At 53.3% G+C, this 57,671-nt stretch carries 48 protein-coding genes (2 of these 48 running past the window's edge); 21 read left to right on the forward strand and 27 right to left on the reverse strand.

Annotation, left to right across the window (positions count from 1 at the left end; genetic code table 11):
- Positions 1-1,104 carry the 3' portion of an NADH-quinone oxidoreductase subunit NuoN gene (gene nuoN, locus HV311_RS07655; protein WP_016153830.1) on the forward strand. It extends 354 nt beyond the left edge of the window, so only the last 1,104 of its 1,458 coding nucleotides appear in the window; the start codon falls outside the window, past its left edge; the stop codon is at positions 1,102-1,104.
- Between the two features lie 92 nt (positions 1,105-1,196).
- Here nuoN and HV311_RS07660 read toward each other — a convergent pair whose 3' ends face one another.
- Entirely contained in the window at positions 1,197-2,201 is a 1,005-nt protein-coding gene (locus HV311_RS07660; protein ID WP_191220924.1) for a chemotaxis protein, read from the reverse strand.
- Between the two features lie 64 nt (positions 2,202-2,265).
- Positions 2,266-3,183 carry a ribonuclease BN gene (gene rbn, locus HV311_RS07665; RefSeq protein ID WP_191220925.1) on the reverse strand — a complete coding sequence of 306 codons (918 nt, stop codon included), beginning with the start codon at positions 3,181-3,183 and terminating at the stop codon, positions 2,266-2,268.
- A gap of 67 nt (positions 3,184-3,250) precedes the next feature.
- On the opposite strand from rbn, the gene HV311_RS07670 reads away from it, so the two are divergent.
- The 9 genes from HV311_RS07670 (at position 3,251) to pmrD (ending at position 11,608) form a co-directional block, all read left to right on the forward strand.
- Positions 3,251-3,712 (forward strand): GNAT family N-acetyltransferase, encoded by a 462-nt coding sequence (locus tag HV311_RS07670; protein WP_181633449.1) that lies wholly within the window; start codon positions 3,251-3,253, stop codon positions 3,710-3,712.
- A gap of 63 nt (positions 3,713-3,775) precedes the next feature.
- Complete coding sequence (gene elaB / locus HV311_RS07675) at positions 3,776-4,081, forward strand: stress response protein ElaB (protein WP_003027683.1); 306 nt, start codon at positions 3,776-3,778, stop codon at positions 4,079-4,081.
- Between the two features lie 104 nt (positions 4,082-4,185).
- A complete protein-coding gene (gene menF, locus HV311_RS07680; RefSeq protein WP_103928409.1) occupies positions 4,186-5,484 on the forward strand; it encodes an isochorismate synthase MenF in 1,299 nt (432 codons plus the stop codon).
- Positions 5,485-5,568: 84 nt separating this feature from the next.
- On the forward strand, positions 5,569-7,239 hold the full coding sequence (menD, locus tag HV311_RS07685) for a 2-succinyl-5-enolpyruvyl-6-hydroxy-3-cyclohexene-1-carboxylic-acid synthase (protein WP_049042370.1): 1,671 nt from the start codon (positions 5,569-5,571) through the stop codon (positions 7,237-7,239).
- On the forward strand, positions 7,236-7,994 hold the full coding sequence (menH, locus tag HV311_RS07690) for a 2-succinyl-6-hydroxy-2,4-cyclohexadiene-1-carboxylate synthase (protein WP_191220926.1): 759 nt from the start codon (positions 7,236-7,238) through the stop codon (positions 7,992-7,994). Before menD ends, menH begins: the two co-directional genes overlap by 4 nt.
- Positions 7,995-8,008: 14 nt before the next feature.
- Positions 8,009-8,866: a 1,4-dihydroxy-2-naphthoyl-CoA synthase gene (gene menB / locus HV311_RS07695; protein ID WP_003027671.1), complete on the forward strand. Its 858-nt coding sequence runs from the start codon at positions 8,009-8,011 to the stop codon at positions 8,864-8,866.
- On the forward strand, positions 8,866-9,828 hold the full coding sequence (gene menC, locus HV311_RS07700; protein WP_191220927.1) for an o-succinylbenzoate synthase: 963 nt from the start codon (positions 8,866-8,868) through the stop codon (positions 9,826-9,828). Before menB ends, menC begins: the two co-directional genes overlap by 1 nt.
- Positions 9,825-11,249 carry an o-succinylbenzoate--CoA ligase gene (menE, locus tag HV311_RS07705; RefSeq protein ID WP_191220928.1) on the forward strand — a complete coding sequence of 475 codons (1,425 nt, stop codon included), beginning with the start codon at positions 9,825-9,827 and terminating at the stop codon, positions 11,247-11,249. The genes menC and menE overlap by 4 nt, the downstream gene beginning before the upstream one ends.
- A gap of 95 nt (positions 11,250-11,344) precedes the next feature.
- Positions 11,345-11,608, forward strand: coding sequence for a signal transduction protein PmrD (gene pmrD, locus HV311_RS07710; RefSeq protein ID WP_191220929.1), 264 nt, complete (start codon positions 11,345-11,347; stop codon positions 11,606-11,608).
- 2 nt (positions 11,609-11,610) lie between these two features.
- Here pmrD and arnF read toward each other — a convergent pair whose 3' ends face one another.
- From arnF to nudI, 8 genes are all read right to left on the reverse strand, one after another.
- On the reverse strand, positions 11,611-11,997 hold the full coding sequence (arnF, locus tag HV311_RS07715; protein WP_016153820.1) for a 4-amino-4-deoxy-L-arabinose-phosphoundecaprenol flippase subunit ArnF: 387 nt from the start codon (positions 11,995-11,997) through the stop codon (positions 11,611-11,613).
- Positions 11,997-12,332 carry a 4-amino-4-deoxy-L-arabinose-phosphoundecaprenol flippase subunit ArnE gene (gene arnE / locus HV311_RS07720; protein WP_016153819.1) on the reverse strand — a complete coding sequence of 112 codons (336 nt, stop codon included), beginning with the start codon at positions 12,330-12,332 and terminating at the stop codon, positions 11,997-11,999. The genes arnF and arnE overlap by 1 nt, the downstream gene beginning before the upstream one ends.
- Positions 12,329-13,987, reverse strand: a complete 1,659-nt coding sequence (gene arnT, locus HV311_RS07725; RefSeq protein WP_131405181.1) for a lipid IV(A) 4-amino-4-deoxy-L-arabinosyltransferase — start codon at positions 13,985-13,987, stop codon at positions 12,329-12,331. Before arnT ends, arnE begins: the two co-directional genes overlap by 4 nt.
- Positions 13,984-14,886, reverse strand: coding sequence for a 4-deoxy-4-formamido-L-arabinose-phosphoundecaprenol deformylase (gene arnD / locus HV311_RS07730; RefSeq protein WP_191220930.1), 903 nt, complete (start codon positions 14,884-14,886; stop codon positions 13,984-13,986). Before arnD ends, arnT begins: the two co-directional genes overlap by 4 nt.
- Entirely contained in the window at positions 14,883-16,865 is a 1,983-nt protein-coding gene (arnA, locus tag HV311_RS07735) for a bifunctional UDP-4-amino-4-deoxy-L-arabinose formyltransferase/UDP-glucuronic acid oxidase ArnA (RefSeq protein WP_191220931.1), read from the reverse strand. Before arnA ends, arnD begins: the two co-directional genes overlap by 4 nt.
- Complete coding sequence (gene arnC, locus HV311_RS07740; RefSeq protein ID WP_191220932.1) at positions 16,862-17,845, reverse strand: undecaprenyl-phosphate 4-deoxy-4-formamido-L-arabinose transferase; 984 nt, start codon at positions 17,843-17,845, stop codon at positions 16,862-16,864. The genes arnA and arnC overlap by 4 nt, the downstream gene beginning before the upstream one ends.
- Positions 17,846-17,847: 2 nt before the next feature.
- Positions 17,848-18,987: a UDP-4-amino-4-deoxy-L-arabinose aminotransferase gene (gene arnB / locus HV311_RS07745; RefSeq protein WP_109017491.1), complete on the reverse strand. Its 1,140-nt coding sequence runs from the start codon at positions 18,985-18,987 to the stop codon at positions 17,848-17,850.
- A 290-nt stretch (positions 18,988-19,277) separates the two neighbouring features.
- On the reverse strand, positions 19,278-19,703 hold the full coding sequence (gene nudI, locus HV311_RS07750) for a nucleoside triphosphatase NudI (RefSeq protein WP_016153813.1): 426 nt from the start codon (positions 19,701-19,703) through the stop codon (positions 19,278-19,280).
- A 318-nt stretch (positions 19,704-20,021) separates the two neighbouring features.
- On the opposite strand from nudI, the gene HV311_RS07755 reads away from it, so the two are divergent.
- The 6 genes from HV311_RS07755 to yfaU all read left to right on the forward strand — a co-directional run bounded on the left by HV311_RS07755 (position 20,022) and on the right by yfaU (position 26,241).
- The gene (locus tag HV311_RS07755; RefSeq protein ID WP_016157029.1) at positions 20,022-20,564 is read left to right on the forward strand and encodes a YfaZ family outer membrane protein; all 543 of its coding nucleotides are present in this window, start codon (positions 20,022-20,024) and stop codon (positions 20,562-20,564) included.
- A 79-nt stretch (positions 20,565-20,643) separates the two neighbouring features.
- Positions 20,644-21,846 (forward strand): nicotinamide mononucleotide deamidase-related protein YfaY, encoded by a 1,203-nt coding sequence (locus HV311_RS07760; protein WP_131405180.1) that lies wholly within the window; start codon positions 20,644-20,646, stop codon positions 21,844-21,846.
- 218 nt (positions 21,847-22,064) lie between these two features.
- Complete coding sequence (locus HV311_RS07765) at positions 22,065-22,847, forward strand: IclR family transcriptional regulator (RefSeq protein ID WP_016153810.1); 783 nt, start codon at positions 22,065-22,067, stop codon at positions 22,845-22,847.
- A gap of 13 nt (positions 22,848-22,860) precedes the next feature.
- On the forward strand, positions 22,861-24,066 hold the full coding sequence (gene rhmD, locus HV311_RS07770; protein ID WP_191220933.1) for an L-rhamnonate dehydratase: 1,206 nt from the start codon (positions 22,861-22,863) through the stop codon (positions 24,064-24,066).
- 56 nt (positions 24,067-24,122) lie between these two features.
- Positions 24,123-25,412 carry an MFS transporter gene (locus tag HV311_RS07775; protein ID WP_016153808.1) on the forward strand — a complete coding sequence of 430 codons (1,290 nt, stop codon included), beginning with the start codon at positions 24,123-24,125 and terminating at the stop codon, positions 25,410-25,412.
- Between the two features lie 25 nt (positions 25,413-25,437).
- Entirely contained in the window at positions 25,438-26,241 is an 804-nt protein-coding gene (gene yfaU, locus HV311_RS07780) for a 2-keto-3-deoxy-L-rhamnonate aldolase (RefSeq protein WP_191220934.1), read from the forward strand.
- Between the two features lie 235 nt (positions 26,242-26,476).
- Here yfaU and HV311_RS07785 read toward each other — a convergent pair whose 3' ends face one another.
- The 5 genes from HV311_RS07785 to glpA form a co-directional block, all read right to left on the reverse strand.
- Positions 26,477-26,758: a helix-turn-helix domain-containing protein gene (locus HV311_RS07785; protein WP_191220935.1), complete on the reverse strand. Its 282-nt coding sequence runs from the start codon at positions 26,756-26,758 to the stop codon at positions 26,477-26,479.
- Positions 26,739-27,068 (reverse strand): type II toxin-antitoxin system RelE/ParE family toxin, encoded by a 330-nt coding sequence (locus tag HV311_RS07790; RefSeq protein WP_191220936.1) that lies wholly within the window; start codon positions 27,066-27,068, stop codon positions 26,739-26,741. The genes HV311_RS07785 and HV311_RS07790 overlap by 20 nt, the downstream gene beginning before the upstream one ends.
- A 394-nt stretch (positions 27,069-27,462) precedes the next feature.
- A complete protein-coding gene (gene glpC, locus HV311_RS07795; protein ID WP_137380911.1) occupies positions 27,463-28,653 on the reverse strand; it encodes an anaerobic glycerol-3-phosphate dehydrogenase subunit GlpC in 1,191 nt (396 codons plus the stop codon).
- The gene (glpB, locus tag HV311_RS07800) at positions 28,650-29,909 is read right to left on the reverse strand and encodes a glycerol-3-phosphate dehydrogenase subunit GlpB (RefSeq protein WP_046275944.1); all 1,260 of its coding nucleotides are present in this window, start codon (positions 29,907-29,909) and stop codon (positions 28,650-28,652) included. The genes glpC and glpB overlap by 4 nt, the downstream gene beginning before the upstream one ends.
- On the reverse strand, positions 29,899-31,527 hold the full coding sequence (glpA, locus tag HV311_RS07805) for an anaerobic glycerol-3-phosphate dehydrogenase subunit A (protein WP_191220937.1): 1,629 nt from the start codon (positions 31,525-31,527) through the stop codon (positions 29,899-29,901). The genes glpB and glpA overlap by 11 nt, the downstream gene beginning before the upstream one ends.
- Before the next feature lie 270 nt (positions 31,528-31,797).
- Here glpA and glpT point away from each other — a divergent pair, with 270 nt between their 5' ends.
- Positions 31,798-33,156 carry a glycerol-3-phosphate transporter gene (gene glpT, locus HV311_RS07810; protein ID WP_016153802.1) on the forward strand — a complete coding sequence of 453 codons (1,359 nt, stop codon included), beginning with the start codon at positions 31,798-31,800 and terminating at the stop codon, positions 33,154-33,156.
- Positions 33,157-33,159: 3 nt separating this feature from the next.
- The gene (glpQ, locus tag HV311_RS07815; protein ID WP_047500916.1) at positions 33,160-34,227 is read left to right on the forward strand and encodes a glycerophosphodiester phosphodiesterase; all 1,068 of its coding nucleotides are present in this window, start codon (positions 33,160-33,162) and stop codon (positions 34,225-34,227) included.
- A 172-nt stretch (positions 34,228-34,399) separates the two neighbouring features.
- Here the strand turns inward: glpQ and yfaE are convergent, their stop codons facing one another.
- The 4 genes from yfaE to ubiG form a co-directional block, all read right to left on the reverse strand.
- On the reverse strand, positions 34,400-34,654 hold the full coding sequence (gene yfaE, locus HV311_RS07820; RefSeq protein ID WP_016153800.1) for a ferredoxin-like diferric-tyrosyl radical cofactor maintenance protein YfaE: 255 nt from the start codon (positions 34,652-34,654) through the stop codon (positions 34,400-34,402).
- Positions 34,654-35,784, reverse strand: coding sequence for a class Ia ribonucleoside-diphosphate reductase subunit beta (gene nrdB / locus HV311_RS07825; protein WP_016153799.1), 1,131 nt, complete (start codon positions 35,782-35,784; stop codon positions 34,654-34,656). The genes yfaE and nrdB overlap by 1 nt, the downstream gene beginning before the upstream one ends.
- A 112-nt stretch (positions 35,785-35,896) precedes the next feature.
- The gene (gene nrdA / locus HV311_RS07830) at positions 35,897-38,182 is read right to left on the reverse strand and encodes a class 1a ribonucleoside-diphosphate reductase subunit alpha (protein ID WP_016153798.1); all 2,286 of its coding nucleotides are present in this window, start codon (positions 38,180-38,182) and stop codon (positions 35,897-35,899) included.
- A 443-nt stretch (positions 38,183-38,625) separates the two neighbouring features.
- Positions 38,626-39,354, reverse strand: coding sequence for a bifunctional 2-polyprenyl-6-hydroxyphenol methylase/3-demethylubiquinol 3-O-methyltransferase UbiG (gene ubiG / locus HV311_RS07835; protein ID WP_075847744.1), 729 nt, complete (start codon positions 39,352-39,354; stop codon positions 38,626-38,628).
- Between the two features lie 158 nt (positions 39,355-39,512).
- On the opposite strand from ubiG, the gene gyrA reads away from it, so the two are divergent.
- On the forward strand, positions 39,513-42,149 hold the full coding sequence (gene gyrA / locus HV311_RS07840) for a DNA topoisomerase (ATP-hydrolyzing) subunit A (RefSeq protein ID WP_016153796.1): 2,637 nt from the start codon (positions 39,513-39,515) through the stop codon (positions 42,147-42,149).
- 43 nt (positions 42,150-42,192) lie between these two features.
- On the opposite strand, the gene HV311_RS07845 is transcribed toward gyrA, so the two are convergent.
- The 6 genes from HV311_RS07845 to atoS all read right to left on the reverse strand — a co-directional run bounded on the left by HV311_RS07845 (position 42,193) and on the right by atoS (position 49,459).
- Positions 42,193-43,377, reverse strand: coding sequence for an acetyl-CoA C-acetyltransferase (locus tag HV311_RS07845; protein WP_047359204.1), 1,185 nt, complete (start codon positions 43,375-43,377; stop codon positions 42,193-42,195).
- A 30-nt stretch (positions 43,378-43,407) separates the two neighbouring features.
- Complete coding sequence (locus HV311_RS07850) at positions 43,408-44,730, reverse strand: TIGR00366 family protein (RefSeq protein WP_016153794.1); 1,323 nt, start codon at positions 44,728-44,730, stop codon at positions 43,408-43,410.
- Entirely contained in the window at positions 44,727-45,377 is a 651-nt protein-coding gene (locus tag HV311_RS07855; protein WP_016157021.1) for a 3-oxoacid CoA-transferase subunit B, read from the reverse strand. Before HV311_RS07855 ends, HV311_RS07850 begins: the two co-directional genes overlap by 4 nt.
- Positions 45,378-45,379: 2 nt before the next feature.
- A complete protein-coding gene (gene atoD / locus HV311_RS07860; RefSeq protein ID WP_016153792.1) occupies positions 45,380-46,039 on the reverse strand; it encodes an acetate CoA-transferase subunit alpha in 660 nt (219 codons plus the stop codon).
- Positions 46,040-46,238: 199 nt separating this feature from the next.
- On the reverse strand, positions 46,239-47,624 hold the full coding sequence (gene atoC, locus HV311_RS07865) for an acetoacetate metabolism transcriptional regulator AtoC (protein ID WP_019077262.1): 1,386 nt from the start codon (positions 47,622-47,624) through the stop codon (positions 46,239-46,241).
- Positions 47,621-49,459 carry a two-component system sensor histidine kinase AtoS gene (atoS, locus tag HV311_RS07870; RefSeq protein ID WP_032947136.1) on the reverse strand — a complete coding sequence of 613 codons (1,839 nt, stop codon included), beginning with the start codon at positions 49,457-49,459 and terminating at the stop codon, positions 47,621-47,623. The genes atoC and atoS overlap by 4 nt, the downstream gene beginning before the upstream one ends.
- 168 nt (positions 49,460-49,627) lie before the next feature.
- Between atoS and rcsC the strand changes: the two genes are divergently transcribed.
- On the forward strand, positions 49,628-52,474 hold the full coding sequence (gene rcsC, locus HV311_RS07875) for a two-component system sensor histidine kinase RcsC (RefSeq protein ID WP_191220938.1): 2,847 nt from the start codon (positions 49,628-49,630) through the stop codon (positions 52,472-52,474).
- A gap of 111 nt (positions 52,475-52,585) precedes the next feature.
- Here the strand turns inward: rcsC and rcsB are convergent, their stop codons facing one another.
- Together rcsB and rcsD are read right to left on the reverse strand one after the other, a co-directional pair.
- Complete coding sequence (gene rcsB, locus HV311_RS07880) at positions 52,586-53,236, reverse strand: response regulator transcription factor RcsB (protein ID WP_003027592.1); 651 nt, start codon at positions 53,234-53,236, stop codon at positions 52,586-52,588.
- Positions 53,237-53,252: 16 nt separating this feature from the next.
- Positions 53,253-55,922, reverse strand: coding sequence for a phosphotransferase RcsD (rcsD, locus tag HV311_RS07885; RefSeq protein WP_191220939.1), 2,670 nt, complete (start codon positions 55,920-55,922; stop codon positions 53,253-53,255).
- A gap of 738 nt (positions 55,923-56,660) precedes the next feature.
- On the opposite strand from rcsD, the gene HV311_RS07890 reads away from it, so the two are divergent.
- Positions 56,661-57,671, forward strand: partial view of a porin OmpC gene (locus HV311_RS07890; RefSeq protein ID WP_016157015.1) — the 5' portion only. Its footprint extends 114 nt past the window's final position; 1,011 of the gene's 1,125 nt are visible here — the first part of the coding sequence; the start codon lies at positions 56,661-56,663; its stop codon lies off the right edge, out of view.

The raw sequence follows: 57,671 nt of genomic DNA on the forward strand, positions 1-57,671 counted from the left end.
CTGGCTAACGCTAACCATCTGGCGGCGCTGTTCCTTGGTATTGAGCTTATCTCTCTGCCGCTGTTTGGTCTGGTTGGCTATGCGTTCCGTCAGAAACGTTCGCTGGAAGCCAGTATCAAATACACCATTCTGTCTGCCGCAGCGTCTTCCTTCCTGCTGTTTGGTATGGCGCTGGTATACGCGCAGTCTGGCAACCTGTCGTTTGTCGCGCTCGGTAAGAGCCTCGGCGACGGTATGCTGCAAGAACCGCTGCTGCTGGCGGGCTTCGGTCTGATGATTGTTGGCCTCGGCTTTAAACTCTCGCTGGTTCCATTCCACCTGTGGACGCCAGACGTATACCAGGGCGCTCCGGCTCCGGTTTCCACCTTCCTGGCGACGGCGAGCAAAATCGCTATCTTCGGCGTGGTGATGCGTCTGTTCCTGTACGCACCGGTAGGTGATAGCGAAGCAGTACGGATCGTGCTGGGTGTGATTGCCTTTGCTTCCATTATCTTCGGTAACCTGATGGCGCTGAGCCAGACCAACATCAAACGTCTGCTTGGTTACTCTTCTATCTCTCACCTCGGTTACCTGCTGGTGGCGCTGATTGCCCTGCAGAGCGGCGAGATGTCGATGGAAGCGGTTGGCGTTTACCTGGCCGGTTATCTGTTCAGCAGCCTCGGCGCATTCGGTGTGGTCAGCCTGATGTCCAGCCCGTACCGCGGTCCGGATGCAGACTCTCTGTTCTCCTACCGTGGTCTGTTCTGGCATCGTCCAATCCTCGCGGCGGTGATGACGGTGATGATGCTGTCTCTGGCGGGTATTCCGATGACGCTGGGCTTTATCGGTAAGTTCTACGTACTGGCGGTGGGTGTGCAGGCTAATCTGTGGTGGCTGGTTGCCGCCGTGGTGGTGGGTTCCGCGATTGGTTTGTACTACTACCTGCGCGTTGCCGTGAGCCTGTACCTGAGCGCACCGCAGCAGCTGAATCGCGATGCGCCGTCCAACTGGCAGTACAGCGCGGGCGGTATCGTGGTGTTGATTTCTGCCCTGCTGGTACTGGTGCTGGGTATCTACCCGCAACCGTTGATCAGCATCGTGCAGTTAGCGGCTCCGCTGATGTAATTCATCATGCTGTGATCGAAAAAGAGTCTGGACAATGTCCAGACTCTTTTTTTACCTGTCTTATACTCGTCATACTTCAAGTTGCTGGAGCGTCAGGCCGAAAGTTGACGGCTCACCAGCGGGCCGCTGATGCCTTTCGCTGTGCGATCCATCACTTCCTGAATTACTGAAGACAGCTCATTGACTTCGAATTTGGCCACGTAACCATCTGCTTTCACTCGGCGTACGTGATCTTCATTGGCGCTACCGGAAAGTGAGGAGTGGATAACGACCGGGATCTTCTTCAGGCGTTCGTCGGTTTTTATCTTACGGGTAAGCGTAAAACCGTCCATCTCCGGCATTTCCAGATCGGTGAGCACCAGCGCAATCTTCTCGCTGATTGGTTTACCTTCCGCTTCTGCTTCTTCAGATAGCTGTTGTATCTTTTCCCACGCATCCTGGCCCGTCACATGCATTAAGTGTGGGATCTCCATGGCGTTAAGCCCTTTTTCCAGCATCGCGCGAGCCACTTTGGAATCATCAGCCACAATCGCCACCGCACCCGGCGTAATGTTGAACTTATTGGTTTTCAGCTCTGTTGCGCGCAGGTCGTGGTTCGACGGTACAATATCGTACAGGATCTGTTCGACATCGAGCACCAGCGCCAGATTGTTAGTCTCTTTGTTCTCGTCCAGACAGGCGATACTGGTAATGTAGTGACCATTGACGGCTTTCTCGGCGGTATGCACCTGTTGCCAGTCCAGACGCATAATGTTTTCTACCGACTCCACCGCAAACGCCTGAACGCTGCGGGCATATTCCGTGATCAACAGGATGTTGAGTCCGGTCTCTGGCTTACAGCCCGCGACGGCAGGCAGATCAATCACCGGGATCACCTGATCGCGAATGTTAACCATACCCAGCAACGGGGCTTTCATACCTGCGGGACGCGTAAAGGTCGGCATCGGTACGATTTCACGCAGTTTGAATACGTTGATGCCAAACAGTTCTGATTTCTGCTCCTCGACGGATTTGCCAAGGCGAAACAGCAGCAGTTCAAAACGGTTAGACAGGGTTAGGTTTGTCCTGTCATCAATATCTTTCTGGAAATTGTTCATCCTGTCCTCAGTGTGAAAGCCAGCCTTTCCACTGTTATCGGCACTGAGGCGGAAAAATGGAGCATTAAACGGTGAAAATGGCGAAATCGTGAGCCAGTTCAGTGTCTGGAAATATCGCTTTGCACTCTTCGAGTAACCGCTGACAACCTCTTTCATCGTAGCGTGAGCTAACGTGGGTCATGATCAGGCGTCCCACTCCGGCCTCAAGCGCCAACTGGGCGGCTTGTCGGGTCGAGCTGTGACCGCGGCTGTTGGCTTTTTCCTCCATTGAGGAGTCCAGTGTGGTTTCATGTACCATCACATCCACACCGCGTGCCAGTTCAATGGCGGACGCGCAAGGTCCTGTGTCGCCGAAAATAGCCACAGATTTTCCTCTGGTGGCAGGGCCGAGAAAATCGGCACCGTTAATCGCTCGACCATCCTCCAGCACGATGGTTTTCCCGGCTTTCAAATCCTGGAACCACGGGCCCGCTTTAACACCAGCCGTCTTCAAGGCGCTGGCGTCAAGTGCCCCCGGTTTGTCGTGCTCTTCAACACGAAAACCGTAGCACTCCAGCGGATGCTCCAGCGGGTATGCCGTTACTTTACGCAGGCCGTCATCAACAATTTCACCCGCGGTGATTTCGACAATATCCAGCGGATAATCGGTCCAGGAGCCGCTCAAACGCAAAGCCGTTTCGGTAAACTCTCGCAATCCCTTTGGTCCGTAAAGCGTCAGTGGCTGGACGTTCCCCGCCATTGAGCGACTGCACAGCAGCCCCGGTAAACCAAACAGGTGATCGCCGTGTAGATGGCTGATAAAAATACGCTCGAGTTTTCCAGGGTTAAATGGCGTGGTCAGCATCTGATGCTGCGTTCCTTCACCACAATCGAAAAGCCACAGCCCCGCCTGAGTCGGGTGTTGCAGATTCAGTAAAATTGCCGTTACATTGCGTGAGCGCGTGGGGACTCCCGCAGACGTGCCTAAAAATAGTAATTCCATCTTCGCGTTACACTTTTCGCCATCAATAAGGCAGGGTGTTCAGGTTATCACAACAAAGGGGCAGACTATGATTCACTGGCAAGATCTCCACCATGCAAAGCTCAATACACAGCAGCTGTACGCTATTCTTGAGCTTCGCTGTGCGGTATTTGTTGTTGAGCAACGGTGTCCGTATCAGGATGTGGATGGTGATGACCTGAGTGGTGAAAACCGGCACATTCTGGGTTGGCATAACGATGAACTGGTGGCGTATGCGAGGATTCTGAAAAGCGATGATGAGCTTGAGCCGGTCGTCATTGGTCGGGTGATTGTAAGCGAAGCGCTGCGGGGTGAAAAATTGGGGCAACAGCTAATGACTCAGACGTTGGCCTCCTGTACGCAGCATTGGCCGCACAAGGCGCTGTATCTGGGGGCGCAGGCACATTTGCAATCATTCTATGCGCGCTTTGGCTTTGTGCCGGTCACGGATATTTATGACGAAGACGGTATTCCACACGTCGGAATGGCGCGGGAAACACATCAGGCGTAAACAGGCGCAAACACGCCTGATTGTCTATAGTTAGCGGGTACGTCAATAGAAAGGGAGAATAAAATGTCTTTTCATTCTTATGAATCACGTATCGATGACGATCTGGAATTATTGAGTGAAACGCTGGAGGAGGTGCTGCGTTCTTCCGGCGATCCAGCCGATCAAAAATACCTTGAGTTAAAAGCGCGGGCAGAGCGGGCGTTAGAAGAGGTGAGAAATCGCGTCAGCCACGCCTCTGACAGCTACTATTACCGCGCGAAGAAAGCCGTTTGCCGGGCGGATGATTATGTGCATGAAAAACCCTGGCGCGGAATCGGCGTTGGCGCCACGGTCGGTTTAGTGATGGGATTATTGTTAGCACGGCGATAAATTCCATTCCGTCAGCGCATTTGTACGTACTCCCTAACTGGGGGTACTGCTTTTTCTGCTCAGTACCCCGTATAATGTGAGGTTTTTAACAGGGAGAGGTCCGCGTGCATTCAATCACTACTGCGCTGGAAAGTCTGATGCGTCATTTGTCGCAAGAGATACCAGCAGCACCTGGAATTCGTATTTACGATATCCCTTTCCCACTGAATGATGCGTTTGACGCTTTAGGATGGCTGGCCAGTCAACCCGTCTGGCCCCAGTTTTACTGGCAACAGCGTAATGGCGATGAAGAAGCCGCCGTACTGGGCGCTGTTGCTACATTTTCCTCTCTCGAATTAGCCCAGCATTTTTTACATCAGCATAATGATAATCCTGACCTGCGTATCTGGGGCCTGAATGCCTTTGAGCCTCAGCGCGGCCATTTGTTATTGCCACGGTTGGAGTGGCGACGTTGCGCCGGAGTGGCAAGCTTACGCTTACATCTCTTTAGCGACGTGTCGCTGCGTGAAGACGCCGCGCAGGCGGTGGCGTTTATCTCATCGCTCGCCAACGTAAAGCCGCTGCCCGCATTGCGTCTGCGTTTGACGGGAGAACAGAACTGGCCGGATAAAACTGGCTGGACAGACCTGATAAAACTCGCCACGCAAACGATCAATGGGGAACAACTCGATAAGGTCGTGCTGGCGCGGGCGACCGATTTACAGTTTTCCCAGTCGGTTAACGCCGCGGCCGTGATGGCTTCCAGTCGTCGTCTAAACCTGAACTGCTACCATTTCTTTATGGCGTTCTCCGCAAAGTGTGCGTTTCTTGGTTCTTCCCCTGAACGGCTGTATCGGCGGCGTGACACGGCGCTGCGCACCGAGGCGCTGGCGGGAACCGTTGCCAACCACCCTGAGGATCATCGGGCCTGGCAGTTGGGGGAATGGCTAATGAAAGATGATAAAAACCAGCGCGAGAATATGCTGGTGGTCGAAGATATTTGCCAGCGTCTGCAAGGCTGTACGCAAACTCTTGATGTGCTGCCGCCACAGGTGCTTAGACTGCGCAAAGTGCAGCACCTGCGCCGCTGTATCTGGACGGAACTGAATCAGGCTGATGATACGCTTTGTCTGATGCAGCTCCAGCCCACGGCGGCAGTCGCAGGTATTCCGCGTGAGCTGGCGCGTGAATTTATCCAACATAATGAACCGTTTGAACGCGAGTGGTATGCCGGTTCTGCGGGTTACCTTTCTCTGCGCCAAAGCGAGTTTTGCGTGTCATTACGGTCGGCGAAAATTAGTGAAAATGTGGTACGCCTGTATGCCGGGGCAGGGATCGTGCGTGGTTCAGATCCTGAACAGGAATGGCAAGAAATAGACAATAAAGCGGCAGGACTGCGCACTTTATTACAGATGGAAGGGTAATGAGTTGTATATTACCGACTCATATCAAAAATCCATTTATTCGATTCTTTATACTGTGTCGCAATATTGATACCGGACAATCTCATGTCAGTAAGCGCATTTAACCGACGCTGGGCGGCGGTCATTCTGGAAGCACTCACTCGCCACGGCGTCAGGCATGTCTGCATTGCCCCTGGCTCTCGTTCTACACCGTTGACTCTGGCGGCTGCGGAAAACCCCGCTTTTATTCACCATACTCATTTTGATGAGCGTGGCCTTGGGCATCTGGCCTTAGGTCTGGCAAAAGTCAGCCGGCAGCCTGTCGCTGTGATTGTGACGTCCGGTACGGCGGTTGCAAATTTGTATCCCGCGTTGATTGAAGCGGGCCTGACCGGTGAAAAGCTGATTCTACTCACGGCTGACAGACCTCCTGAGCTTATCGACTGCGGCGCTAACCAGGCGATTCGTCAGGCCGGAATGTTTGCCTCGCATCCATCGCAAACGCTCTCTTTACCGCGCCCGACCCAGAACATTCCGGCTAGTTGGCTGGTATCCACCATTGATAACGCCTTAGCTGCGCTGCATAGCGGGGCGGTTCATATCAATTGCCCATTTGCAGAACCGCTGTATGGCGACATGGACGAAACGGGGATTGACTGGCAGCAGCGCCTTGGCGACTGGTGGCAGGATGATAAACCCTGGCTGCGTGAAGCGCGTCGACTGGAAAGCGACAAACAGCGTGACTGGTTTTTCTGGCGACAAAAACGCGGCGTTGTTGTTGCAGGCCGCATGAGCGCGGAAGAGGGCAAAAAGGTTGCGCAGTGGGCGCAGATGCTAGGCTGGCCGCTGATTGGCGATGTTCTGTCGCAAACCGGACAACCTTTGCCGTGCGCCGACCTGTGGCTGGGAAATGCGAAAGCGGTCACTGAATTACAGCAGGCGCAGATTGTGGTGCAGCTTGGCAGTAGCCTGACCGGAAAACGGCTCCTGCAGTGGCAGGCCAGCTGTGATCCGCAGGAATACTGGATTGTCGATAATATCGAAGGCCGCCTTGATCCGGCTCACCATCGTGGGCGCAGGCTGGTAGCGACGGTTGGCGACTGGCTGGAGCTGCATCCGGCGGAGAAACGTCAGCCCTGGTGCGTGGAGATCCCACGCCTGGCGCAACTGGCCTGGCAGGCGGTAGAAGCCCGTCGCGACGCGTTTGGTGAAGCGCAATTAGCCCACCGTATCCGCGAATACTTACCGGAGCAGGGGCAACTGTTCGTGGGCAACAGTCTGGTGGTGCGCCTGATCGATGCGCTGTCGCAGCTTCCGGCGGGTTACCCGGTCTATAGCAACCGTGGCGCGAGCGGCATTGACGGCCTGCTGTCAACGGCAGCAGGCGTACAGCGCGCCAGCGCGAAATCGACGCTGGCTATCGTCGGCGATTTATCTGCGCTGTATGACCTCAATGCGCTGGCGTTATTGCGCCAGGTTTCCGCGCCGTTTGTCCTGATAGTGGTCAATAATAACGGCGGGCAAATTTTTTCCCTGTTGCCGACGCCAGCAAGCGAACGCGAACGGTTCTACCTGATGCCGCAGAACGTGCATTTTGAGCATGCTGCCGCCATGTTTAACCTTAAATACCAGCGCCCGGAAAACTGGGAGCAACTGGAGAGCGCGTTGACTAACGCCTGGCGTACTCCGGCGGCAACGGTGATTGAGCTGGTGGTAAACGAAACTGATGGGGCGCAAACCCTGCAGCAACTGCTGGCGCAGGTAAGCCATCTATGATCCTGCACGCGCAGGCGAAAGTGGGCCAGACGGGATTTCCCTGGCTGGTTTTCCTGCACGGTTTTTCCGGTGATTGTCGGGAATGGCAGACGGTTGGCGAAGCGTTTAAGAATTATTCGCGGCTGTATATCGACCTGCCGGGACACGGTGGCTCCGCTGACATCAGCGTGAGCGGATTCGACGACGTAAGCGCTTTGCTGCGTAACACGTTGCTTAGTTACAACATACTTAAATACTGGTTGGTAGGTTACTCTCTTGGCGGCAGAGTCGCGATGATGGCGGCTTGTCAGGAGATGCCAGGACTGTGCGGTCTGGTGGTTGAAGGTGGACATCCAGGCTTGCAAAGTGAGGAGGCGCGCGTTCAGCGTCGCCTCTCTGATGGTCGCTGGGCTGCGCGTTTTCGCGCTGAGCCGTTGTGCGAGGTGTTTATTGACTGGTATCAACAGCCGGTTTTTTCCTCGCTGAATGCGGCGCAAAGAGAAGCGCTGGTCGTACTGCGTAGCCAGAATAACGGGCATACGCTGGCAGCGATGCTGGAGGCCACCTCGCTAGCCGTACAACCTGATTTACGTGCGCAACTCACTACGCGCACATTTCCGTTTTATTATTTATGTGGTGAACGTGACGATAAATTCCGTGCTCTGGCGGCGGAAATATCCGTACCAAGCCATGTGATTCGTAATGCCGGACACAACGCGCATCGGGCCAATCCCGCTGGCGTGGTGGACTGTCTGGCTCAGATTCTGCATCGCTGACTATAGGACATTTTATGATCTATCCTGATGAAACAATGCTTTACGCACCGGTAGAATGGCACGATTGCTCTGAAGGCTACACCGACATTCTCTACGAGAAATCCACCGACGGTATCGCAAAAATCACCATTAATCGTCCGCAGGTACGCAATGCCTTCCGTCCGGTCACCGTGAAAGAGATGATCCAGGCGCTGGCGGATGCTCGCTACGATGACAACATTGGCGTGATTATTTTGACCGGTGCTGGCGACAAAGCGTTCTGCGCTGGTGGCGATCAGAAAGTGCGCGGTGACTACGGCGGATACCAGGATGATTCCGGTGTGCATCACCTGAACGTACTGGACTTCCAGCGCCAGATTCGTACCTGTCCGAAGCCGGTAGTGGCGATGGTTGCAGGCTTTTCCATCGGCGGCGGCCATGTGCTGCACATGATGTGTGACCTGACCATTGCGGCTGAAAACGCCATCTTCGGCCAGACCGGTCCGAAAGTCGGTTCCTTCGATGGCGGCTGGGGTGCCTCTTACATGGCGCGTATTGTCGGTCAGAAAAAAGCGCGTGAAATCTGGTTCCTGTGCCGTCAGTACGATGCGAAGCAAGCGCTGGATATGGGCCTGGTAAACACCGTGGTTCCGCTGGCCGATCTGGAAAAAGAGACCGTACGCTGGTGTCGTGAAATGCTGCAAAACAGCCCGATGGCGTTGCGCTGCCTGAAAGCTGCACTGAACGCCGACTGCGATGGTCAGGCTGGTCTGCAAGAGCTGGCGGGTAACGCCACCATGCTGTTCTACATGACGGAAGAAGGTCAGGAAGGCCGTAACGCCTTTAACCAGAAACGTCAGCCGGATTTCAGCAAATTTAAACGGAATCCGTAATGCGTAGCGCGCAGGTATACCGCTGGCAGATCCCCATGGACGCGGGGGTGATTCTGCGCGACAGGCGGTTAAAAACGCGTGACGGGCTGTACGTTCGCCTTTGTGACGGCGAGCGCGAAGGGTGGGGAGAGATCTCCCCGCTGCCGGGCTTCAGTCAGGAGAGTTGGGAAGAGGCGCAAACCGAGCTGCTGTCCTGGGTCAACGGCTGGCTACAGGGGGATTCTTCCTTACCGCAGCTGCCTTCGGTCGCCTTTGGCGCAAGCTGTGCGCTGGCCGAACTGGCTGGCGTATTGCCAGAAGACGCAGACTACCGTGCAGCGCCGCTGTGTACGGGCGATCCTGATGATCTGGTACTGCAACTGGCGGACATGCCGGGTGAAAAAGTAGCGAAGATCAAGGTCGGACTGTATGAAGCGGTTCGCGACGGTATGGTTGCCAACCTGCTGCTTGAGGCTATTCCGGAGCTGCATTTACGTCTTGACGCCAACCGAGCCTGGACGCCGTTGAAAGCCCAGCAGTTCGCGAAGTACGTTAATCCAGAGTACCGCGGGCGCATCGCTTTTCTCGAAGAGCCATGCAAAACCCGCGATGACTCTCGTGCTTTTGCGCGTGAAACCGGCATTGCCATTGCCTGGGATGAAAGCCTGCGTGAAGCGGATTTCATCTTCGAAGCCGAAGAGGGCGTCAAGGCAGTGGTTATCAAACCTACGCTGACGGGCAGTCTCGAAAAAGTGCGCGAACAGGTGGAAGCGGCGCATGCACTTGGTCTCACCGCTGTTATTAGTTCGTCGATCGAGTCGAGCCTGGGCTTAACCCAACTGGCGCGAATTGCCGCCTGGCTGACGCCGCAGACCATTCCGGGGCTGGATACCCTGAGCCTGATGCAGTGCCAGCAGGTACGCACCTGGCCGGGTAGCGCATTGCCGTGTATCGATGTTGATGCGCTGGAACGCCTGCTATGACCCTGCGGGAAACGCCCGATAGCGTAAGCATATCGGGCCTGGTACAACCCGATGACTGGCCGTGGCGTCACTGGCGACAGGTTCGTGCAGAGGTGCCTGCTCTACGCCTCAACGATGAAGTATTAAGTTGGAGCGAGCTCTGCATGCGCGTTGACCATCTGGCCAGCGGTTTTGCCGCTCAGGGCGTGGAAGAGGGCGATGGCGTCCTGCTTCGCGCCTGGAATCATCCACGTGCTTTGCTGGCCTGGCTGGCATTGCTGCAATGTGGGGCGCGGGTTTTACCTGTGAACCCACAGCTGCCTCAATCGCTGCTTGACGCGCTGGTCCCGGACTTAACGCTGCGTTTTGCGCTGGATCTTGAGACCGCTAATGTTCTCGCGGGACTCCATCCGTTGCAGATGCAGGCAGTGCCAGGCAAGCATGCCGCCGCGTGGTTACCCCAGCGTTTGAGTACGATGACGTTAACCTCAGGTTCTACCGGATTGCCAAAGGCAGCGGTGCATACCTGTCAGGCTCATCTGGCAAGCGCGCAGGGGGTGCTGTCATTAATGCCGTTTGACGCTGAAGATGACTGGCTGCTCTCGCTGCCGCTGTTTCATGTTTCCGGCCAGGGTATTTTGTGGCGTTGGTTGTTTGCCGGGGCACGAATGACCGTGCGCGACAAGCAGCCGTTGGAGCAAATGCTGGCTGGATGCACTCATGCTTCGCTGGTGCCCACGCAGCTGTGGCGCCTGCTGGTCAACAAAACGGCGGTAACGCTCAAAGCCGTGCTCCTGGGTGGCGCGGCAATTCCTGTTGAATTGACGGAACAGGCGCGCGAGCAAAGGATTCGCTGCTGGTGCGGTTACGGTTTAACGGAGTTTGCTTCTACAGTCTGTGCGAAAGAGGCGGATGGCCTGGCGGATGTAGGGTCACCCCTGGCAGGCAGAGAAGTCAGAATCGTTGATGGTGAAGTCTGGCTGCGTGCCGCCAGCATGGCGCAAGGTTACTGGCGTAACGGGCAACTGATTCCTTTAGTAAACGCGGAAGGCTGGTTTGCCACCCGCGATCGCGGGCTGTTGAAGGACGGCAAGTTAACCCTTGTCGGTCGGATGGACAATCTGTTCTTTAGCGGCGGGGAAGGCATACAGCCGGAAGAGGTGGAACGCGTGATTGCTGCGCATCCGCATGTTCTGCAAGCCTTCATTGTGCCGATAGAAGACAAAGAGTTTGGTCATCGCCCGGTGGCGGTCGTTGAGTATGACACCAATGCCGGTGACACAAATCTGGCAGAGTGGGTGAAAGATAAGCTGGCCCGCTTTCAGCAACCAGTATGCTGGCTGACATTGCCACCCGAACTAAAATCCGGAGGGATTAAAATCTCTCGTCGTGCGCTGTCAGATTGGGTAAGTGCTTCATTCTTAAAATTAAGCAAACAGTAATTACATTTCTCACTTTCGCTATTGAGTCGCTATTGTCATTTTGTTTATCTGCTAATGTGTAACCTGTTGTGAAATTTTTTAACAAAAGGTGCGCTATGGAATGGCATGTGAAGAAGTCTTGCTGTCACAAAAAAGCAGGCAGGCTCTATATCGTACTTTGTGATAGCGGCGGTTCGCTAAAGATGCTGGCTGAGGCGCAATCTTCCGAGTGGGTTAAGCCCGGAGACCTCCTTTCACCGCTGAAAGATGCACTGTATTGCATTAATCGCGATACCTCACGGTTAATCAAAATAATTGATGCCAGACAGTACACGTGCGACGAATGGGAACGCCTGTTACGACTGTCTGAAGATAAATAATCTCAGGGTTGGCGCTGGTGTGAAGGTAAAAAAATCGTCAGTAGCCCTGCCATGATGCACAGCACTCCGGCGAGCGCTTTCGCTGAAAATATTCCCTGCCAGCCGGGCAGGATCATTGATGCAACCCACACCAGTACATAGCTCAGGCTGAGCAGGGCATACGCTTTGCTCAGTGCGAGCTGGTGCAGCGCTTTATGCCAGCAAATCACTGACAGTAAATACCCTGCCAGTCCGGCATACAGAGCAAATGCGCCGACGCTAAGAGAGAATACGGCGGAAATGAATTGCTGCGGCTGCAGCATTGGCGGCAGATTATCCATCGCAAAGCCGAGACTCAACTGGGCGGCTGAAGTGATAATAACGCTGCATAATCCCCAAAAGATGCCCATTACACCGCGCTCCCAAGAATAAAGATGCCGGTGATGATTAACCCCACACCCAGCCAGTGGCGCGGGGTGACGGGTTCGCGCCAGATTTTCCAGGCAGCCAGAGTCACCCATACAAAATTAAGACTCAGCATGGGGTAGGCGATGCCGACCGGAATGTTCTGCAGCACCGCCAGCCATAGCAGCATGGCCAGACCGAGACTTGCCAGAGCAAGCCCAATCCATAGCGTAATGTGGCGTTTTCGCGCTCGAACGGGAACGGGTCGCGACGCCTGCTTCTGACATAACTGACCGCAGACGCTGAGCAGGCTGGCGAGAACTAAGGCTATCCAGATCATTTCGGCCGATACTGAATCAGGACCAGACGCCCCTGATTATCGATATAGTCAGCGGGAGGGATAGCAAGTCGATTAATATCTTCATCCTTATCGACTGAAAGCACGAGCGTAATGTTTCCTTGCTGACGATGTTGCGCTAACCACTCGGCAAAGTTCCCCCGACCGACAAAACGCCCCTGGGCATCCGGGTAGTTAAGGCCATATTTTAACTCGCCCGTTTGTCCGTACATTATGATGTCGTCACGCTTCAGGCTCCAGGCCAGCCCCGCGGCGACGCCAACGCTGTCGGTGAGAATATAACGGCTCGACTCCAGCGACTCTTTGGTCATCTCGACAAAAAATTGTGGCTGTTTAGATTCCATCACCCGGTCAGGAATGGAGAAGCCAAACAACAGTGCCAGGCCTAATGGACACAGCGCTGCGAACGTCCAGTTCTTCTCGCGGTTATTTAGCGTATACCAGCCAAAGAGCGTCCAGATGATAAAAATGCCCCACGCACAAAACACTTTATACGTTTCGATATGCGACCAGACCGGCGTCTTTAATGGACCCAGTGTAGAAACAATAAACGTGGCGACAATGCCGGTTACACCGAACAGAACGTTGATCCAGCCATTCACGCGCAGCGCGGTTGCACCTTTTTGCGCGGCCTGCAGACCGAAACGCGCCGTCAATATTGCCAGCGGCGCGAAGCAGGAAAGAATATAGGTCGGCAGTTTTCCTTTCGCGATGCTGAAAAACAGAATTGGCATGATAATCCAGCTTAGCAGGTACAGTGCGCTGCGCGGAACATCCCGTTCACGCCAGCCCGTACGCAGCGCACCGGGGAGCAGCCCGAGCCACGGTAATGCGCCAGCCACCAATACCGGAATGTAGTACCAGACGGGGGCCTTATGTTGGGCATCCTCCTGCGCGAAGCGTTGAATATGTTCAACCCAGAAGAAGTAATGCCAGAAATCCGGCTCACGCCGGGCAATCGCTATTCCCCAAGGCAGCACAGTCACGATGCAACCGACTACTGCCAGCAGACCGTAGATAATGAGATCTTTCCAGCGCTTTTGTACGAAAACCCACGGCAGTACGCTGAGTACAGGAATGGCGAGTGCCAGGAAACCCTTGGTCATCACGCCCATGCCGCAGGTTAACCCTAACAGCAGAAAGGCGGTAATTTTGCGCATTCTGCTGGTGGCTTGCATCCCCTCCCAAAAGCAGCACATGCCCGCCATTAGCCAGAGCGCAATGATGGGATCAAGTACCGCGTAGGTGCCGATGCTGTAAACCGAAAAAAACGTTAAGAAGATAACCGAAGAGAGTACGGCGGTGCGCTTATCCCGCCACAACCGCATGGCAAGCCAGGCTACCATAAGCGCCGTCAGCAAAGTGGCAAAAATGGCTCCTGCTCTGACGCCAAAATTATTGGCGCCAAACAGCCATTGCCCGATGCTGTTTAACCAGTATCCGGCAATCGGTTTTTCAAAATACCGCAGCCCTAAAAAGTGCGGAACGATCCCGTCGCCAGAGGTCAGCATTTCCCGACTGATTTCGGCATAGCGCGTTTCATCAGGCTGCCACAGCAGGCGACTGTTGATGGGGAGAATAAAATACAGCGCAATAAAAGCGATAAATGCCAGGGTGTAGCGGACAGTATGTTTCATCTTGTCACACTCACTGGTTGTTGGCGGCCGACCCATCCCTCTCTGCCGGATATTTTGCCACGCACGATCTGCCCTGTTGGCAGCGAACTAACATCGTCCGGTAACAGGTCGCCGAGCGGGCAAAATGTTATCCCCATGTCTGCGGCGCGAGTAAGCAGCTCGTCAAAATTCTGCTGAAAGGCGATGCCTTCAACTTCCGCATGAATGGTATACACCGGTGTTCCTCTGCTCATCTGGATGTGGGAGAGAATGTAAGCGTTGAAGTCCACCGCCTGGACTTCCTGACCAACCACTTCATCCCAGGTGGGTAGCGTGACGGGAATTTGCGGCGTACCTGTTTTTCCGGACGTCAGCACCGGACGGAATAACGACGTTCCCCGACAGTCGCTGTTATAACGCAGATGGAACGTTTCTTTGGCGTGGACGACGCGATCGTCGGCACGCCATCCGGCAACGGCAGAGCAGGTGACGGGTTGTCCGATAAGAGTTTCAAGGGCCGTGATGCCTCGTGAAATATCATCAATCAGCTGTTTATCATTCCAGTTTCCGCTTCGCGCCTGCCAGGCATGGTGATCCCAGGCATGCAGACCGGTTTCATGAATCAGGGCGGTTTGCGCAATGATCGCCGCGTTGGCCTGGCCGATCTCTTTTCCCGGCCAGGCGGTTCCCGCCAGCAATATATCCCATCCGTAAAGTGATGCGGCGTTTGAGCGCAGCATCTTCCACAGAAATTGTGGTTTCACAAGACGCCAGAGGTGGCGTCCCATGTTGTCCGGTCCAACGCTAAAGAAAAAACTTGCCCGCACGTTATGTCGGTTCAATGTCTCCAGCAGGCGGGGCACGCCTTCGCGCGTCCCCCTGAAAGTATCGACATCTATGCGCAAGCCGACTTGGGTCATGATGTGTGTTCCGTGATATTCACACTGCGTAAGAAGAAGTCCAGCGTCTCTTCTACCGTTTCCTGCATCTCAATGGTGGGCTCCCAGTTCAGGCAGCGTTTCGCATTGCGGATGTTGGGCTTACGATGTTCAACGTCTTGATAACCTTTACCATAGTAGCTGCTGCTTTCGACGTCACGGAAACCGGCAAACGGCGGGAAGTGGCTACGCAATGGATGTTTTTCAAAGCAGGTAAGCAGCATTTCTGCCAGTTCCTGAATACTCGCTTCGTTCTGCGGATTACCGATGTTGATAATCTCACCGTCGCAGCGTCCGCCTTCGTTTTCAATGATGCGGTACAGGGCTTCGATACCATCCCGAATGTCGGTAAAGCAGCGTTTTTGCTTGCCGCCTTCAATCAGCTTAATCGGTGAACCTTCCACCAGATTGAGGATCAGTTGGGTAATGGCGCGTGAGCTGCCGATACGCGCGGCGTTAAGGCTGTCCAGACGCGGTCCCATCCAGTTAAACGGCCGGAACAGGGTGAAGCGCAATCCCTCTTTTTCGCCGTACGCCCAGATTACGCGGTCCAACAACTGCTTGGAAACGGAGTAGATCCAGCGTGGTTTATTCACCGGACCGACGATCAGATTCGAGCTGTCCTCATCGAAGACTTTGTCGGTACACATGCCGTAGACTTCGGACGTTGACGGGAAAATGATGCGCTTACGGTATTTCACGCAGTAGCGAATGATTTTCAGGTTCTCTTCAAAATCGAGCTCAAATACGCGCAGCGGGTTGCGGGTATATTCGATTGGCGTTGCGATCGCCACCAGCGGCAGCACGACGTCGCATTTTTTAACATGGTATTCAATCCATTCGGAGTGAATACTGATGTCGCCTTCGACGAAGTGGAATCGCGGATGCTGCAGAAAACGTCCAATGGCGTCACTGCCAATATCGAGCCCATACACTTCGTAATGATCTTCTTGCAGCAGGCGTTCGGTCAGATGATTACCAATGAAGCCATTAACGCCGAGGATCAGCACGCGTGTACGACGTTTAGTGGTGGTAACTGATTGACTGTTCAGGCGGGAGCCTGGAACCAGGCCCAAAACCTGAGCCAGTTGCGAGCCTTGCATTGCAATACCATCGCCAGCTTGTCCGGTAATAATTTCCAGGGCGCCATCGCCACAGGCGATCAGCAAAGGAGAAACGGAGATGACGGTACCCGGTTGGGTCGCTGAGTCATTGACGCAAACGCGCGATGACCAGACGGTGAACTTTTGTGTACCGACATAGCTAAATGCGCCCGGCCACGGATCGCTGACGGCGCGGACCTGGTTATGCAACTCTACGGCAGGTGTGTTCCAGTCGAGGAAGCTATCTTCCGGTGTACGGCGACCAAAACAGGTAGCATCTGCTTCTTGTTGGGGGCGTTCTGCATAATCCCCGGTTTTAATCGCGGGCAGTGCCTGTTCCAGCAGGTGACGCGCAGCCTGGCACAATTTATGGTGCAGCGTTAGCGCCACGTCATCCGGCGAAATAGCGACGCGCTGCTGGGCAATAATGGCGCCAGCATCCGCGCGTTTGACCATGCGGTGAAGCGTGACGCCGGTTTCGGTTTCGCCATTGACCAATACCCAGTTCAGCGGCGCGCGACCACGGTATTTCGGCAGCAACGAACCATGCAGATTAAAAGCCCCGGCAGGCGCAAGACTGAGGATCTCATCACTCAGTAAATGACGATAGTAGAACGAGAAGATAACATCCGGCGCCAGTTGGCTAATGCGTTCAATCCACAAGGGATGATTGATCTCGTCCGGGGCGTAAACCGGAATTCCGGCGCTGGCGGCAAGGCGGGAAACCGAACCAAAAAATGCTTTTTCGCCCGGATTATCAGTGTGCGTAAAAATGGCAGCGATTTCATAACCGGCATCCAACAAAGCCTGGACACCCTGACATCCCATATCGTGATAGGCAAATACGATGGCTTTCATGCGCGGTTTTCCTCGGTTGGCTGCGTGGTTTGTGGGCGGATAACGTGTTGAACAAAATAGCGGGGGCGGGCGCGGACATCGTTATAGATGCGACCGATATATTCGCCGAGTAAACCCATGCCAATAAACTGTGCGCCGATAAAGGTAAACAGGACGGCAAACAGCATGAATACCCCTTCCGCGGCCCACTGTGGACCGAGCGTCAGACGCAGAACCACAAGCAGGATAGACAAGATAAAGCCAGTGGCGGCGATTACGCTGCCCAACAGGCTCAACATACGAAGTGGCGTTGTGGTCAGACAGGTCACCAGGTCATACATCAGGTTGATCAGACGCATAAAGCTGTATTTGGAGTCACCAAATTCACGCTCTGCATGGTGTACCGGGATTTCCGTAGCGCGCCGGGCAAAAATGTTGGCCAGAATCGGGATAAAGGTGCTGCGCTCCTGGCAATGCAGCATGGCATCGACGATATGGCGGCGATAAGCGCGTAACATGCAACCGTAGTCGCCCATCGCTTTACCGGTGGTGCGCTGAATCAGATGGTTAATCATTCGCGATGCGGTCTTACGAAATACGCTGTCCTGACGGTTCTGACGTACCGTGCCGACCACATCGAAGCCTTCATCTGCGGTGGCGACCAGCCGTGGGATCTCCTCCGGCGGGTTTTGCAAATCGGCATCCAGTGTGATGATCACGTCGCCGGTGACATGACTGAAACCGGCCATAATCGCCGAGTGTTGCCCGTAATTGCGATTCAATAAAATAGAAACAATATGGCTGTTCGGTGCCTGGGAAGCGTCCATCATCAGCTGTGCGGAATGGTCGCTGCTGCCGTCATCAATTAGCAAAATTTCATAGTCTTTGCCCAATTTTTCGCAGGCAGCGCTGGTACGTCTGATTAACTCTGGCAAGCTTTCCTGTTCATTAAAAACGGGAATGACCACCGAGATTTTTTTGATCGGTGCTGCTTCAAACATGGTTATTGTCCTGCAATCTCGCGAAGTGCCGTAATTACCCGCTGGGTGTCATCGGCGGTCATGTCGGGGAATAACGGCAGTGAGCAAATGCGCGCGCTATTCCATTCTGTATTGGGGAGCGAAAGGGTAGTGAAGCGTTCGCGGTAATATTTTTGCGTATGGGCCGCACGAAAATGCAGACCGGTGCCGATATTTTTGGCCTTTAACGCCTCCATTAAGGCATCTCTGCTCAGACCGCAGCGGGCTTCGTCAACGCGAATGATGAACAGGTGCCAGGCGTGAACGTGCGCCCACTGGGGCAGACTCAGTGGTTGAAATGGCGTATCGGCCAGCGCCTGTTGATACTCGCAGGCAATTTGCGCCCGGCGTGAGTTCAGGTGTTCCAGTTTATTTAGTTGTACCAACGCAATGGCGGCGTTGATATCCGTGAGGTTGTACTTGTACCCTGGCGCAAGAACTTCGGCCTGCGGCGCCCGGCCATAGGTTTGTCGATCAAAGGCATCAACGCCCAGACCGTGAAACTTCAGGCTGCGAAGCCGTTGGGCAAGCTGGCTGTCGTCGGTAACGATCAACCCGCCTTCGGCGCAGGTAATATTTTTGATGGCATGAAATGAGAATATTGCCGTGCCGCGCGCGCCGACATGACGACCTTTATACAACGTCCCTACGGCGTGGGCCGCATCTTCTATAATCGGAATGCCATAGCGTTCGCCAATGGCATAAATCGCGTCCAGGTCGGCGGGGGCGCCTGCGTAATGTACCGGAATAATGGCTTTGGTTCGCGGGGTGATGGCGGCCTCAATTTGCTCCGGTGTGACCATGAGCGTATCGCGGTCGACGTCGATCATGACTGGCGTCGCACCCAACAGGACAATCATGTTGAGGGTAGAAACCCACGTCATTGACGGTGTGATGACCTCATCGCCTGCACCGATGTCCAGCGCCATCAGTGTGATGTGCATTCCTGCCGTAGCGGAGCAGACGGCGACGGCGTGTTGATTTCCCGTGAGCTGGCAGAAGGCTTCTTCCAGCTGTTGATTTTTCGGGCCGGTGGTTATCCATCCAGAGTCCAGAACCGTCTTCACAGCAGCAAGTTCTTCAGCCCCCATTGCCGGGCGAGAGAAAGGCAAAAAGTCAGACATCATTATTCCTTCAAGCCATTTAACGCCACCGACGTTTTATTTTTAGTGATAAACAGGGGCGTCGTTAATTATTTCATCAGGCTTCAAAGGGTAATGACGGAAGGTTAATTTATCCTTAAGAGTTTAAGGTTTGGGAAAGAGAGAGGAATAGCGTGTTTTTTATTTATCTTAATGAAAAAAAGATCATGTAGGTTCTTGAGTGTTTGGGCGACATTGCTGTTATCTGCAGACTGATGAGCGCAATGCCGCTATTAAGAATGCTAATTATATGCCGTTATTAAAATGATAATTTACAGCAACCCTTTCAAGGTTAACGTTTTACGCGTGGCGATATTTAAATCGTAGGAGCCGAGATCTTCCGCTTTAACCCAGGCGAATGCCTGGAATTCTTCATTAATCTTCACTTCACGATTAGCCGCCACACAATCGAAGATGAGATAAATCATATAAATCTCTTCCTGACTGCCATCGGCGTATGTTTTGGTGCGAACATCGTCACTGAAGGTCCATGGCGTAATATCTGATAACACCAGTTGTTCGCCCAGCTCTTCTCTTACTTCACGGCGCAAAGCTTCTTCAATACGTTCACCCGGTTCAACGCCGCCGCCAGAAAGCGCCCACTGACCGGGGAACACACCGCGGTCGTCAGCCATTTTGCACAGTAAATAACAGCCATCGTTTTGAATTAATGGGCAAACAATTGTTCTTTGGCGCATAAGTCGAATCCTTGTAGGGGGAGGTATAGAAAATTCCATCGTGCACGCATCTTACCTTTTGCTGGCGGTAGAAAAAACGCTTCATCGACGAATAACGCCGCTTTGGCAGGGAAAACAGGATGTTTGTAGAAAATGGCGTTCTGCTGCCATCAGTGGCGTAATTGCTACAAGAATTTAACCTTATCTAAATCTTGTGAGTAGTATTTGCTTACAATATGTTATTGCATCGCTTTTTTAGTGCATTGATTCCTCGTGATCTGACAGTACAATTCACCGGTTTTGGGGCTATGTTTTGATTCTTGCTGGAAAGGATAGAAAATGAAAAAAAGTTTAATGTTGGGTTTTGCCGGAATGCTGTTTGTTTCCGCGTCGGCGAGCGCGATTAGCATCAGCGGCCAGGCTGGCGAAGACTACACCAACCTGAGTTTCGGTATGGGTACTGAGACCACCGGTCTGGCCGTCAGCGGTAACTGGATGCATAACGATGACGACGGCGATGCGGCCGGTCTGGGACTGGGTCTGAATATTCCTCTCGGTCCGCTGCTGGCAACGGTCGGTGGGAAAGGCATTTATACTAACCCGAATGATGGTGACGAGGGTTACGCGGCGGCGGTCGGTGGCGGTTTGCAGTGGCCGATTGGCGACAGCCTCCGCCTGTTTGGCGAGTATTATTACTCTCCCGATTCTCTTTCCAGCGGTATCGACAGCTATGAAGAAGCGAATGCAGGTGCGCGTCTGACCATTATGCGTCCGCTGAGCATTGAAGCCGGTTATCGCTACCTGAACCTGGCAGGCAAAGACGGTAACCGCGATAACGCGATTGCTGACGGCCCGTACGTTGGGGTTAACGCGAGTTTCTGATTTTTCCGGCGCGGCGTTCAGTCGCGCCTTCCCCCCTCCATGCGTTATAGTGTTTTCATCATAAAAGCAGGAGAACACGATGTTAAACGTGGAGATGCTATCCACCGGGGATGAAGTGTTGCACGGACAAATCGTCGACACGAATGCCGCCTGGCTGGCCGATTTTTTCTTTAATCAGGGGTTACCGCTAACCCGTCGCAACACGGTAGGTGACAATCTTGATGATTTGGTCGCCGTTTTGCGTGAGCGTAGCGAACATGCCGATGTACTGATCGTTAACGGCGGTCTGGGACCAACCAGCGATGACTTGAGCGCGCTGGCGGCGGCCACGGCAAAAGGTGAAGGGCTGGTGCTGCATGAAGCATGGCTCGCCGAGATGACGCGTTATTTCCGCGATCGTGGACGCGTGATGGCACCGAGTAACCGCAAACAGGCTGAGCTACCTGCCAGCGCGGAATTCATCAATAATCCGGTAGGAACCGCGTGTGGGTTTGCCCTGAAGCTTAACCGCTGCCTGATGTTCTTTACCCCGGGAGTGCCATCAGAATTTAAAGTCATGGTTGAGCATGAGATCCTGCCGCGTTTGCGTGAGCGTTTTTCGCTGTCTCAACCCCCGCTATGCCTGCGATTAACCACCTTTGGTCGTTCTGAAAGCGAGCTGGCGCAGAGCCTGGATCCGCTGCAATTGCCTCCGGGAGTGACAATGGGCTACCGCTCGTCAATGCCGATTATCGAACTGAAGCTGACCGGGCCGGATTCCCAACGGGAAGCGATGCTGGCGCTGTGGCCAGAAGTTAAGCGGGTTGCCGGGCAGAATATGATTTTCGAAGGTACGGAAGGTTTACCCGCGCAAATCGCCCGCACGTTGCAGGAACGGCAATACAGCCTGACGCTAAGCGAACAATTCACCGGCGGTCTGGTGGCGCTGCAGCTTTCGCGCGTGAATGCTCCGCTGTTGGCGAGCGAAGTGGTTCCGCCCCAGGAAGAAACGCTGGCGCAAACGGCACACTGGATAACCGAACGACGCGGCAACCATTATGCCGGGCTGGCGTTGGCGGTATCGGCTTTCGAAAACGAACATATTAACTTTGCGCTGGCAACGCCTGATGGAACGCATGCCTTACGCGTACGGCTGAACGCTAATCGTTATAGTTTGTCGGTGCGTCAGGAAGTGTGTGCAATGATGGCGCTCAATATGCTGCGCCGTTGGCTCAACGGGCAGGATATTGCCAGCGAACACGGTTGGATAGAAGTGGTTGAATCCCTGACGCTGCCTTCCTGACTTGCACTCTCTCACGCGCTTGTTATGGGAAGGCATACTGGCCTTCCCGTTATCAGTCCAACCTGTTGTACTCTCTGTAAAAAAATCCGTGCGTTAGTTCACAATTATGCTCGTTTTTTCTCCAGCCAGCTGGAAGAACGAGAGGATTTGATGCGCTTCACAATTTTAACCCCCTTAACCTACCACACTGATTCCAGTATCTCAGACTGGAGTCCAGTATGTTGGAATCAAGCAAAGTTCCCGCGCTCACCAGGGCGATCGAAATACTCAATCTCATTGCGCGTATCGGCCCATGTAGCGCCGCCACCATCATAGAGGCGCTGGGTATTCCAAAAAGCACCGCGTACCTGTTACTTAACGAACTGAAGCGTCAGCGCTTTATCAGCATTGATCATCAGGAAAATTACTGCCTGTGGACCAAGCTGGTTGAGTTGTCCGGGCATGCGCTGAGCAAGATGGATTTACGTGAACTGGCGCGTCCACGGCTGACACAGCTGATGGATGAGACAGGGTTACTTTGCCATCTCGGGATCATCGACCACGAAAGCGCGTATTACATTCTGAAAGTGGAATCGTCATCCACTATCAGCGTGCGCTCCCACGAAGGGAAAAGTCTTTCGCTCTATCGCTCGGGTATCGGCAAATGCCTGCTGGCCTGGCAACCGGCAGCCGCACGAAAAGCCATTATTGAACAGCTGATATGGGAACAGGCAACGCCGACCACTATCACCAGGCCACAGCAGTTGAATGACGAGCTGGAGCGTATTCGACAGCGTGGATGGAGCTTTGATAATGGCGAAGATTATCCCGATGTTCGCTGCGTCGCAGCGCCTGTTTTTAACGCTAACAATGAACTGACCGCCGCGATTTCAGTTGTCGGCACTCGTCTGCAAATTAACGAAGAGAACCGTGATTATCTGGCCGGTAAAGCGATTGCCTGCGCCAGGGATATTTCACGCCTGTTGGGATGGAAAAGTCCCTTCGACTCACTCGCTTCATAAAAAGGAGAACACCATGACCCTACCTAAAATTAAACACGTTCGTGCCTGGTTTACCGGTGGTGCTACGGCGGATAAAGGCGCTGGCGGCGGCGACTATCACGATCAGGGCGCTAACCACTGGATTGACGATCATATCGCCACGCCAATGAGCAAATATCGTGAATATGATCAATCGCGCCAGTCCTTTGGCATCAACGTATTAGGAACACTGATTGTTGAAGTGGAAGCTGAAAACGGACAGACCGGTTTTGCTGTTTCCACGGCAGGGGAGATGGGGTGCTTTATTGTGGAAAAGCATCTCAATCGTTTTATTGAAGGGAAATGCGTCAGTGATATCAAACTCATTCACGACCAGATGCTGGGCGCAACGATGTACTACTCCGGCTCCGGCGGTCTGGTGATGAACACCATCTCGTGCGTGGATCTGGCGCTGTGGGATCTGTTTGGCAAGGTGGTGGGTTTACCGGTCTACAAACTATTGGGTGGCGCGGTACGCGACGAAATTCAATTCTACGCGACCGGAGCGCGCCCTGATCTGGCGAAAGAAATGGGCTTTATTGGCGGCAAAATGCCGACCCACTGGGGGCCGCACGACGGGGATGCAGGGATCCGCAAAGATGCGGCAATGGTAGCCGACATGCGTGAGAAATGCGGTCCGGATTTCTGGTTGATGCTCGATTGCTGGATGAGTCAGGACGTGAACTATGCCACCAAACTGGCCCATGCCTGCGCACCGTCCAACCTGAAGTGGGTCGAAGAGTGTCTGCCGCCGCAGCAGTATGAAGGTTATCGCGAGCTGAAACGTAACGCCCCGGCGGGGATGATGGTCACCAGCGGTGAACACCACGGGACGCTGCAGTCCTTCCGCACACTCTCAGAAACCGGCATCGATATCATGCAGCCGGATGTGGGCTGGTGCGGTGGGTCAACCACGCTGGTGGAAATTGCCGCTATTGCTAAATCGCGCGGACAGCTGGTGGTGCCGCATGGTTCCTCGGTTTACTCGCACCATGCGGTGATCACGTTCACCAATACCCCGTTCAGCGAGTTTTTGATGACCAGCCCGGATTGTTCAACGATGCGTCCACAGTTTGATCCGATCCTTCTGGACGAACCGGTACCCGTCAATGGCCGCATTCATAAGTCGGTGCTCGACAAACCAGGATTTGGCGTCGAGCTTAACCGCGACTGCAATCTGAAGCGCCCTTATAGCCACTAATGACCAGTGCGTTGCCAATGCCACGGCAACGCCCTCATTTCTTTGAGGATCTTGCTATGAGTACCACGTTACTTGATGGTGTAGTGAAGAAAAACCGCGCCCGTTTGATTCCCTTTATGCTGGCGCTGTATGTGCTGGCGTTTCTTGACCGCTCGAACATCGGTTTTGCCAAAGAGACCTATCAGATTGATACCGGTCTGAGCAACGAAGCTTATGCGTTGGGCGCGGGGATTTTCTTTGTGGTTTACGCCTTTCTGGGGGTTCCTGCCAACCTGTTGATGCGTAAATTTGGTGCCAGAACCTGGATTGGTACCACCACGTTGCTGTGGGGATTCCTCTCTGCGGCGATGGCATGGGCGGATACTGAATCGAAATTCCTGATTATCCGTACTCTGCTGGGGGCGGCAGAGGCGGGCTTCTTCCCCGGTATGATCTACCTGACGTCCCAGTGGTTCCCCCAGCGTAACCGCGCCAGCATCATGGGGCTGTTCTACATGGGGGCGCCGCTGGCGTTAACCCTGGGATCGCCGCTTTCCGGTGCGCTGTTGGAGATGCACGGCTTTATGGGGCATCCAGGGTGGTTCTGGATGTTCGTTATCGAAGGTTTACTGGCGGTAGGCGCGGGTATTTTCACCTTCTTCTGGCTGGATGATACCCCGCAGCAGGCGCGTTTCCTGAGCGCGGAGGAAAAGGCGGTGCTCATTAGCCAGTTGACAAGTGAAGAGGAGAAAAAGGTCACTTCGCGCCTGTCGGATGCGCTGCGTAATGGCCGTGTCTGGCAACTGGCGATTATCTATCTGACGATCCAGGTGGCGGTGTATGGCCTGATCTTCTTCCTGCCAACTCAGGTTGCTGCGTTGTTAGGGACAAAAGTGGGCTTTACGGCTTCGGTCGTGGCGGCAATTCCGTGGGTGGCGGCGCTGTTTGGTACCTGGCTTATTCCCCGCTACTCCGATCGCACTGGCGACCGGCGTAATGTTGCCGCGCTGACGCTGCTGGCGGCAGGAATCGGCATTGGCCTTTCCGGGCTGGTTTCACCGGTACTGGCGATTGTGGCGCTCTGCGTCGCGGCGGTCGGTTTCATTGCGGTACAGCCAGTGTTCTGGACGATGCCAACGCAACTTCTTTCCGGGACGGCTCTGGCTGCGGGGATCGGCTTCGTCAACCTGTTTGGTGCCGTCGGCGGCTTTATTGCTCCCATTCTGCGCGTCAAAGCCGAAACGGTGTTTGCCAGCGATGCGGCGGGCCTGCTGGTCCTCGCGGGCGTCGCGATTATTGGCTCGCTAATCATCTTTACGCTGAGTGTGAATCGTTCAGTTTCACAAGCAGGCGCTGCGCATCATTAATCTTATCTACGTTGTAAGGATCGTTATGAACGCATTGTTATCAAATCCCTTCAAAGAAGGATTACGCAAAGGGGAAGTCCAGGTCGGCCTGTGGCTTAGTTCGACCACCTCTTACATGGCGGAGATTGCCGCGACGTCGGGCTATGACTGGCTGCTGATTGATGGAGAACACGCGCCGAACACGGTGCAGGATCTTTACCATCAGTTGCAGGCGATTGCGCCTTATGCCAGCCAGCCTGTGGTTCGCCCGGTGGAGGGCAGTAAAGCGTTGATCAAGCAGGTGCTGGATATTGGCGCGCAGACGCTGCTTGTCCCGATGGTCGACAGCGCAGAGCAGGCGCTTCAGGTGGTTTCCGCGACTCGTTATCCACCGCTCGGCGAGCGTGGTGTCGGCGCCAGCGTGGCACGGGCGGCGCGCTGGGGGCGTATCGACAATTATATGGCCCAGGCTAATGAATCACTCTGCCTGCTGGTACAGGTCGAAAGCAAAGCGGCACTGGATAATCTGGATGCCATTCTGGACGTTGACGGTATTGACGGTGTCTTTATTGGTCCGGCGGATCTTTCTGCGTCGTTAGGCTACCCGGATAATGCCGGACACCCGGAGGTGCAGCGGATCATTGAGCAAAGCATTCGCCGTATTCGCGCAGCCGGAAAAGCAGCCGGTTTCCTCGCTGTTGACCCAGCAATGGCGCAGAAATGTCTGCAATGGGGAGCAAATTTTGTCGCGGTAGGCGTGGATACCATGCTTTATACCGAAGCGCTGGATCGCAGGCTGGCAATGTTTAAGCCAGACCAGGGTACGCAAACGTTGAAAATCAGTTATTAATATCGGGCCCGGTGGTGTAGCGCCATCGGGCCTGAAATAGCTCCTAATGGTGATGCTCTGTCACGTCGTCAGATACCATCGTGATATCCACCAGCGGAAACTGATATGAAGTTGACAGATGAAGCTTGAGTTCCCGTGCGCCGTCTGATTTTGATTAACTCACATAATATTCTTACCACGAAATATGCACAGAGATGATTTTCTCCAACAGACCGGCTCCGGAGTAGCGGGTTAATCAATACAGGGCGATGACTGGTTTTTTGATGCCGCAGGCGTAGGCGTAGCGAGTCAATGTATCAATACTGGCTTTGGTAATGTTATTTTCAAGGCGGGAAATAACCGGAGGCGTCACCCCCATACGTTCGGCAACCTGGGCTTTCGTCAGGTTGTTATGCCTCCGCCATTCTGCAAGCAGTTCTCTAAGCATCTCTTTACGTTCTTCTTCCCGCCATGCAGCACGAAACTCATCATTCTGCATCCATTCGTTATGCAGTTCTTTATGGCTTACCAGTTTCATTAAGCACCTCCGCTAACCGATTTTTGGCGAGTTCGATTTCTTTTGCTGACGTTTTCTGTGATTTCTTGATGAAAACGCGGAGCATGATGATAGTGTTGCCTTTATGGTATAGCCAGATACCTCTGGCTATATCAGTACCCATCGTGCGGATCTCAAAAAATCCATCGCCAAGGGGTTTCGTATCCGGCTCCCGCAACAACTGGGCGTTATGTTCCAGCTTACCAATGAGCCGGTCAAACTTAACCCGAATTTTTACGGGTAATGCAGTTGCTTCTGCCCTGGCCTCAGGGTGATAAACAACGCTAAACATATGGCTGCCCACTCCAAATAAATGTTAGCTCATAGGCTAATTCATAACCATTCAAAATTAACCTGAAGGCTAATTTATTTGACGATTGCCGCAGCAATCTGGTTACAGCCTGTCAGTATTGGTTTTGTGTGCTTCACATAATTATTCTCAGGATAAGAAACCATCTTTTAAAAACCGCATCGTACGGTGTTGATGTTGCTGATTTAGCCATGGTAGTCCGTCACCAGAGGGAGAAGATGGTGTGACGATACCTACGAATGACGCGGGGTGCATTTGAGGAATTGATTTTTTGCGTGGAGGAGTCAGAGGTAAATACGTCCGGTTGCAACGTATTCAGTTATGTACAACGGCATTCGCAAAAATGCCCGGTAGCCAACGCCACCGGGCAACAGAATTAACCTAACGCTTTGGCAAGCAGGGTGATGGGGTGTTCGCAGCGCTTACTGGTAGACATCTCAATCTGCCATTTACAGGTTTCGCAGTCGGTGACGACGATATCAGCGCCGCTGTCTTCAATCTGGCGGAATAGCGGTGCGCCGATGGACTGCGATGTCGGGTAGTTTTCCTTTTTAAAGCCGTATGTCCCGGCAATCCCGCAACATTGCGAGTCCAGCACCGATAGCTCCAGCCCTGGAATTTGTCGTAGCAGTTCCAGCGTGTAGAGCGTCCAGCCCATTTTCTCCATGTGGCATGGCGTGTGGTAGACCACTTTCAGTGGCAGCGTTTTCAGCGGCAGCGTTTTGCCTTCATCCAGCTTGCGCCACAGCCAGCGGGTTGCCAGTTCAATGTGTTCGCGTAGACCTGAGTTGTCGACGTCCAGCACCTCCGGATATTCATCACGCAGTGCAAAGGTGCAGGTTGATGAGGTGGCGATCACCGGAATGCCTTTGCCGTCAATTGCTTCTCTGAGGGAGGCCACGTTGCTCACCGCCTGCTTACGCGCTTTATCGGTAAAACCGTTGGCAATCAGCGGTACGCCGCAGCATTTCTCTTTGCTCAGCAGTTGCACCCCGGTTCCCATCGCATTCAACACTTTGATCAGGTCTTTGCCGAGCTGCGGATGGTTGTAATTCACAAAACAGCCGTGGAAAAAGGCAACCTGATCCTGATATTGCGCTTGCTGAGCGGCAACGCTGCGATACCAGCGGCGGAAGGTGCCGAAAGAGTACTTCGGCAACGTACGGCGATGGTCGATTTTTAGCGCGTAATCCAGCAGCTGACGCACCGGTTTGAGTGAGGTGGCGGTATTCACTATCGGGGCGAACGGTGTGGACACGCTACCCATCAAATCGGTATGGCTTAAGACAAAGTTACGCAGCGACGGACGCGTTGTGTCGTATTTGGCGCGCGCGCGTTGGATGATATCGCCAATCTTCACATCTGACGGACAGGCTACTTCGCAACGCTTACAGTTGATGCAGTATTTCAGCGCATCGTCATATAACGCGCCATCTTTCAGGCGCAGACGCTCACCGTCCGGTCCGGCCTGTTTAGGACCAGGGTAGTTCGGATTGACGCGACTTACCGGGCAGGCCGTGGTGCACACCGTGCATTTGATACAACTTTCAAAACGTGTGTCGCTCATTGCTGGCCTCCTGCACGTTTCGCAATATGATGTGCGGCGTGTAAGGCGCTAACAGCGCACACGCCGCCTCCGCAACCCTGGGCGATAGGGTCGAATCCGCCGAGAACGGAACCGATGGCATACATGTTCTCTATCGTTTGTCCCGCCAGCGACGGGCGCAGCCCGGCATCGGTCGTAACGCCAAACTGCTGCCACGGTTGTGGGTCGAAGACGTCACGCTCATACCACTCGGCGCGCGTGGCGGTTTGCTGTACATCCAGCCCCAGGATAGGTTCGTAGATGGCCTCACGCGTGGCGACCAGCCCGCTGCTGAAGAAGCTGCCGCTGGCGAGCACGGCGAAACGTGGCCGCAAAGGAATATCGGCATGATTACGGGTCCAGATTTCGCTGACTACGCCATCCTGACAGGTGATTTTCTTCACTTCATCACCCGGCATCCAGACGCCGCCCTGGCGCACAAACTGGCGCTGCAATTTGTTATGCAAACGCATACCCAGTACCGAAGGCGGTAGGGTCGGTAACAGCGTCAGCGAGCAGGGGAGACGCTCGTTAAGCCATTGCCAGAGTTGTTCATCCGCCAGACCGAAGCAGGCCGGCATAATTATCATGTCGCAGGTTTTTGCTACTGGCAGTAAAGCGTCATAGAGCAGCGACCATTTATCTTCGTTATCCAGCAGGCGCGCAATATTGACGGCGCGAAACTCGGTCGGGTTATCACGCAGGACATCCAGCTCAGGCAGATCGATTTCTGCCGTCTCGACGCTGAGATTGCGTTGACGCAGTGACGCCGCGGCGAGATGTGCCTGAAAATCCAGTAAACCGCTAATACCTACAACGCAGATACGCTGCGCGGACAGCGGCCAGACCGGAACTTCCGGGGAACTTAACCAGGTTGAGCGTAGCGTTCCCAGCGGGGTGATGCGTTGATGTGACTGATGTACCTTGCCTTGCAAATGCGTTCCGCATTCTTCGAGAAGATTTTGCGCCTGCTGGGCCAGCTCCAGGACGTTGTGCGTTCCGATGGTGCTGTACGGGTGCGCGGGTGCCTGAGTGCGCAGCGCATTCAGGCCTGCTTCTATATCCGTCACCGGTTGGCCATCGGGTAAGTTGCTGAGCAAATCCAGTGAGCCGGAGGAGAAATGCAGGGCGCTTTGGCCGCGAGTGACAATCGTGCAGCGTAAACCGCTTTTTTGCAGTTGCAGGCCGCACAGTAGTCCGGCCAGGCCGCCGCCGATAATGACGGTATCAAATTTCATCCTGGTGCTCCTTTTCCAGACCGCACAATCCCTGATAGACCCAGCGTGTGAATTCGCTTTCGCGCAGCGCATCTCCCCAGGCGATAGGCTGCACGCCTTTCCAGCGTTCATTGAGGAAATCGGAAAGCTGGGTAATAGATTGCGCGGCGGTGGTGACATTAAAACGTTGCAGCAAACCTGCGGCGCGGCAGGCACACAATTCGCCCTGGCAGGTCCCCATTCCAACACGGGTACGGCGACGCAAATCCACCAGGCTGTTGACGGTCAAATTCTCGACGGCGTACTGCACTTCACCTGCAGTGACCGCTTCGCATTCACAGACCAGGCTGCGGTGCTGACGACCTTCGCTAAGCCACGCAGGGGTGCGATCGCCGTGACGGTAGACCGCTGAGCCGCGCAGTGGCGCGGGCAACGAGATCACGCGTTTGAGCGTATGCTCGGTCGATTCTTGTGAGCCAGGCAGCGCCGTGTCTGCCGTTGTGCAAGGTTGGGTATTGCCCAGCTTACGGCAAACGGCATCGGTGGCCCACTCTGCCATCAGGCGGTAGGTCATCAATTTGCCGCCAGTAATGGTGATAAACCCGTCCAGTCCGTCACGCTGGGCGTGATCGAACAGTACAATCCCACGACTGACGTTACGGCCACTTGGATCGTCGTCGCTGGCTACCAGAGGACGCACGCCGGAGTAGGCGCGTAAAATGCGCGTTTTCGCCATAATCGGCGCCAGTTTTTCGCCTTCACGCAGCAGTATATCGACCTCTTCTGCGGTGACGCGGTTGCTGTCGATATCATCGTAATCAATGTGCTGTGAGGTGGTGCCAATCAGCGAAATGGTATCACCGGGCACTAGGATATCGGCGTCAGACGGCTTACGACAGCGGTTGATGACATGCTGGTTAATGCGGTGATCCATAATCAGCAGCGAACCTTTGGCCGGGAACATACGGATGCTCAGATCGGCATATTCCGCAATGCGCTGGCCCCAGATCCCGGCGGCGTTGACGACTACCGGCGCATGCAGAGACTGCATCTCACCCGTCAGATGATTGCGTACGTTCACGCCGCAAACCGTTGCCCCTTCACGAATCAGTCCCGTCACTTCATGCGCCGTTAAAATTACTGCGCCATGCTCACGCGCATCCAGCATGTTGGCGGCGGTTAAGCGGAAAGGATCAACCGTGCCGTCCGGCACTTTTACCGCGCCAATCAGCTGTGGGTTGACGGAAGGTTCGATAATGCGCGCCTGCTTAGGGTCAATTGCTTCTGCGCGAATACCGGCCTCTTCACAGGCGCGAATAAAGGTTGCCTGGAAGGAGAGTTCATCTTCCGGCAGGGTAATAAACAGACCGTCCGTCGGCTCAACGCAATGACGGGCGATACGTTTGAGAATTTGGTTTTCGCTGATGCACTCCCGGGCAGATTCAGCGTCGGTGACGGCGTAGCGTGCACCGCTGTGCAGCAGACCGTGGTTACGTCCGGTCGCCCCTGTGGCGATATCGTGGCGTTCCACTAAGATGACGCGCAACCCGCGCAGCGCACAATCGCGTGCGATCCCTGCACCTGTTGCTCCTCCACCAATGATAATCACGTCACTTGTTTGCGAGTCGCGAATTTTCATTGTTTTTCCTCACAGTTCGTTTTTTATCATTTAGCCACATAAAAAACATGGATTGTTTGATTTCGCGCATAATCGCTCATTATTCGAAAATGAAACGTGATTTCGTGCGCCTTTATGAACATTTGTCATAAATCTGTAACAATATGTGCAGCGTTTCACATTTTTGTTATGTATCTTTCCTTAACATCGCGGCCACACTGGGAGCGGTAGGGTAGTAATGACGAACTGCAGTGTTTACTTCGAATGAAAGACGGCCACGGAGGCTACACTATGTTGAGCATTTTTAAACCAGCGTCACACACGGCGCGTTTGCCTGCAGCGGAGATCGACCCGACATATCGTCGATTACGTTGGCAGATCTTTCTGGGGATTTTCTTTGGCTATGCCGCGTACTATCTGGTACGTAAGAACTTTGCCCTTGCGATGCCGTATCTGGTTGAGCAAGGTTTCTCGCGTGGCGATCTGGGTTTTGCGTTATCCGGTATCTCCATTGCTTACGGATTTTCGAAATTCATCATGGGGTCCGTTTCGGATCGCTCGAATCCGCGCGTTTTCCTGCCAGCGGGTCTGATTCTGGCCGCCGCTGTCATGTTGTTCATGGGCTTTGTGCCGTGGGCGACTTCGAGCATTGCGGTTATGTTTGTGCTGCTGTTCCTCTGCGGATGGTTCCAGGGAATGGGTTGGCCGCCGTGTGGTCGTACCATGGTGCACTGGTGGTCGCAGAAAGAGCGTGGGGGCATTGTTTCCGTCTGGAACTGTGCGCACAACGTGGGCGGTGGTCTGCCTCCTCTGTTGTTCCTGCTGGGTATGGCCTGGTTCAATGACTGGAAAGCGGCGCTGTACATGCCTGCTTTCGGTGCGATCGTCGTCGCGCTGTTTGCTTTTGCTCTGATGCGTGATACGCCGCAGTCTTGTGGCCTGCCGCCTATCGAAGAGTACAAGAACGACTACCCGGACGATTACAACGAGAAAGCGGAAGAAGAGCTGACTGCGAAGCAGATCTTCATGCAATACGTACTGCCGAACAAACTGTTGTGGTACATCGCTATCGCCAACGTGTTTGTTTATCTGCTGCGTTACGGCATCCTGGACTGGTCCCCGACCTATCTGAAAGAAGTGAAACATTTCGCGCTGGATAAATCATCCTGGGCCTACTTCCTGTATGAATATGCGGGTATTCCGGGCACGCTGCTGTGCGGCTGGATGTCGGATAAAGTCTTCCGTGGCAACCGTGGTGCGACCGGCGTGTTCTTTATGACGCTGGTGACTATCGCGACTATCGTCTACTGGATGAACCCGGCAGGCAACCCGAACGTGGATATGGCTTGTATGATCATCATCGGCTTCCTGATCTACGGTCCGGTAATGTTGATTGGTCTGCATGCGCTGGAACTGGCACCGAAAAAAGCGGCGGGTACGGCGGCTGGCTTTACCGGTCTGTTCGGTTATCTCGGCGGTTCCGTAGCGGCGAGCGCCATTGTTGGCTATACCGTTGACTTCTTCGGTTGGGACGGCGGCTTTATGGTGATGATTGGCGGTAGCGTGCTGGCGGTTATTCTGCTGGTGGTCGTCATGATTGGCGAAAAACGCCATCACGAAGAGATCGCACTGAAGCGTAACGGGGGCTAATAGATGAAAACCACATTGAAAAGTCTCAGCGTGGCGCTAATGCTGACAGGTATTGTGGTGAGCAGCGCGGCGGTTGCCGCAGAAAAAATCGTGATTGCGCACCGTGGCGCCAGCGGTTATCTACCGGAGCATACGCTGCCAGCAAAAGCGATGGCTTATGCTCAGGGGGCTGATTACCTGGAACAGGATTTGGTGATGACCAAGGACGACCATCTGGTTGTCCTGCATGACCACTACCTTGACCGCGTCACCGATGTTGCCGAGCGTTTCCCGGATCGTGCGCGTAAAGATGGGCGCTATTACGCTATCGACTTTACGCTGGATGAGATTAAATCGCTGAAATTTACCGAAGGCTTTGATATCGAAAATGGCAAAAAGGTCCAGACCTACCCAGGGCGTTTCCCGATGGGTAAATCTGATTTCCGTGTGCACACTTTCGAAGAAGAGATTGAGTTTGTTCAGGGATTAAATCATTCAACCGGTAAAAACATTGGCATTTACCCGGAAATGAAAGCGCCGTGGTTCCATCATCAGGAAGGGAAGGACATTGCGGCTAAGACGCTGGAAGTACTGAAAAAGTACGGGTACACCGACAAGAACGACAAGGTTTATCTACAGTGTTTTGATGTCGCAGAGTTAAAGCGCATTAAGAATGAACTGGAACCGAAGATGGGGATGGATCTCAATCTGGTACAGTTGATTGCGTACACTGACTGGAATGAAACTCAGGAGAAAAAGCCGGACGGTAGTTGGGTTAATTACAACTACGACTGGATGTTTAAACCGGGTGCCATGAAGCAGGTTGCGCAGTATGCGGACGGCATTGGGCCGGACTATCACATGCTGATTGATGAGAAGTCGAAGAAAGGCAATATCTCGTTAACGGGTATGGTACAGGACGCGCATCAGAATAAGATGGTGGTGCATCCTTATACCGTTCGTGCCGATCAGCTGCCGGATTACACCACTGATGTAAACCAGCTGTATGACATTCTGTATAGCAAGGCGGGCGTTGACGGGCTGTTCACCGACTTCCCCGACAAAGCAGTGACATTCCTGAATAAAGAGTAATGGCACAAGGTCTGTGATGCACCTCCGGTCACAGGCCTGGTTGGATCAAACGTTATTAACGGCTAGATAAGGCCGTCTGCCGTCAACGTGGCCATACCTGCCTCCAGGAGAAATAAAGAGCTGCCGTCCATCGGCGGCTCTTTTTTAGTCGTAATTTTTATCCCGCCACGCGTTACAGCTCTATTTCAATATCGCCTTTTGCCCGACAGCAGCAGGGTAAAATTTCACCTGGCTGAATGAAGGCCAGAGGTTCGGCAATCCAGTCGACCTGTCCCGCTACCAGACGGGTACGGCAGGAGCCGCAATAACCTGCGCGGCACTGGTATTCAACTTCAACATTGTGCGATTCAAGCGCGGCAAGCAGGGAAGGGTGTTCATCCTGGCACAGCAGTTGTGTGCCAGAGATGCGCAGAGTAACGCGGCCCATCAGAGCTGGAAGTTACTCAGGTCGTCGGTATCGACTTCCGAATCGATCTGGCCAACCAGGTAAGAGCTGACTTCCACTTCCTGCGGCGCAACCTGCACGTTATCAGACACCAGCCAGGTGTTGATCCATGGGATTGGGTTAGAGCGGGTCTGGAACGGCAAGTCGAGTCCGACAGCCTGCATACGGATGTTGGTGATGTACTCAACGTACTGGCACAGAATGTCTTTATTCAGGCCAATCATTGAGCCGTCACGGAACAGATAATCCGCCCACTCTTTTTCCTGCAGCGCGGCCTGTACGAACAGGTCGTAGCATTCTTGTTTACACTCTTCGGCGATTTCCGCCATTTCCGGATCGTCCACGCCGCTGCGCAGCAGATTCAGCATATGCTGGGTCCCGGTCAAATGCAGGGCTTCATCGCGGGCGATCAGGCGAATAATTTTCGCGTTGCCTTCCATCAGTTCACGTTCGGCGAAGGCGAAGGAGCAGGCGAAGCTGACGTAGAAGCGGATCGCTTCCAGCGCGTTCACGCTCATCAGGCACAGATACAGCTTCTTCTTCAGTTCACGCAGGCTTACGACAACCGTTTTACCGTTAACGGTATGCGTGCCTTCGCCCAGCAAATGCCAGTAGCTGGTCATCTCAATCAATTCGTCGTAATAGCTGGAAATGCCTTCCGCGCGTTTCTGGATCTGCTCGTTGGTGACGATGTCATCAAACACCACCGCCGGATCGTTCACGATGTTACGAATGATGTGGGTGTAGGAACGGGAGTGGATCGTTTCTGAAAACGCCCATGTTTCCACCCAGGTTTCCAGCTCAGGGATCGAGATTAACGGCAGCAGCGCCACGTTCGGGCTACGTCCCTGAATGGAGTCCAACAGCGTTTGATACTTCAGGTTGCTGATGAAGATATGCTTTTCATGTTCCGGCAGCGCCTGGAAGTCGATGCGATCGCGAGAAACATCAACTTCTTCCGGACGCCAGAAGAAAGAGAGCTGCTTTTCGATCAGTTTTTCGAAGATGTCATATTTTTGCTGATCGTAGCGGGCGACGTTCACCGGCTGGCCGAAGAACATCGGTTCCAGAAGTTGGTTATTTTTCGTCTGTGAAAAAGTGGTGTATGCCATTGATGTGAATCCTTTGTGGGATGAGTGCCGGATGGCGTTACAAGCACCCTTTCCGGCCTACAAACCAAGCTACTGTAGGCCGGGTGAGCCTGGTGCCACCCGGCATCGTTCATCAGATCTTACATGCGCCGCTTTCGCAGCCGTCGTCCTGAATGGACGGCACCAGATCGTCCTGAGAATCTTCCGCACCGTCACGGGTGTTTTGATAATACAGCGTTTTGACACCAAATTTGTAGGCGGTGAGCAGGTCTTTCAGCAACTGCTGCATCGGTACTTTTCCGGATGGGAATCGCGACGGATCATAGTTGGTGTTGGCGGAAATCGACTGATCGATAAATTTCTGCATGATACCTACCAGCTGCAAATAGCCATCGTTGTTCGGCATTTCCCACAGCAGTTCGTACGCGTCGTGCAGGTGTTCGTAGTCCGGCACGACCTGGCGCAGAATACCGTCTTTCGACGCTTTGATGCTCACATAGCCGCGCGGTGGTTCAATACCGTTGGTGGCGTTAGAGATCTGCGAAGAGGTCTCCGATGGCATCAGGGCTGACAGCGTGGAGTTACGCAGACCGTGCGTTTTGATGGATTCGCGCAGTTGTTCCCAGTCCAGATGCAGCGGCTCGTTGACAATAGCATCGAGATCTTTTTTATAGGTATCGATCGGCAGAATACCTTTGGAGTAGGTCGTTTCGTTAAACCACGGGCACGCGCCTTGCTCTTTCGCCAGCTCGTTAGAGGCTTTCATCAGGTAATACTGAATGGCTTCAAAGGTTTTGTGAGTCAGGTTGTTCGCGCTGCCGTCAGAATAACGCTTACCGTTTTTCGCCAGCCAGTAGGCGTAGTTGATCACGCCAATACCCAGCGTACGGCGACCCATCGCGCCGCGTTTGGCGGCAGGAATCGGATAATCCTGATAATCGAGCAGCGCATCCAGCGCGCGCACCGCCAATTCGGCCAGCTCTTCCAGCTCGTCCAGGCTGTTGATAGCACCGAGGTTAAATGCGGACAGCGTACACAGCGCAATTTCGCCGTTTTCGTCGTTAACGTCGGTCAGCGGTTTGGTCGGCAGGGCGATTTCCAGGCACAGGTTAGACTGGCGCACCGGAGCGACAATTGGATCAAACGGGCTATGGGTGTTGCAGTGGTCAACGTTCTGAATATAGATACGCCCGGTAGAGGCACGTTCCTGCATCATCAGTGAGAACAGCTCAACGGCTTTCACGCGTTGCTTGCGGATACTGTCGTCGTTTTCATATTTGGTGTACAGACGTTCGAATTCGTCCTGGTCAGCGAAGAACGCATCATACAGGCCTGGAACGTCGGACGGGCTGAACAGCGTGATGTCGCCACCCTTCAGCAGACGGGTGTACATCAGTTTGTTGATCTGTACGCCGTAGTCCATGTGACGCACGCGGTTGCCTTCGACGCCACGGTTGTTTTTCAGGACCAGCAGGCTTTCAACTTCCAGGTGCCACATCGGGTAGAACAGCGTTGCAGCACCGCCGCGTACGCCGCCCTGGGAGCAGGATTTTACCGCGGTCTGGAAGTGCTTGTAGAACGGAATACAACCGGTGTGGAACGCTTCACCGCCGCGGATCGGGCTACCCAGCGCACGGATGCGACCGGCGTTGATACCGATGCCGGCGCGCTGGGAAACGTATTTCACAATCGCGCTGGAGGTGGCGTTGATGGAGTCCAGGCTGTCGCCGCACTCGATCAGTACGCAGGAGCTGAACTGACGGGTAGGGGTACGCACGCCGGACATAATCGGCGTCGGCAGTGAAATTTTAAACGTAGAAACGGCGTCGTAGAAACGTTTTACGTATTGCAGACGCGTTTCACGCGGATAGTTAGAGAACAGGCAGGCCGCTACCAGAATGTAGAGGAACTGCGCGCTTTCATAAATCTCACCGGTAACACGGTTTTGTACCAGGTATTTACCTTCTAACTGCTTCACCGCAGCGTAGGAGAAGGTCATATCACGGTCGTGTACGATGAACGAGTCCATCTGCTTGAACTCTTCTTCCGTGTAGTCTTCCAGCAGATGATTGTCGTATTTGCCCATTTCAACCATTTTCACGACATGGTCGAACAGTTTCGGCGGTTCAAACTCGCCGTAGGCTTTTTTGCGCAGATGGAAAATTGCCAGGCGAGCAGCCAGGTATTGATAATCCGGTGCCTCGCGGGAGATCAGGTCGGCGGCAGCTTTGATGATTGTTTCATGGATATCGGATGTCTTGATACCGTCATAAAACTGAATGTGGGAGCGCAACTCGACCTGAGAAATCGATACGTTATTCAGTCCTTCTGCCGCCCAATCCAGAACTCGGTGGATTTTGTCGAGATTGATGCGCTCTGTACTACCATCACGCTTTGTCACCAGCAGACTCTGATTCATGTGGTTTTTTACCTGTCCGTGAAAGAAAAAATATCCCCCATATTATCCACAAAGTCATGTTGTGACTAAGTCTGTGGATAAATACTATATGTAGGGGTTGTTTGATAAAGTAGACGCTATATGGTGAGTATTCTAGTAGGGATTCTTTTCAGTACAAGAGTTGATTTTGAGGTTAAATTGAGGTTGCAAAAGGGTAATAATCGCTAAGTGCGCGTCTTATAAGGCCTGGCGAGGATGTCAATAATTGAGAAAAAAAATAGAAAATTTGATCGAGTGCTGATTTCTTCATCTAAGGCAAGGTAAGTTCTTATGACCTGGCGCAAAAATTGCCCTGACGATCCTACTCAGGATTGGTAGGCGATGCGCAGGCCCGAAAGCTGCGCACTATCAGGTACGGTGCCGGATTGCGGCGTTGCACGCCTTATCCGGCCGGGTGGAGGAGGTTAATCTGCTTGCGCGGTAGTGTGTACCATATAGTTCACATCAACGCCGGGGCCGAGTTTAAAACTGTTGGTGATCGGGTTGTAGTGCAGGCCGGTCATATGACGCTCTTTCAGCACGGTCTGGTCAACCCACTCTAACAGTTCAGCCGGCTTAATGAATTTTTTCACATCATGCGTGCCTTTTGGCACCATACGCAAAATATATTCCGCGCCGACCACCGCCATTAGCCAGGATTTGCCGTTGCGATTAAGCGTGGAGAAAAACACTTCGCCGCCCGGTTTGACCAGTCTGGCGCAGGCCCTGACCACCGACTGCGGGTCCGGTACGTGCTCCAGCATTTCCATGCAGGTCACAACGTCATACTGATGCGCATGTTTTTCCGCATGTTCTTCAACCGTTTCTTGAACGTATTCCACCTGGATGCCACTCTCCAGCGCATGTAGTTTTGCTACCTGTAACGGTTCAAAGCCCATGTCCAGCCCGGTGACGGTTGCGCCCTCGCGCGCCATGCTTTCCGCCAGAATGCCGCCGCCGCAGCCGACGTCGAGTACCTTTTTACCAAACAGGCCGCCTGAGCGCTCCGTGATATAGCCCAGGCGCAGTGGGTTAATACGGTGCAGTGGCTTAAATTCACCCTCAAGATCCCACCAGCGTGACGCGACTGCTTCAAACTTGGCAATTTCTTCCTGATCAACGTTGTGAGTTACCGGAGGTTTTTCGGCATTCATTGGGGCTTCTACTCCTAAATTTGCGATGCAAATGAGTATATCAGCCTGACGGGATGAATAAAGCCTCTGTCAGGGGGAATCCATTTACCTGAATCTGCACGGATGTGTTATAATTTGCGACCTTTGAATCCGGGATACAGTAGAGGGATAGCGGTTAGATGAGCGACCTTGCGAGAGAAATTACACCGGTCAACATTGAGGAAGAGCTGAAGAGCTCCTATCTGGATTATGCGATGTCGGTCATTGTTGGCCGTGCGCTGCCGGACGTCCGAGATGGCCTGAAGCCGGTTCACCGTCGCGTACTTTACGCCATGAACGTATTGGGCAACGACTGGAATAAAGCCTATAAAAAATCTGCCCGTGTCGTTGGTGACGTAATCGGTAAATACCACCCTCATGGTGATACCGCCGTTTACGACACCATTGTTCGTATGGCGCAGCCATTCTCCTTGCGTTACATGCTGGTAGATGGTCAGGGTAACTTTGGTTCTGTCGATGGCGACTCCGCAGCGGCGATGCGTTATACGGAAATCCGTATGTCGAAAATCGCCCATGAGCTGATGGCTGACCTGGAAAAAGAAACGGTGGATTTCGTCGATAACTACGACGGCACCGAACAAATTCCTGACGTCATGCCAACCAAAATTCCTAACCTGCTGGTGAACGGCTCGTCCGGTATCGCGGTAGGTATGGCGACCAACATTCCGCCGCACAACCTGACGGAAGTGATCAACGGCTGCCTGGCATACATTGACGATGAAGACATCAGCATTGAAGGGCTGATGGAACATATTCCGGGTCCGGACTTCCCGACCGCCGCGATCATCAACGGTCGTCGTGGTATTGAAGAAGCCTACCGTACCGGCCGTGGCAAAGTGTACATTCGCGCACGCGCGGAAGTCGAAGCGGATGCCAAAACTGGCCGTGAAACCATCATCGTCCATGAAATTCCGTATCAGGTGAACAAAGCGCGCCTGATCGAGAAAATCGCCGAGCTGGTAAAAGACAAACGCGTTGAAGGTATCAGCGCGCTGCGTGACGAGTCTGACAAAGACGGTATGCGCATCGTGATTGAAGTGAAACGCGACGCAGTCGGGGAAGTGGTTCTGAACAACCTCTACTCCCAGACCCAACTGCAGGTTTCTTTCGGTATCAACATGGTTGCGTTGCACCATGGACAGCCGAAAATCATGAACCTGAAAGATATTATTGCTGCGTTTGTACGTCACCGCCGTGAAGTCGTAACCCGCCGTACTATCTTTGAACTGCGTAAAGCCCGCGACCGTGCGCACATCCTTGAAGCGCTGGCGATTGCGCTGGCGAACATCGATCCGATCATCGAACTGATCCGCCGTGCGCCGACCCCGGCAGAAGCGAAAGCAGCGCTGGTCGCGCGTTCGTGGGAGCTGGGTAACGTTTCTGCCATGTTGGAACGTGCCGGCGATGATGCCGCGCGTCCTGAATGGCTGGAACCGGAATTTGGCGTGCGTGACGGTCAGTACTACCTGACTGAACAGCAGGCCCAGGCCATTCTGGATCTGCGTTTGCAGAAACTGACCGGCCTTGAGCACGAAAAACTGCTCGACGAATACAAAGAGCTGCTGGAGCAGATCGCTGAACTGCTGCACATTCTGGGCAGCGCCGATCGTCTGATGGAAGTCATCCGTGAAGAGATGGAGCTGATTCGTGAACAGTTCGGCGACGCACGTCGGACCGAAATCACCGCGAACAGCGCTGACATCAACATCGAAGATCTGATTAGCCAGGAAGATGTTGTCGTGACCTTGTCTCATCAGGGCTACGTGAAATATCAGCCGTTAACCGATTACGAAGCGCAGCGTCGTGGCGGTAAAGGCAAATCTGCAGCACGAATTAAAGAAGAAGACTTTATCGACCGCCTGCTGGTGGCCAACACCCATGACACGATCCTCTGCTTCTCCAGCCGCGGTCGTTTGTACTGGATGAAGGTTTATCAGTTGCCGGAAGCAAGCCGTGGTGCGCGTGGACGTCCTATCGTCAACCTGCTGCCACTGGAAGCTAACGAACGTATCACCGCAATTCTGCCAGTACGTGAGTACGAAGAAGGCGTCAACGTCTTCATGGCAACCGCCAGCGGTACCGTGAAGAAAACAGCGCTGACCGAGTTCAGCCGTCCGCGTTCAGCCGGTATCATTGCGGTTAACCTGAACGAAGGCGATGAGCTGATTGGTGTCGACCTGACGTCTGGCAGTGACGAAGTTATGCTGTTCTCTGCTGCCGGTAAAGTGGTGCGCTTCAAAGAGGGGGCTGTTCGTCCGATGGGACGTACCGCGACCGGCGTACGCGGTATCAAACTGGCGGAAAGCGACAGCGTGGTATCGCTGATCGTTCCGCGCGGTGAAGGTGCTATCCTCACCGTTACCCAGAACGGCTACGGTAAACGTACGGCGGCGGAAGAGTATCCGACCAAGTCTCGTGCGACCCAGGGCGTTATCTCCATCAAAGTCACCGAGCGCAACGGTTCCGTTGTCGGCGCAGTGCAGGTTGAAGATACCGACCAGATCATGATGATCACCGATGCAGGTACGCTGGTGCGTACTCGCGTGTCGGAAATCAGCGTGGTAGGGCGTAACACCCAGGGCGTTATCCTCATCCGTACTGCGGAAGATGAAAACGTTGTGGGTCTGCAACGCGTTGCTGAACCGGTTGATGATGAAGAGCTCGACTCCATCGACGGTAGCGCTGCTGAAGGGGACGAGGATATCGCGCCTGAAGCGGAAAGCGATGACGATGCAGCGGACGACGCTGAAGAGTAATTAAGACGTGATAAAAAGGGCCGGAAATATCCGGCCCTTTTTTTTAATTCATTCGCTCCACTATCATCGCAATGCCCTGACCGCCGCCGATGCACAGCGTGGCCAGTCCAAGCGTTTGATCCCGTGCCTGTAGCGCATGCAGCAGCGTCACCAGTATTCGCGCGCCGCTGGCGCCAATAGGGTGTCCCAGCGCAATTGCCCCACCGTTGACGTTAACCTTTTGCGGATCAAATCCCAGCGTTTTACCAACGGCAAGAAACTGAGCAGCAAATGCCTCGTTAGCTTCGATCAGATCGATATCAGAAAGCTGTAAGCCGCTCAGTTGCAGTGCCTTCAGCGTGGCGGGAACCGGCCCCATGCCCATCATAGCCGGAGCTACGCCGCCACTGGCCCAGGCTTTGATCCGCGCCAGTGGCTTCAGCCCAGCCTCCAGTGCTGCCGACTCTTCCATTATCACTAATGCCGCTGCACCGTCGTTGATCCCCGAGGCGTTACCTGCGGTGACGGTTCCTGCTTTATCAAAGGCTGGACGCAATGCGGCGAGGCCTTCTGCCGTCGAGTCAGCTTTGGGGAATTCGTCACGCTCAAAGATGATGGTTTTCTTCCGTGATGACACGCTGACGGGCACTATTTCAGCCTCAAATGCGCCAGACTCGATTGCGGCAACGGCTTTACGCTGCGACTGCAGAGCCAGTTCATCCTGCATTTCGCGGCTGATGCCATACTCTTTGGCAACATTTTCTGCAGTGATCCCCATGTGGTAACCATGCTCGGCGCAGATCAGGCCGTCGCGCAGAATCACGTCGGACAATTGCCCGTCACCGAGGCGATAGCCCCAGCGGGCTTTTGCGTCTAACAGATAGGGGGCCAGGCTCATGTTTTCCATCCCACCCGCGACGATCGCCTGGGCTTGTCCGGCCTTGATAGCGAGGGCGGCAAGCGCCACGCTTTTCAGGCCAGAGCCGCACACTTTGTTGACGGTAAAGCCGCAAACGGTGTCGGACAGGCCGCTTTTTAATAATGCCTGACGCGCTGGGTTTTGCCCGAGTCCTGACTGCAGCACGTTGCCCATAATCACCTCGTCCACGCGCTGTGGGTCAAGGTGCGCACGTTCAAGAGCGGCTCTAATGACGGTTGATCCAAGCTCGACGGCACCCGTAGTTGCCAGTGCGCCGTTAAAACTGCCGATTGCGGTACGTGCCGCGCTGACGATGACACAGTTTTTCATTTTTCAGTTCCTTTAATTAAGTTGTTGCCGTCAGAACAAGGTCAATCCAATAACAAAAATGACGCCGGAGAAGAGCAGGGCGGTGATGCAGTAGCCCATAATGTCGCGTACTCCGAGACCGGCGATGGCCAGCGCGGGTAGCGCCCAGAACGGTTGTGCCATGTTCATCCACTGCTCACCGTAGGCGATGGCCATGACTGATTTGCCAAGATCGGCACCCAGCGCCTGAGCGGCAGGCATGACGAACGGTCCCTGAATAACCCAATGGCCACCGCCGGATGGCACGGCAAAGTTAATCAGTGCTGAACTGAAGAAAGTCATCAGTGGGAAGGTATCTTTGTTGGCAACGTTGATGAAAAATTCAGTAATGAGCCCACCGAGGCCGGAGTGCTCCATCATCAACTGAATGCCGGCATAGAAGGGGAATTGCACCAGAATCCCGGCGGTGCTGCGTGCCGCAGCACTGACGGCGCGCATATAGGCCATCGGCGTTTTGTGCAGCAGCAGACCGGCAATCATAAACATCAGGTTGACGGTATTGATGGTGATGTTGAAACCCTTCTCGGCAAAGTAGATACCCAGATAGGCAATCCCTAATGCACCGATGATCAACGCCAGAATGCGGCTCTCTTCCAGTTTTTCAGATGGCGGCGCATCCGGCGGCAGTTTCTTTTGAAAATCAGCTTCTTCCAGTAACAGTTTCGGATCGATGCTCACCACATCTGAAGGTTTTGGCGTCATCATCCGGGTGATAAACGGCATCACCACAATCAGGCCGAGCGTGATGAAAATATTGAAGCCGGTGAACAGGGTATCTGCGACAGGAATGAGGCCCGCTACGTGCTCGACCGGGTTGCCAGGCGTTGCCGCCAGCAAAGGCATTGAGCCGGAGAAGCCGCCGCCCCAGGTCAGGAACCCGATGTAGGCGCAGGCAATCAGTAACGGATAATCGGAACCCGGTACCCGACGAGCAACTTCGCGGGCGAACATCGCCCCGACCACCAGACCAAATCCCCAGTTAATAACGCAGGCAACTGAACCAAAAAAAGTCACCAGCATGACGCCCTGAGCGGGGGTTTTGGCGGCGGATGCCGCCGTACGCAGCAGGCTTTTCACCGGCCCGGAACTGGCTAACGCATGGCCGGTTACGATGATCAGCGCCATCTGCATACCAAACGCCAGCAGGTTCCAGAAACCGTCACCCCAGAATTTCACCATGCTGATGGGGGTCTGCGGCGTTAACCACAGCGCGATGCCAAAGGTCAGCAACGTTAATAACATGGCGAAAATCAGTGGGTCGGGCAGCCAGCGGCTGACTACCCGTGTCATAAAGCGAGCGATGCGGCCAATCATGCGTCACCTCGCAGGATGCGCAGATCGTCGGCAATTTCAAACTGTGCTTCGGTTTTTTCACATAGCGTGGCGATGTCGCATCCTTCGACGATTTCAGTCAGCCACATCTTGCCATCTATAAAGCGGAATACAGCCAGCTCGGTGACCAGCATATGCACAGCATGCTGTGCAGTGAGCGGCATGGTGCATTGACGCAGGATTTTTGCGGAGCCGTCTTTTGCGCAATGCTCCATGGCGATAATGACTTTACGCGCACCGGTCACCAGATCCATTGCGCCACCCATGCCGGGCACCATCTTGCCGGGAACCACCCAGTTGGCGAGGTTTGCTTGCTCATCGACCTGCAACCCGCCAAGCACACAGGCATCAACATGACCGCCGCGAATCAACGCGAACGACATGGCGCTATCAAACATCGCCGCGCCCGGCAAAATACCGCACGGTTGGCCGCCCGCGTTCACCAGGTCAGGATGGGCGGTGGTAACTGGGCCCAGTCCCAGAAAACCGTTCTCAGATTGCAGCGTAATGTGAATATCAGCAGGTAAGTAGTTGGCTACCATCGTTGGCAGGCCGATACCTAAGTTGACGATATCGCCATCGCGAAGTTCTTGCGCCACCCGGCGCGCAATACGTTGTTTAGCATCCATGATTAGCTCTCCTGTGGAATGACGATATGGTCGATAACGGCGGCGGGGGTCACAATCTGGTCAGGCTGCAGCTCCCCTGTTTCAACCATTTCGTCCGGTTCGACCAGCGTGATATCAGCGGCGAGGGCAATCAGAGGGTTAAAGTTACGGGCGCTGAGCTGGTAGGTGAGGTTGCCAAGCATGTCAGAGCGGTGGGCGCGAATAAGCGCTAAATCGGCGCGTAATGGGCGTTCAAGCAGCCAGGTTTTACCCTCAAGCGTCATGGTTTGCTTGCCTTCTTCCACGATGGTGCCAACGCCAGTGGGGGTCAGAAAGCCGCCAAGACCCGCGCCGCCGCAGCGAATCTGCTCGATCAGGGTACCTTGCGGAACCAGCTGTACATCCATCTCGCCGGCAATCATGCGACGACCGGTTTCCGGGTTTGTACCAATGTGCGAGGCAATCACTTTGCTCACCCGCCCATTGACGATCAGGGGTCCGATACCGGTATCGACAAAGGCGGTATCGTTAGCAATCAGCGTCAGATCTCTGACGCCGGACTCCAGCAGGGCTTCAACCAGACGAGGTGGTGTGCCAACGCCCATAAAACCACCGACCATGATGGTCATGCCGTCACGAAAGAAGCCCGCAGCGTCTTGTAAGGTAATCAGTTTTGTTTTCATTATGTTTCCCTTTTTGCATACTCCATTTTGGGTACGCTCAGGGAATTGCAAGCAGGGTGCCAGAATGACTAAAGAAACGTATTAATGTTTAGTTTATTGAATTTATTGGTTTATTTTTGTGGTCTTGGTGAAAGGAGACCACGAGGGGTTATGCAGAATTTTGCGCAGTGTGCAAAATTCTGCATAGCAAATTTGCGTATCAGGAACCTGATGGGTCGATGCCGTACTCTTGTAATTTATACATTAAAGCGCGACGGCTAATTCCCAGCATCAGCGCCGTGCGGGTGCGATTACCGTCCTGATTGTCGAGGACTTCGAGGATAATTCGTTTTTCCTCACGTTTAATCTCTTCTTTCAGATTGCGTTCCCCGGAGTAAGTCGGTTTTGTTTCTGTTGTGGCGCTCACCGGGTTGCGCAACGGGTCGGGGAGATCGTCGGCAAAGATCACCGCACCGGTATTCATAACGACTGCACGTTCGATGACGTTTGACAGTTCGCGAATGTTACCGGGCCAGGGCCAGGCGGTGAGGATCGACATCGCCGTCGGGTCGATTTCGATAATATCCCGCTGATTTTCAGAGCTGAATTTTTGTAAAAAGTGGTTTGCTAATAAGGCAATATCTTCACGACGCTCGCGTAAGGGCGGCAAAGTCAGATGGATAACGTTGAGCCGGTAAAACAGGTCTTCGCGAAACGTTCCTTCCTTCACCATCGTTTGCAGACAGCGGTTGGTGGCGGCGACGATTCGAATGTCAACGCGAATGGTCTGGTGCCCGCCGATGCGTTCAAACTCCCTCTCCTGCAAAATGCGCAGCAGCTTGGCCTGCAGCACCAGCGGCATCTCGCCAATTTCATCAAGCAATAAAGTTCCCTGATGAGCGCGTTCGAACAATCCCTGGCGTAATGTCTGTGCCCCGGTAAACGCGCCTTTTTCGTGACCAAATAGCTCGCTTTCCAACAACGACTCCGGCAGGGCCGCGCAGTTAATTTTGATAAAGGGGCCATTGGCGCGTTTGCTGTTGTAGTGAATGGCGCGGGCGATCAGCTCCTTTCCTGTGCCGCTTTCACCGCTAATCAACACGTTTGCCTGGGAGAGGGCGATTTTCGCCGTATCTTTACAGATATCCATCATACGCGGGCTGGTGGTCAGAATGTGTCCCCACTGCCAGCTGGTGGTCAACGCTTTATGCAGATTGCGGATTTCCTGTTTCATCTCCTGCAGTTGCAATGCGCGTTGAATCACCATGCTTAGCTCGTCGAGATCAAAGGGCTTAATCACGTAGTCGAATGCGCCGCTACGTAAAGCTTCTACTGCGGTTTCTACTTCAGCGTAAGCGGTCATCAGAATGACGGGGATCCGTGGTTGCTGCGTGCGCATAACTTTCAGCGCGTCGATACCGTCCATCTCCGGCATGCGAATGTCCATCAGCACCACGTCTGGCTGCGTTTCGCTAAACAGGCTCAGCGCGGCTTTCCCGTCGCTGGCGCAATGTGTCTCATGCCCTTGCAGGGAAAATGCGGTGGCAAGCATACGGCGAACATTTTCTTCATCATCAACGATGAGAATACGATAGGTCGTTTTCATTCTGACGGATTTCCCTGCGGGTTAAGAGGTAAAATCAGAGTGAATATCGCCCCGCAGCCAGGCTGGCTGGTTACGTGGATATCCCCCTGATGCGCGTTAATGATGCGCTGGCTCAGCGCCAGTCCAAGACCGGTGCCTGATGCTTTTGTCGTAAAAAAGGGATCGAATATTTTCTTCTGTATGGCGAGATCGATACCGTTGCCATTATCTTCAATCATCACGGCCTGTTGCGAGGCCGAGTATTGCCAGGTACGGATGCGAATTTCGCCTCGCGCAGCGATCGCCTGCACCGCATTGATTAAAATATTGAGGATCACCTGTTTGAGAAGCTCGCGATCGGCGACGATCGGCGGCAGGCTGGGATCTAATTCCGTTGTAAAGGCGATCCGTGCCTGCAGGCCAGCGGTTTGCACCAGGATTAGCGTCTCTTCAATGAGCGCATTGAGCCGAATCTGTTGCCACTGGCTTTGTCGTGGGCGAGAGAAATCTAACAGTTGTTGAATAACTTTATTGATGGAATCAATTTCATTCAGCACAACAGATAAATATTCCTGATGTTCCGGCAGCGAGGTTTGCTGGCGGATGATCTGGACGTAGCCACGAATTGCGGTCAGCGGGTTTCGCACTTCATGCGCGACGCCGGCCATCAGCTCACCCAGGGTGGCAAGCCTTTCGGTTTGCGCCAGCCGACGCTGGGTCTCTTTACGGGCGGTTAAATCGGAGAAAATAACCAGCGCGCCAATCAGCTCGCCGTGTGCGTTATGGATCCGACTGGTGGTTACACTGATCTCAATGGTGCGTTCACGTCCTGGAAAGCTAATCTCCTGGGCCACATGTTCAGTACCGTGCTCAAGGGTGTCCAGTACCGGGCTATAAAACTGCGTATTGGCAAAGAGCGTCGCATAGGGCTGTCCGACCAGCTCATGCAGCGTGTAGCCCGTTATCTGTTCTGCCGCCGGGTTCATGGTGGTAACGTCGCCTTGCCTGTCGATGGCGATCACGCCATCTGCGGCATTTTCAATGATCAGATCGTTAAGGGTTTTGGTTTCCCGTAGCGTTTGTGCCAGCGCATTGACGCTACGGCTGATTTGTCCTAACTCGCCGGGGAGTTCAGGCAATCGGGTAGGGGTTTTTTGTGCCAGCGTGGAAAGCCCATCGGTGATGATGTCGATATTCGCACTGAGTCGGCGTGAGAAGTGCACGATGAGCAGCAGACTACAGATGAGCCCGGCAACCAGTACGGCAATAATCCTGACGTCCATTCTCCAGGCCTGCTGGCGGATATCTTCGGTGAGCTCATTGGCCCAGATATACCCAATAACCTCTCCCTGGCGCGCTATTGGGATCATCGAGTTGAGTATGTCGCCGCGAACCTGTCGCCCGGAATAGACCACAGGCGCGTTACTACTCATCACTTCGCGTCCGGGATGATCCTCGGTGATGGTGATACCTACGTTGCCTTGGTAAAGCGCGGAGGGGGCGTAGGTGATAATGGCATCCAGCGCTTTGTGATAATACCCGGCGCCAATGCCGGGAAACGCTTGCGTAATGCGCTCGGTGATGGGGGCCAACTCTTGATTAAGCGCGCGAATGCGTGCTTCACGCGGCAAATTTGGGTAGTGACTAAAGCGGTCGCCCAGCGCATCGTTTAGCAGGGTTATCACCGATGACAGTTTTTTCTCTTTTTCAGATAAGACTGCTGAACGGCCTTCAGTTTCTACGATATAACCTATAGATATCGTCGGAATGATGACCATCAGGATGGCCATCATGATCATTTGGTTGCGTAATCGTCGTGGGTATAACCGACGAGCCAGCCATCTCAGGTCGCGCATTCTGACATCCGTGCAGTGTTTTTCAGGCAAACGACGATTATCACGGGTTAAGACAATGGTTTCAGAGCGGTGTATCATATTCCCGTAAAGAGAGGGCATTGCGACGCCGGACATTTACCGCTACCTTAACCACACTCTATTAATGCCCTGAGGCGGAGCTTCGCCCCTTTGAAATACCTTGCTTCCGTTCATTCAACGCTAAAAGTCTCACGCTATCTGTTCAGGGCGTTGGCGCTCCTGATATGGGGACTAATCGCATTTGCCTCCGTTTTCTACATCGTGAATGCGCTGCACCAGAGAGAGTCCGAGATTCACCAGGAGCTTAACCTCAGTTCCGATCAGGCCCAACGTTACATTCAGCGCACCTCTGATGTGATTAAGGAGCTGAAATATATCGCGGAGAATCGCTTAACGGCGGAAAACGGCGTGATGTCGTTGCGCGCGCGGGATGATAAAACCGCCGTGCCAAACTTCGAGCCGCTGTTTGCCGACTCCGACTGCTCGGTGATGGGCAACGCCTGGCGAGGTTCGCTGGAATCGCTGGCGTGGTTTATGCGCTACTGGCGGGATAACTTTTCCGCGGCCTATGATTTGAATCGTGTGTTCCTGATCGGCAGCGACAACCTTTGCATGGCCAATTTCGGTCTGCGTGATATGCCTGTCGAACGTGACGGGGCGTTGAAGGCGCTGCATGAGCGCATTATTAAGTATCGCAATGCACCGCAGGACGAAAATGGTAATAACCTGTTCTGGATTAGCCAGGGGCCGCGGCCGGGAATAGGCTATTTCTATGCGCTGACGCCGGTTTATCTCGCTAATCGCCTGCAGGCGCTGTTGGGTGTGGAACAGCCTATCCGCATGGAGAACTTTTTCACGCCGGGCAGTTTGCCGATGGGAGTGACCATCCTTGATGAAAATGGTCATGCGCTGATTTCGCTCACCGGCCCCGAGGGGAATATTAAGGCTGAACCTCGCTGGATGCAGGAGCGCTCCTGGTTTGGCTATACGTCGGGTTTTCACGAACTGGTGCTGAAGAAAAACCTGCCCCCGTCATCGCTAAGCATTGTTTATTCAGTACCGGTCGACCTGGTGCTGGAGCGGATCCGCATGATGATCCTGAACGCTATTCTGCTGAATGTGCTGGTTGGCGCGGCGTTATTTATGCTCACGCGCATGTATGAGCGGCGCATTTTTATTCCTGCGGAAAGCGATGCCCAGCGTCTGGAAGAGCACGAGCAGTTTAACCGTAAAATCGTGGCTTCTGCGCCGGTTGGGATTTGTATTCTGCGTACGATAGATGGCATTAACATCCTGAGTAATGAGCTGGCGCACACCTATCTCAATATGCTGACGCATGAAGACCGGCAACGGTTAACGCAAATTATCTGTGGCCAGCAGGTCAATTTTGTTGATGTGCTGACCAGCAACAATACCAATCTGCAAATCAGCTTTGTGCACTCGCGCTATCGTAATGAAAACGTGGCAATTTGCGTGCTGGTTGACATCAGCGCGCGCGTTAAAATGGAAGAGTCGTTGCAGGAGATGGCGCAGGCGGCGGAGCAGGCGAGCCAGTCAAAATCGATGTTCCTTGCGACGGTAAGCCACGAGCTGCGTACGCCGCTGTATGGCATTATCGGTAACCTTGATTTGTTGCAAACCAAAGAGTTACCCAACGGAGTGGATCGCCTGGTGACGGCGATGAACAACTCTTCCAGCCTGCTGTTGAAGATTATCAGCGATATTCTCGATTTCTCGAAAATTGAATCTGAACAGCTGAAGATTGAACCGCGCGAGTTTTCACCGCGTGAAGTAATGAATCATATTACGGCTAACTATCTGCCGCTGGTGGTTCGCAAACAGCTGGGGTTGTACTGCTTTATCGACCCGAATGTACCGGTGGCGCTCAATGGTGATCCGATGCGTTTGCAGCAGGTGATTTCCAATCTACTGAGTAATGCTATCAAGTTTACCGATACCGGCTGCATTGTGCTGCACGTGCAGTGCAACGAAGACTATCTCAGTATTCGCGTGCGTGATACCGGGGTTGGGATCCCTGCCAAAGAGGTCGTCCGCTTGTTCGATCCTTTCTTCCAGGTGGGAACCGGCGTACAGCGTAATTTCCAGGGAACCGGGCTTGGTTTGGCTATCTGTGAAAAACTGATCAGCATGATGGATGGGGATATTTCCGTCGATTCTGAACCGGGAATGGGTAGCCAGTTTATGCTGCGTATTCCGCTTTATGGCGCGCAGTACCCGCTGAAAAAAGGTATCGAAGGGCTTGTCGGTAAACGTTGCTGGCTGGCGGTGCGTAACGCGTCGCTGTACCAGTTTATTGAATCCAGTCTGGCGCGTAACGGGATGGCGGTGCAGTGCTATGAGGGACAGCAACCGGATGCAGATGACCTGCTGATTGCCGACGATGTGCTGGACCAGGCGTGGCAGGGACGCGCCGCGGTGATTTTCTGCCGTCGTCATATCGGTATTCCGCTGGAAAGGGGGCCAGGAGAGTGGGTGCACAGCGTGGCATCGCCTCACGAATTGCCCGCGCTGTTGGCGCATATCTACAGCCTTGAGCTGAGCAGTGAAGAGCTTTCAACGGCGTTGCCAGCCCCGGATAAAGTTGCTGCAACTAACGATGACATGATGATTCTGGTGGTCGACGATCATCCTATCAACAGGCGTTTACTGGCCGATCAGTTGGGATCGTTGGGATATCAGTGTAAAACCGCGAATGACGGCGTGGACGCACTCAATGTACTGAGTAAAAACCATATCGACATCGTGCTGAGCGACGTTAACATGCCGAACATGGATGGTTATCGTCTGACCCAGCGTATTCGCCAGTTAGGATTAACCCTGCCGGTTGTCGGCGTGACGGCCAACGCGCTGGCTGAAGAGAAGCAGCGTTGTCTGGAGTCAGGTATGGATAGCTGTCTGTCTAAGCCGGTGACGTTAGATGTATTGAAGCAAACGTTGACGGTCTATGCGGAAAGAGTGAGAAAGGCGCGGGAATAAAAGAGGCCGGATGGCGCGTTTGCCTTATCTGGCCTACGGAACACGCACAACATCGTGTCATTCGTAGGCCTGATAAACGCCGTGCCATCAGGCACGTCGATGTTAAAAGAATTACTCTTTGTCTGAAGGACTCAGCGTGACGGAAGAAAGGTAATTCAACAGGGCGATATCGTTTTCCACACCGAGTTTCATCATTGCCGACTTTTTCTGGCTGCTGATGGTTTTAATACTGCGGTTGAGTTTTTTCGCGATTTCAGTAACCAGGAAACCTTCGGCAAACAGGCGTAGAACTTCGCTCTCTTTCGGTGACAGACGTTTGTCGCCGTAACCGCTGGCGCTGATTTTTTCCAGCAGACGAGAAACGCTTTCCGGGGTGAATTTCTTACCCTTCTGCAGCGCGGCAAGCGCTTTCGGCAGATCTGTTGGCGCGCCTTGCTTCAGGACAATTCCTTCAATATCGAGATCCAGTACCGCGCTCAGGATTGCCGGGTTGTTGTTCATGGTGAGAACAATAATCGACAGGCTCGGGAAATGGCGCTTGATATACTTAATTAACGTGATCCCGTCACCGTATTTATCTCCCGGCATGGAGAGGTCGGTAATCAACACATGAGCATCTAACTTAGGCAAATTGTTGATCAGTGCAGTGGAGTCTTCAAATTCGCCGACAACGTTTACCCACTCGATTTGCTCAAGTGATTTACGAATACCGAACAGTACAATCGGGTGGTCATCGGCAATAATTACGTTCATAGTGTTCATGTATTGGGCTACCTTGCTACAGCAAGCTCTTGACGTAATCGTCAATGTCGCTGATGTATTTTTCTATACCTGGAGCATCTTTCTCTTGAATAAGATGTTCCAGCGCTTCACATAACTGCTTGCCGGGTACCAGATTAAGCATGGCAAACACGCCTTTCAGGCGATGGGCCGTTTGGGCTAACGCAGCGAAATCGCTGGTTGCTGCCTCAGTATACAACCTCTTAACATCATCCGGTACTGTGTCTACAAAGAGTGCATAGTAACCACTGGCATGAAGTTCGGCGTTTTCATCTCCGCCGAGGGGGAGTTCCTGGATCTCTTCTTGTGCCAGCTGCTCTTCTATCAGCTCGAGGACAGCTTCCTGCATAGCATTGCTCATATTAAAGTTGACGCGCAGCTGACCAGGGCCAATTTTCCGCACGCCAGACTCATCATCGCTTAAAAGAAGGCCTGAGGCAGTAAGATTAGACGGATTATCTGTTAAAAAGAGATCATATTCTTGACTATTCAACCGCTCATCAGGCGTGATGCAGGTTGCTCCCCAGTTCTCCAGTTGGCGTAATACGATGCTGCGTACGTCATTAGAGGTGACATCAACCATTATGCAGACGTCATCTAACAAACGCTCTTCACTTTCAGCATGTTGATCGTGCAGCGGCATTTTAACATGGACTATATAACGTGTTCCAAGTTCTTCCCGCGCTTTAATGTTCAGGTGTCCACCTAGCTTGCGGGCGAGTTGATCGCATAACCAGAACGTCAGCGGGTTGGCCTTGCTATACCGATCGCCCTGGGTGTCATTGATGAACGGGAAGTGCAGGTTATCAACTTCATTCAACGTGACACCTTGCCCGGTATCCAGAATGCGGAAGGTCAGGCGTTCAGTCTCCGACTCATCCTGGTCGACTTCCAGCGTGATTTTGCCAATTTGCGTGGTGGTTACCGCATATTGGATCAGCAACAGCAAAATACGGCGCAGGGCATCGCGGTCGCCGCGGCGTTCATCATGGGCGCTAAGGTGATTTTTAATCAGTAGCTGCAGCCCTTTACGTTTAATGGCTGGCAGAACCTCCGGAACCACGTCATCAATTAACGACTGCACGGAAAACAGCGTCGATTCACTTTTCCAGGCGTCGCTTTCAAGCAGGTTGGCCAACTGGATTTCATCTACCATACGCACCAGAACGTCTGCCTGATTGGCCAGTTTCTGGCTGTCCGGGCTATTCAGTGCGGCAGCATTAGCGGCAAGTGTTTTCGCCGGGTCTTTCAGTGCGCTGCCGATATTCTGCATAAAGGCCGCCCGGGCCTGCTGGTTTTTCTCATACAGTCGCTGCGCTTGCTTCAGCTTCTTATTAACCAGCACTTCGCGGTCCTGGTCACGAATAATAAAGATCTGCGTTCTCGATGAGATCTGGCTACGGAACAGCCGGATCTCATACAGCTCATTATTGATGGTGGCCTGAATCACCCCCTGATGTTGCTCCGCCATACTGGTAATGTTTTGCAAATTTAAATGCGGTAGCAGGTGGTCGGCAATTTTATTGCTGATAACCGTGCGGTTTGCTTCTTGATCGTGCACCAGCAAGCCCAGAGGCAGCAAAGACACAATCTCTTCATTGATGGCGCGCAGAACACGCAGTTCATTATTTGCCGCAAGGTTTGGTGCCACTTCGGTGGAACGGGCTGGGAGGTGGCGAAAGGTGGTATAGCCAAACAGCGCCAGGGCCAACAAAGCAATGTTGAGTAACAGCGGCAGCAGAATGCTTTGTAAGGTGTCGAGCAGCAATGAGCCAAACGGAACCTGCCACACCAGCCGCATATCCGTTGAGTTTAGCGCCGAAGAGATCTCAATTTTACTGTTGTTGAAATTAATGCTGACGCTGTCAGGCGACTCTTTTTCATTTAGATGCTCAATTGTTGACGTGGCATCTGGAACCAGATGGAAGCTGTCCAGCGGCATGCCGGGTGGGATCAAGTCATTAATCGGCAGGTCAAAGGCGACAACCGTTGCCAGATGTCCAGGCTGATTAAAGGTCGTGCGTAGCGTGAAGTAATGCCCGTTCTGCCACGCCAGACGGCGCAGTGAAGAGAAGCTTTCACGTTCATCCAGCGCATTGGCCTGTTGTAACATTTCCGCGCGCCGTGAATCGACAATATTACCAATCGTCGACTCTTTAAAACCGGAAGTCAGATCTTTTAGCGGCAACGTTGAGATAAGGATCAGGCTATTGTCCTGACCATTCAGGTAATACATAGACCACGGAACATTTTCCGCGCCCCACAGCGTATCAAGATAGGTTGAGATGCGTTGGGTCATCTCCAGCGTAGAACTGTCATGGGAACCGAAAATCAGCGCCTCGGTCTTTCTGCGCGGTTTCTCAAGATAATAGACGTCTTGTTTCAGACGCGTTTCCTGCAGTCCTTCTGCACCAGGTGAACTGGCCGTAGCGGCAATATTGTCATAGATTTGCCAGGTCACGTATCGCCAGGTATCGACCCTTTTATGAATGGCATGGGTGATATCGACAATCTGATAGCTCTTATCCTTTAACCAGGTGTTGACGGCGCTCTGGACCATAACGCCCATCATCACCAACAGCACAACGATCAGTAATAAGAAGAAACGGGTAATACTTCCCGGTAGCAGGGAGAATCGGGTAGAAGCCGTTGTGTCAGACTGACTCATTCGTGTTTATGACCTGTTAAACGACGCGAAAGATGATGGGGCAGTATAAAGGGTAATATATGAATTGCCACACTTACACCACGCCGGATGGCCCGCATTTTTTACGCTCCATTCTGTTGCAGCCATCACAATGCAAAGGTGTACAGTGGATAAAGGCGGGTACAAATATTTGTACGGAATGTATACATTTAGCATTAAATAACAAGAAATTATTAATCAGATTTATATCTGAATACGACGCAATGAGATAGTTAATAGTTGTTATAGTTTTGCATCGGTAGCACAGAACGGTAAGTTTTGTGTAAAGAAGGGTAAAAAAAAACCGAACGCGAAGCATTCGGTTGAAATAGGGGTAAACAGACATTCATGAATGAATGACGGTAATAAATAAAGTTAATGATGATAGCGGGTCTATTTTAGTTGCGAGTGAAGATTTTGTTTTGTCATTCAGTGCTATAACTATTTTTGATGTAACCTATTGATTTTAAATTTAATTAAAATGGTTCTTGATTATTTGTGCTTATTTTTCCTGTTTTTTGATTTTAAAAAAGTTCCCTCGTATTAATATTTTGAAACATCTATGCCGATAAATGAAACACCTTAAAAGTTTTAGTATCATATTCGTGTTGGATTATTCTGTGTTTTTGCGGAGAATGAAGTTGCCGACTGGTTAATGACCTTAATCAGTATGCAGTGGCATAAAAAAGCAATAAAGGCATATAACAGAGGGTTAATAACATGAAAGTTAAAGTACTGTCCCTCCTGGTACCAGCACTGCTGGTAGCAGGCGCAGCAAATGCGGCTGAAATTTATAACAAAGACGGCAACAAATTAGACCTGTACGGCAAAGTCGACGGTCTGCACTATTTCTCCGATAACAAAGGTGATGATGGTGATAAGACTTACATGCGTATCGGCTTCAAAGGCGAAACCCAGGTTAACGACCAACTGACCGGTTACGGCCAGTGGGAATACCAGATTCAAGGCAACCAGAGTGAATCCAGCAACGACGCCTGGACGCGTGTGGCATTCGCAGGCCTGAAATTCGCTGATGCAGGTTCTTTCGACTACGGTCGTAACTACGGTGTAACTTATGATGTAACGTCCTGGACCGACGTCCTGCCAGAATTCGGCGGTGACACCTACGGTGCGGACAACTTCATGCAGCAGCGTGGTAACGGTTATGCGACCTACCGTAATACAGATTTCTTTGGCCTGGTTGATGGTCTGAACTTTGCCCTGCAGTACCAGGGTAAAAACGGCAGCGTAAGCGGTGAAAACGAAGGTGGTCGTAGCCTGCTGACCCAGAATGGCGATGGTTACGGCGGCTCTCTGACTTACGATCTCGGCTCTGGCTTTGGTATCGGTGGTGCGATCACTACCTCTAAACGTACCGCTGATCAGAATGCTCTTGGCGTGTACGGTAACGGTGACCGTGCAACGGTTTATACCGGTGGTCTGAAATACGACGCTAACAACGTTTACCTGGCTGCACAGTACTCCCAGTCCTATAACGCAACCCGTTTCGGTACCTCTAACGGTAGCAACCGGACTGCTGCATATGGCTTCGCAGATAAAGCACAGAACTTTGAAGTTGTGGCACAGTACCAGTTCGATTTCGGTCTGCGTCCTTCCGTGGCTTACCTGCAGTCAAAAGGCAAAGACATCAGCAATGGCTTCACCAACTACGGTGACCAGGATATCGTGAAATATGTTGATGTTGGCGCGACTTACTACTTCAACAAAAAC

Source organism: Citrobacter sp. RHBSTW-00881 (assembly GCF_013728515.1).
Classification (GTDB): Bacteria; Pseudomonadota; Gammaproteobacteria; order Enterobacterales; family Enterobacteriaceae; genus Citrobacter; species Citrobacter braakii.

Excerpts from the sequence above, each read along its gene's own strand:
- HV311_RS07660 (WP_191220924.1), bottom strand. The coding sequence starts at position 2,201 with ATGAACAATTTCCAGAAAGATATTGATGACAGGACAAACCTAACCCTG.
- rbn (WP_191220925.1), bottom strand. The coding sequence starts at position 3,183 with ATGGAATTACTATTTTTAGGCACGTCTGCGGGAGTCCCCACGCGCTCA.
- HV311_RS07670 (WP_181633449.1), top strand. The coding sequence starts at position 3,251 with ATGATTCACTGGCAAGATCTCCACCATGCAAAGCTCAATACACAGCAG.
- elaB (WP_003027683.1), top strand. The coding sequence starts at position 3,776 with ATGTCTTTTCATTCTTATGAATCACGTATCGATGACGATCTGGAATTA.
- menD (WP_049042370.1), top strand. The coding sequence starts at position 5,569 with ATGTCAGTAAGCGCATTTAACCGACGCTGGGCGGCGGTCATTCTGGAA.
- menH (WP_191220926.1), top strand. The coding sequence starts at position 7,236 with ATGATCCTGCACGCGCAGGCGAAAGTGGGCCAGACGGGATTTCCCTGG.
- menB (WP_003027671.1), top strand. The coding sequence starts at position 8,009 with ATGATCTATCCTGATGAAACAATGCTTTACGCACCGGTAGAATGGCAC.
- menC (WP_191220927.1), top strand. The coding sequence starts at position 8,866 with ATGCGTAGCGCGCAGGTATACCGCTGGCAGATCCCCATGGACGCGGGG.
- menE (WP_191220928.1), top strand. The coding sequence starts at position 9,825 with ATGACCCTGCGGGAAACGCCCGATAGCGTAAGCATATCGGGCCTGGTA.
- pmrD (WP_191220929.1), top strand. The coding sequence starts at position 11,345 with ATGGAATGGCATGTGAAGAAGTCTTGCTGTCACAAAAAAGCAGGCAGG.
- arnF (WP_016153820.1), bottom strand. The coding sequence starts at position 11,997 with ATGGGCATCTTTTGGGGATTATGCAGCGTTATTATCACTTCAGCCGCC.
- arnE (WP_016153819.1), bottom strand. The coding sequence starts at position 12,332 with ATGATCTGGATAGCCTTAGTTCTCGCCAGCCTGCTCAGCGTCTGCGGT.
- arnT (WP_131405181.1), bottom strand. The coding sequence starts at position 13,987 with ATGAAACATACTGTCCGCTACACCCTGGCATTTATCGCTTTTATTGCG.
- arnD (WP_191220930.1), bottom strand. The coding sequence starts at position 14,886 with ATGACCCAAGTCGGCTTGCGCATAGATGTCGATACTTTCAGGGGGACG.
- arnA (WP_191220931.1), bottom strand. The coding sequence starts at position 16,865 with ATGAAAGCCATCGTATTTGCCTATCACGATATGGGATGTCAGGGTGTC.
- arnC (WP_191220932.1), bottom strand. The coding sequence starts at position 17,845 with ATGTTTGAAGCAGCACCGATCAAAAAAATCTCGGTGGTCATTCCCGTT.
- arnB (WP_109017491.1), bottom strand. The coding sequence starts at position 18,987 with ATGTCTGACTTTTTGCCTTTCTCTCGCCCGGCAATGGGGGCTGAAGAA.
- nudI (WP_016153813.1), bottom strand. The coding sequence starts at position 19,703 with ATGCGCCAAAGAACAATTGTTTGCCCATTAATTCAAAACGATGGCTGT.
- HV311_RS07755 (WP_016157029.1), top strand. The coding sequence starts at position 20,022 with ATGAAAAAAAGTTTAATGTTGGGTTTTGCCGGAATGCTGTTTGTTTCC.
- HV311_RS07760 (WP_131405180.1), top strand. The coding sequence starts at position 20,644 with ATGTTAAACGTGGAGATGCTATCCACCGGGGATGAAGTGTTGCACGGA.
- HV311_RS07765 (WP_016153810.1), top strand. The coding sequence starts at position 22,065 with ATGTTGGAATCAAGCAAAGTTCCCGCGCTCACCAGGGCGATCGAAATA.
- rhmD (WP_191220933.1), top strand. The coding sequence starts at position 22,861 with ATGACCCTACCTAAAATTAAACACGTTCGTGCCTGGTTTACCGGTGGT.
- HV311_RS07775 (WP_016153808.1), top strand. The coding sequence starts at position 24,123 with ATGAGTACCACGTTACTTGATGGTGTAGTGAAGAAAAACCGCGCCCGT.
- yfaU (WP_191220934.1), top strand. The coding sequence starts at position 25,438 with ATGAACGCATTGTTATCAAATCCCTTCAAAGAAGGATTACGCAAAGGG.
- HV311_RS07785 (WP_191220935.1), bottom strand. The coding sequence starts at position 26,758 with ATGAAACTGGTAAGCCATAAAGAACTGCATAACGAATGGATGCAGAAT.
- HV311_RS07790 (WP_191220936.1), bottom strand. The coding sequence starts at position 27,068 with ATGTTTAGCGTTGTTTATCACCCTGAGGCCAGGGCAGAAGCAACTGCA.
- glpC (WP_137380911.1), bottom strand. The coding sequence starts at position 28,653 with ATGAGCGACACACGTTTTGAAAGTTGTATCAAATGCACGGTGTGCACC.
- glpB (WP_046275944.1), bottom strand. The coding sequence starts at position 29,909 with ATGAAATTTGATACCGTCATTATCGGCGGCGGCCTGGCCGGACTACTG.
- glpA (WP_191220937.1), bottom strand. The coding sequence starts at position 31,527 with ATGAAAATTCGCGACTCGCAAACAAGTGACGTGATTATCATTGGTGGA.
- glpT (WP_016153802.1), top strand. The coding sequence starts at position 31,798 with ATGTTGAGCATTTTTAAACCAGCGTCACACACGGCGCGTTTGCCTGCA.
- glpQ (WP_047500916.1), top strand. The coding sequence starts at position 33,160 with ATGAAAACCACATTGAAAAGTCTCAGCGTGGCGCTAATGCTGACAGGT.
- yfaE (WP_016153800.1), bottom strand. The coding sequence starts at position 34,654 with ATGGGCCGCGTTACTCTGCGCATCTCTGGCACACAACTGCTGTGCCAG.
- nrdB (WP_016153799.1), bottom strand. The coding sequence starts at position 35,784 with ATGGCATACACCACTTTTTCACAGACGAAAAATAACCAACTTCTGGAA.
- nrdA (WP_016153798.1), bottom strand. The coding sequence starts at position 38,182 with ATGAATCAGAGTCTGCTGGTGACAAAGCGTGATGGTAGTACAGAGCGC.
- ubiG (WP_075847744.1), bottom strand. The coding sequence starts at position 39,354 with ATGAATGCCGAAAAACCTCCGGTAACTCACAACGTTGATCAGGAAGAA.
- gyrA (WP_016153796.1), top strand. The coding sequence starts at position 39,513 with ATGAGCGACCTTGCGAGAGAAATTACACCGGTCAACATTGAGGAAGAG.
- HV311_RS07845 (WP_047359204.1), bottom strand. The coding sequence starts at position 43,377 with ATGAAAAACTGTGTCATCGTCAGCGCGGCACGTACCGCAATCGGCAGT.
- HV311_RS07850 (WP_016153794.1), bottom strand. The coding sequence starts at position 44,730 with ATGATTGGCCGCATCGCTCGCTTTATGACACGGGTAGTCAGCCGCTGG.
- HV311_RS07855 (WP_016157021.1), bottom strand. The coding sequence starts at position 45,377 with ATGGATGCTAAACAACGTATTGCGCGCCGGGTGGCGCAAGAACTTCGC.
- atoD (WP_016153792.1), bottom strand. The coding sequence starts at position 46,039 with ATGAAAACAAAACTGATTACCTTACAAGACGCTGCGGGCTTCTTTCGT.
- atoC (WP_019077262.1), bottom strand. The coding sequence starts at position 47,624 with ATGAAAACGACCTATCGTATTCTCATCGTTGATGATGAAGAAAATGTT.
- atoS (WP_032947136.1), bottom strand. The coding sequence starts at position 49,459 with ATGCGCGACCTGAGATGGCTGGCTCGTCGGTTATACCCACGACGATTA.
- rcsB (WP_003027592.1), bottom strand. The coding sequence starts at position 53,236 with ATGAACACTATGAACGTAATTATTGCCGATGACCACCCGATTGTACTG.
- rcsD (WP_191220939.1), bottom strand. The coding sequence starts at position 55,922 with ATGAGTCAGTCTGACACAACGGCTTCTACCCGATTCTCCCTGCTACCG.